Here is a 51,803-nt window from a genome sequence, read left to right on the forward strand (position 1 = left end):
GGGATGCCGGCGAGAAACAGCAGTACGCCGCGCCGGAAGCCGACCTGCCGTAAAAAGTCGGCAATGATTTGGTATTTATCCTGTTCGGACATTTCATCCTCCGTTTTCAGGCGGTGCCGCCCGCAGGGCCCGGACCGTGCCTTAAATCTTGATGCAGGCGAGCAGTGCGATGTTGCGCGGGCGAGTCTCGCCGCCGCCTTGAGCAACAGTCATATGGTCGGTGCGGGTGGTCAGCGTCCAGTTGTTGCCACTGCCTTTGTTGTTGGCCAAATTGGCATCCAAGTGATAATTCTTCTGATTGGCACCGCCTTGACTTGCGCCCAATACAACGGCAGCCGGGTCGCCGGCCTGCATTGAGGTTTTGTTACCGTATTCGGTTTCGCGCGGCATGGTTAAATCATCGTTGTCCGACCAAAATACCCCTGTTGGGTGGTAGTGATTGGCAACGGCATGCCCCTGTGCCGAACCGAAGGCACGCCCGCTGTCCACGCCGCGCCCATCGTCCCAGCCGCGCACAAATTCGGCGCGCAGGTCTGGCAGGTTGAAGGTGTTGCGCCCGTCGCCGGCGCCGTAGGTAGTACCGATGGCAGCAAACAGCGCGGCATAAGTGGTGCGGGATACGGCAGCACCGTCGGCTTTGAGCCAGCCTGCCGGTGCGGTTTGGCCGGCGAAATACATCACGGCGCCGCTGGGCAAATCGTTTGCGGCAGCTTCTACCGCCTTGTCGTATGCCGCCTTAACTGCTTTAGGCGTGGCGGCCATATCTTCGCGGTCGCTGTTGGTGGCAGATGAGAGCTGTACAATGCCGGCCTGTGTGGTGCTGGCTTTCAGTCCTTTGCCCGCATGTACCGACCATTTCCCTGTGTTGTTGCCACTGTTCGGGTTGTGGGTGTTGGCATCCACTAGGCTGATGTATTCGGTGTCTGATGCATCGTTGATGAGCACTGCGCCTTTGGGATAGCCGCCGATGGCGTCGCAAAAGGCTTGGTCGAAGCGGTAACGCCCGCCTTGGTTTTGCCAAACGGTGTGCGCACTGATTTCATACAGTACGCCGTTCATGTCTTTCCCGCTTGGCGGTTTGCCGCCGACAGAAATCGGGGTCATGGTGATGCTCGGGAAACCCTCGGCATAGGTGGCGGCCTCCTGCGCCAGAGAGCCGTTGCGGGTGACGGGGATACTGTTTTTCAGACCGTCCGCCGCCCAAGGTTTGGAGAGCAGTTTTGGCTGTGGCATGGTTTAAACTCCCATAAAAAAAGCACCCTCGCCGAAGGGTGCCAGGTTGGCTTCGATATAGCCGAAGGTTTTATCTGCCTCCGGCTCGTAAAAGTCTAGTAATACGCCGCTGGGGCGCGGCAACAGGTCGCTTTGTCGGATGATGGCGCGTTCCACCGGCAGAAGGTAGAACTCAAACACATAGCGCGCGGCCATCGTGCCGTTTTTCACAAAATACGCCCGCCCGCGCGTGCCGAACATTTCACGCAGCAGGCGGTTGATGTGTGGGGCGGTGGCGTAAATGATGTTACTCATGGCTTTGAGCATAATCACGCGGCGGTAGGTGTCGTCGTCCAAACGGTAGCGTCGCTCCAGGCCTTCACCAGTGCTCCACACACCGCTGCCAAACGGAGTAAAGCCCTGCGCAAAGCCGATGTATTCGTCTTGCGCGCTAATCATGATTTCTCTCTCAATACCAACAATCGCCCCCCAAATATCCAACCCAAAACCTTGTGCGGTGGACACGTTCCACACGGTATCGTAAAACCGCTGTTTGTCTGTGCGCGGGTCTAGGCAGTCGTCAAACCGCCGTATCAGGCGGCAGATGACTGGGCTGTTGGCATATTGGCTGATTAAGGTTTCGCCCACGGTTATCATACGCTCACCACTTCGATATTTTCGGCGCGAACAACGGGCGTTTGGTCGATACCTACTGTTACGGAATTGCCCATACTACCTGCCGACAAACCGATTTCCACATCCAACACATGCACCTGCGGCACAGCTTTTACCACTGGAGCAACGTAGCCAATGGCATATAGATTTGCACCGATGCGCCCCTTGAAGGTGGCAATGACGGCTTGTTTGATGGCCGTTTCCGCACCAACAAATGCGCCGCGCTCAATTTTGATACGGAAATGCACCGGCAGTTCGTTCGGGCGCATAAAGGCTACCTGATAGGCAGGCTTCGGGTTGTTGTAGTTGTGGTCGTACACTGTGATTTCGGTGTTGCCATTGAAATCGCAGCCGCTGCCCGCGTAGCGTAATACAGCTTCAGCTACCGCCGTATCATCACCCCCCACCGCTGCCACATAGATACTGTGCGGCTTGAGCGTGTAGTTGGTCGCGCCGGCCTGTACGCTTTGGCCTTTCGGGTTGTCAATGACGTACACATCACGCACACCGTCCAACGCAAACACGTTGGCATACACTGCCTGCGGCGTTCCGTGGGCATTGATGGCCACGCTGCGCCGCCTGCGTTCGGCAAATTCGGCGCGGCTCTCTTCCGCCCGTCCGGGAACGGCGGGGTGCGGGTTATCCACCCTATCCAGCCCCACCAAGGCTTGATAAATAATATTTACGCTGTGGGCGGGTGCTTCAATCTGCCCAGCAGCAATGAGTGTGCCGCTGACTTTCCCGCTGATGGGAATGCCGATTTCCTGCTGCAAAGCCCATTGGTTGCCTGCCTCATCCTGCACGATGAATCCCTGCGGAATCTGTGTGCCGGGCAGGCCGATAAACTCGCACACCACCACCGAATCGGTGGCTGGCTTGCGTTGCAAAAAGTAGATTTGCGCGATGGCATCCTGCATCACGCCTTCGGCATATTCCGGGTGGATTTGATTGACCAGTTCGGCAATCAGGTTGTTTTTGTCGGCAATCACGGCGGCTAGAGAAGAGGCAAGCTGCCCCTGCGGCGTTTCCAAATTCAGGTTCAGGCCGCCACCGAAGGCATCATTGAAATCGGCAAGCACGCCGTTCAGCACTTCGGTTTCAGTCGGAATCTGCAAGCCCTGCGGTGTGAAGCGCACTGGTGGAACATTACTGTTCATAGCATTACCTCATATTGTTTCTTGGCATCATCGGTAAATTTTAGGCTACCTGAAAGCACACGCCCGTCGCGCAATTCGGCGACCACGTCTGCCGCCACCACGCCGGGGACGGACAAGGCAGCCTGTACCAACCGATGCCGGTACAGCGCGAACGACTGCTTTTTGCCCAGTGTTTCTTCAAAATAGGGGACACCCTTTTCTGTGTCGTAATACAGCTCCCCGACGAACAGGCGGGCGGCAGAGGCCACATCCTGCGCCTTGGCGTATGGATCTTTCGCCAGCGCAATATTGCCTGCCACATCCAAGGCCAAATCCCAACTTTGCGGGTCAAGATAGAGGGTGTTCATTGCGGTTCTCCCGTGTTGCCGCCGCCGGGCTGCACGCCGTTGTGGACGTGGTGCAGTAGGCTGATGTCTTTGGCCTTCACATCACCGTCTGTGTCAATCCCTCCACCGCCGGTAAACTGCGCCGTAGTTTGGGTGTTGGCTTGAAAAGTTTGCGAGGTGCTGCTCACGCCGTTTTGCGCCTTCAGTACGATATTCTTGCCTTCCATTTCGATGTCGCCGGGGGAGAACAACTTAATACCGCCTTTGAAGAACATGATGTACTGCTCTGGCGTACCGTTCAGGAATCCGCCGAAATAGAGGCCGTCCGAATAATCGAAACGCCGCCTGCTCTGCGGGGCGGACGGCGCTTTGTTCTGTTTAACACTAGAAATGTCACGGCTGCAAAAGCCGCACATGCCAATGTCGCCCGGCTCAGGGTCGATAATCACGGCATTGCCGCCGCCCTGTAATCGGAAATACGGCACGTTGTAGATGATGCCGTGCGGCGTAACCGTGCCGTCGCCGCTGATTTGGGCAACCAAGGGTTGTACGTCCACCAGCCCGACAGGGGCAAGCCCGCCCACTTTGGTTTTAACCACGCGCACCAGTGCTACGGTTTGGATGCGTGAGACGATACCGGACACTATCGCGTCAATTTCGCCCGCGCCGCCTTGTGACTGTTCTGGCCGGTATTGCGCCCGGCTATGTTGCGACTTTGACATTCGTATCCTCCACATTGGCGGCTTTGATGTCGGCCAGCCACTTGCCGCCCGGCACTTGGCTTTCCAAGTCCAGCGACAGGCCGAACACACGCCATCTGCCGTTGCATTGCTCAATCAGGCTACCTGAAATTTCAATCAGTCCGCCAAAACGCAGTGCTTTGTCGTACAAGCATTGCAGCTTCACGCCTTGCAAGTCCGGTATCGGGTAGCCGATTAGGCCGGTGGCCGGGCTGACTATTGGCACATCAATCATGCGTGGCTGCCCCTTGGGGGTGATAGCAACTGTTTCGTTGTCGATGTACACGTCTATATCGGCAGCGGCAGCAATATGTCGGATTTTATTCAGCTCAGTGTTGGGCAAGTATTGGTTGCTGATTTTGGCCTGCACGCCGTTGTTCTCAAAGCGCCTGCCCATGCGTTTGCAGATAGCTTCGATCGCCTGTGCCACATCGGTTTCGCCTTCGTGGCTGACCGCTTCGGCGGGCTTGAGTTGCCACAAAACGGCGGTATGGCTCTCGATAACCAAGCAAATATCCGGCGCGCCACCCATTTCGGGGTAGGCAAACGTGATGTTGCCTGTATAGACCACGCTCAGGTTGCCTTGTTCGCCGGCCTCCACCTGAACCAAATTCATCATCGACTGTTCGGTGTTCCATTTCACCCGCAACAGCTTCATGATACTGTCCAGCTTCAGGCCGTATACTTTGATTCGGGCAGAGGGCATAACTGCACCGTTGCCATAATTGATTTGGCAGGAAGTGCGCAAACCCTCGACAACCAGCGTATCGTTGCCTTTTGCGTCCCACACGTCTTTTTCCTGCCCCAGCTTGATGCTGACGCGCAGGATTTTTTCTTTAATGCCCATTGCGGTACACCAAAATAAAGCGGCTGCCCAGTTCCTGCCATTGCGGGTCTAGGCTGCCTGCGGTATCGACTAAATAAAGCTCGCCGCGAAAGCCGCGATAAGCCTCGCCAACCAGCGGCATACCGTGCAGGCATACCCGTTCGCGTATCAGCACGCGCCCGGCTGCCGACACGGTGGCATACAGCCTGCCCAATCGCGGAAGCAGCGATATGGTTACTTCCTGAGAGCCCAATGTGGCACTCACTTTCTGCACCGGGACAGGTTTAAGGGGGATTTGGTAAATCATTTCAACCCGAACCCCTTTCTGAACGTATCGGTTATTTTCCCGAACCCATCACTGGCCGCTCCGTACAGTTTTGAAGCTATGGATTCGTTGTTTTGTATCGGCTTGGGCTGCACCTTGCCTCCGTCTGCCTGTGCCTGTGCGCCGTCCGGCTTGGTTTTGGTGTATTTCACTTCCACCTGCCGTACTTCGGCCAAATGGATATTAACCTTCAACAGCCGCGCCCCGTCTGAAGCTTCGCGGGCGTAGTCGTAGCCGGTAATCGCCATGTTCGGGTACACCGCTTCCGGCGTGATAACTAAGAACAAATCAGTGCTGTTGGCCAGCGTATCCAACAAACCGAGAAATGCGCCGCGCTCGAACACTCCGCCGCTGCCCTTGCTCATCTGCACCGTTACCGTGAACGGAACGCCAACTTTGTTGTAGCTGGCGAACGAACCACGTTCAATAGGCGCATTGGACACTTTGGAAGTGTTTTGATGCTTAACTGACATTACGTTGTCTGACAACAGCAGCGGAATGCCGTTTTGTCCGAAAATGCCCCAATAGTTGCCAAAGATGGCCTGAATTAAAGCGGCGCCGCCGAACTTAATCAGCGCGCCGCCTGCGTTTCTCGGCAACTTGGGAACATTTGGAATGCCGATTGAGTTCCAAGCCATAACAAACCTTTCTCACACCATCGCCGGCATAATCTGCACCAACCTGTTACGGGCGGCGGCAGAGGCATCCGCCATCGTGCCGTCTATGGTACTGGCTGAAGACTGCACATGGATGCCGCCATTGATGGCGAACTGCATATTGCTGTTGTTGGTAATCTGCTGCGCCTGCTGGCGGGCAACAGCGCCTTGTTGCATAGACTGCAAACCGCGCTGCGCATTGTCGGCAACGGCTTGCCCGCCTACGGGTCGGCTGTTCAGGTCAGACAATACTGCGGCGGCCTCATCCAGCCGCCTTCTTCTGTTCACGCCCCGGTTGTCGCCTTGGCGGGAAGCAATTGCTTGGGAAATGGCATTGATGTTGCCACTGCGAGCGGCGTTTACCAAAGACGGCAATTTATCCAAGCTGCCGTAATTGTAGGCAACCGAAGTAATGGCGGCCTGTGTTTTGGCCGGCAGGCGGTCAAATTCCGCCGCACCGATTTTCTGACGTGCTGCATTTCTGAAAAGTTGCGCCCTGCGTGCCAAATCGCGCTCCGCATCCTCGCGGGTAACAGTATCGCCCTGTCTCACTCTGCGAACATTGCCGTTGCGGTCGGTGATGGTATCCGTGCCATAGCCTAAGCGGTAAGCGTTTACGTCCCAATAGGTGCGGCTGGAGAAACCTTCATGCTTCCTAATCATGGCGAGCGTTTCTGCCATTGCGGAGTTTTGCCGTGAACCGCCGCCCAACCACGGCTGCGAGCTGTAGCTGGCAGGATGGATGTTATCCCTGCCTGCTTGGAAGCCGCCTTGGAAAGTGGCATGTTCCTCGCGGGCGATTTGCCCCAGCAGGGCGTTCATTTTCGCGCCGGTTTGGCCGTTTCGATTGTAGGTGTTGGATACCCCAAGCAGCCGCACGTTCGCCCCTCTGGCACGCAATGCGCGGATTTGAGCACGGATGCTGTCGGCGTCGTTCGGGTTGTTGCTCATACCGGATGACAGAATCACGGTTTGGCCTTGCAGGTTGCCGGAATAGCCGTTGATGAAGCCTAATACCTGCTGCGGATTAGCGCCTACTCTGGTTGACCCTGTACCGTTTACCGCGCTGCGGTAGCCGTGAGCGATACTGTCGCCGAAGTAAATCGTACCGCCAGGGGAAAACATCTGTTTGGCGACACGCTCCCCTGAACCAAGGCTTCTTGCTGCCGCCTGAGCCGAGCCGGGGGCGCCGGGGGTGCGGCCTGTTACATAGTCAAGCGCACCAGCCGCTCGCTCTACACCGAAGCTAACGGTGTCGGTTATGACTTTGCCGGCCTCCCTCAGCACCCGCCCGGCGGCATTCTTGGCGCCTTCCCAGTCGCCTCTCATGATGCTAGCGAAGAGGTCGCCCAGCGCCTCGAAATAGGGCATTAAATAGGTTTTGATTTCCAAATACAAATTATGAAAACCGGTGGCGAGGCTTTTTACCGATACCCCGTTTTCGTCGATGAATCCTTTCAACCTCAGCCAATCGAACAAACCTTTCCCGGCTTCTGCCCAGCTTGTGTAGCCGGTGAGTAGGTAGGTAAAACCTTTAGTAAGGCTGTCCACTGATACCTTGGAGGTTCTGATGTAGCCGGTGAACGCGCCCCAGTTAAACAGGCTCTTTCCGCCCTCCGCCCAAGTTTTGTAGTCGTCATAGAGCAGCACAAACGCGGCACCCAAAGCAGCCACAGCGGTAGCAGCCAGTGCGAACGGAGCAATAAAGGCATACAGCGCCGTTACTGCCGACCACAATACCGGAATCAGTACCACGCCCAAGACAAAAGCCAAGCCCTCGAAAACGTGCTTCATGGTATTTTCGTTGCGCATCAGGTAGTCGGCAAAGCTGCTGACCAGCTTCACCAGCCGCAGCAAATGCGGGGCAAGCGCATTGGTAATCATGTTTTTCAGCGCATCCCATTGCTGGTTGAGATAGGCGCGGGAGCGGGTCAGTTCGCGGCTGACGGCAATTTCTTTCTCGCCGGAGCGGTAGAGCCGGTTTTGCAAGGCCAGCATCTTTTCCATTTCGGCACGTCCGAGCAGCAGGGTGTTGATGGTGCCGTCGTCCAAACCCATACTTTTAGCCAAATTGTAGGCCTGCACCCTGTCCATTTTGGAAAAGCGGTCGGCCAAATCCAGCATGATGCTGTCGAGGTTGCGTGCTTTGCCGTCGGCATTGAGCAACGCCACCCCGAACGCATTGAAGAACGGCACCATAGAGGTGTCGCCCATGGTGGTGAGGCGGGTGATGCTCATACTCAGCCCGGCCAGACTACCTTTCATAGCATCGGCCTGACCACCCACCATTTCAGCCATACCGCCCCATGCTTGGAGCTGGCTGCGGCTCATGCCGATATTGCGCGAGAGGTTGTCTAGCTGTACGTTGGCTTCGGTGGTTTCCCGAATCAGCTTATCCAGCGCGTTTGAGCCAGTAACTAGGGCAAAGAGAGCGGCAGCGCCTTTTGCCACCTTTCCTAGTGCCTCTGTCAGGTTTTTGACCTGCTTGACGTTCTGTTTAACCTTTTCGGCGTGTTTGTCCAGCCCTTTGCCGGATTTGCCGGTTTTTGCTTCCGCCTTCTCGAACGCCTCGGTCATGTCATCCAGTTTGGAGACCGCCTGCTTGGCTTCCCGGCTGAATTTGGACGAATCAATGCCCAACTCCATAAACAGGGTATCAATCACAGTTGCCATAGCTATTCCTAAAAAAGCTACCTGATTTCAGGTAGCCTGTTGTGCCTTGTTGAAGGCATCGGTATTGACGATTTCGAGCAGGTTAAAGGCGTCTTCCAGGCCATACACGGTTTGCAACTCGTGCAGAGTACAAATGCGGGAAGAAACAAGAGCGCCGATGGTTTGGGTCAGGTTCAGGTAGCCTTGCTGCCCTCCGCTTCTTCCCCGCCCGATACCGAGGTCAGGCCAAAGGCGTGTTGCAAAAAATCGGTATGCAATGCGAACACCTCCTTCCGCAAACGCCACAGGGTCGTGAAGTCTTCCACATCGTTGAAATCCATATTCAGCGGGCGCGGCTGGCCGCCTTCGGGGATGATTTGCACGCAGTCCAAAAGCTCGTTCAAGAGCGGGATGGCGTCTTCCGGCTTGACTTTGCCTAATGCCCCCAGCGTTGCTCCGACCATCCCCACCATGCCCTGTTGGGGGTTGATATTGCCCAAGTCCACGCCGCTGTTGGCCAAAGCCAAAAGGGCGCGCATCGCCCAGTTGTCAGCGAGAGCAGCGGGCATTTCGGTAATCAGGAACACGCGGCCTTTATCCCGCCCGTTCTCAATGGTGATTTGCCGGGTTTTCAGAGCCATCTTAAATCTCCTCTGGTTTCACCACGATGCGGAAGCTGTAGGTTACGGCTTCCAGCGTTTTCTTAGCCGTGGTACCGCCGGGGATTTCCACCAAGAAGCCGGTGGCGGTGTAGCGGCGCTTCACTGATGAAATCTCTACCGAAAACTCCACCATGAACGTTTCCTGCCGTTGCAGGATGGCATTAGTGAGCTGGTCGAGGTAGTCGCGCGATTTGCTGGTAGGGGCAAGCTGGATGTTGAAGTCCACTTCGTGCGGGGTGAAGCCGCCGGATTGCTGGCCGTCTACGCCCATCATGGTTTCGCCGATTTTGCCTTGGCCAAAGTCGAAGGCGTTGTCGGCGGCGTAGCCTTCAATCTGTACGAAGTTGTCGTTAAAGCCCTTCACGCGCATCAGCAAAATGCTGTTGGCGGCGGTTAGGGTGCGGTCTGATACGGTTTGCATCTTTGGGTTCTCCAATAAAAAAGCCCGCAGATGCGGGCGTGGGAAAGGCTGCTTTATTAGGCAGCCCAAAAGCTAATGATGGTCTTCAATAACCAAGTGGCCGGTAATAACCACAAACACAATCGCGTCACTTGGCTTTCTGGTTGCTCCTGTCTCAAATGGAACAGATCGTAGGCCATCCATCCCCACAACAGCAGTAATATAGACACAATCCACCATACCTGAAGCATACCCTGCCAGTCGCCGGCAGACCATCCGAACAGGATAACGGCGGTGGCAGGAATATGGTAGGTATACAGGCGAACCTTGCGTGAATCAATATACTGTGCAAACGGCGATAGAATAGTTAGGATGACGTCCCACATTGAAACTCCTCCATTTGCATTAAAGACCCCGTAATGCAAACTCTAGATTGGTGCGGTTGTTACGGGCGGTATTAACGATACAAACGCGGTAAATCCGATGGCCACGAATAGTATCCAGCCATTTTTTAACATTAAGTACGGCGCCTTTCCCGAAAGCTGTAATAAATTGTTTAGCCGTCAAAATAGGCCCACCGTAAAAAATGGAAAATACCGCATGTGCTGCCATGAATTTTCGTGAGCATTCGCGGATTTGCAACATCATCTGGTCACAAACCTCTGCCACAGCCGGGGTAATGTCACTTTCTCGAACATGAAGTGAATGACTATACACTTGTTCAATAAACTCTACATAAACCTGTTTTTCCTCAATAGTTAAAGACATTATAAGCCTCCTTATATCAAAATTAAATGCCTTGTGTCACAAAAATCTGCCTGATTGCAGGAATAAATCAGGCTACCTGAAAATAGTTTCAGGTAGCCTGAATGTGGTTTGCCCGTTACTGGACGTTAATAGAGCCGAGGTTGATGTTGTGTACGCTGCCGCCGTCGGTGTACCACAGCTTCATCGGCATAGACTGGCGGTTGCCGCGTGTCTGCGCCGAAGCGTTCTGAATCAGCAGGAAGTAGCCGGTACTTTCAATCTTCGCTGCGGCATCTACGCGCGCTTCGTTGTTGATGAGGGCGCGTTGCTGTTCGCTCAATGGTACGCCGGGCTGGATGCTGCCAAAGTTTAAGGCCTCGTTAATCGGGTCTTGGCAGGCAGCACGTTGCAGAGCAATACCGACGGCGTTGTACGGTACGGCCTTGGCCGAGGTAAGCAAGGTCATCAGGGCAAGCTGCAATTGGCTGTTGAGGCGGATTTGGTTTACATAGGCATCAATCCATTTCCACTTGCCGGGCATTTGGCCGGGATAGAGGAAAGTGAAGCGGTCGTTGGCGGTTGCCCATGCGCCGTAATAGTTGTAGCCGTTTTCTTTCAAGTTGTCGGCATCGGTGGCGTTGTCTACGTCCACGCTCAAGCCAGACTGGTTCTTAAAGGCTAGGGTGATGCGGCCTTGTGTTTCGGTGAAGTCGATGGAGGCAATCGCGCCACACAGGAAGGCAGCCTTGTCCAGCCCGCCGTAAATCGGGGCTGTTCCATCGTAGGCAGCGGCTTTCAGTTGCGCGCTGAGACAGGTTGTATTGCCAGTTTGCAACGCGGCGGCTTCTTTACCCCAGGCGGCGTAGAGGAAGCGGTTGTTCTGCGCGTTGCTCCATTTGGCCAAGGACAGCTTGTCGGCCAGTTCAGGCTCAAACACGGTGGTGAAGGTGGCAAAATTCAAAGTGGATTGAACTACACCCTCCATCACGGTTTCCGCACTATCGCCATCGTTGCCTTTGGAAATCACCGCGCCTTTGGCTTTGGTCAGATTCAGGGCTTCAGCCAGTGTGCCGGTGGCAAAACCGATTTCGGAAGCCTTGCCTTGGGTGGCGGACACGATTTCAAACGCCTGTAACTGCTCGTCAAACTGCACGGTGGCACTGATAGCAGTACCGATTTTGGCAGCGGCATCACTGAAACTGGTGGCAGCGGCCAAACTGATGTTGTCACCGGTTTTGTCGCTGCCGTCGATGTTTACCTTCAGGTTGCCTGAAAGTTTCTTCAATGCGGCAAGGCTCATGCTTTTTACACTTGCACCGCGCAGATAGGCAGCCTCTTTCCCTACGTTGTAGGGGTAGAAATACAGCGTGCCGGGCTTGATGTGCGAGTTGTCGAAGCCTTTAAAGTACACTTGCGCGGCTTTAAACTCTTCACTGGCCAAGCCGAAAAACTCGCCGACTGCCGAAGCATCGGGGAAGGCGGTGTGCCTGGCGGTGGGTAGGTTGTCGTTTTTACTCAAAAAGACGGCATTCATCGACAGGGGAGAACCGCCGGAACTGAGTACGGCGGGATTCACGCTGACAATTTTACTTGCCGGAATAGATTGGAACATGGATATATCCTTTACGGTTGAGTCAGGGTTAAATCAAAAGCGTTGACAAATTTCTGATGATGTTCGGCCTGTGGTGCATAGGCCAGATGCACGGTTGTCATCCAGCGTTCTTCATATTCGCTCTCTTCATTGGTAAGCGGCATGAAGCGGGCGAGGTCGGCATACAGCGGCTGGCAGGATTTCAGCCGTTCGCAGGCATAGAAATCGCGCCAAAGCAAAACGGTTTTCTGCGCCATCTGCCCCGCTTGTGTGCCATAGAAATCAAGCTGCATCTGTATTTCCGACTGGCGCGAGACGGCGGCGGTTTCATCCGCCACGGCGTAGGCATGTTCATTCGTGGCGGCGGCGGTTTCGTTCAGGATGTTCATCACCACGAACGGCGGCTTGGGCAACGGCACGTTGTTGCTGTAGCCGCGCACTACTTCGCATGAGAAAAGCCCGAGCAGCATTGCCCGGACTTCGGTGTAAATATCGTCTAATGTTGCCGCCATAACAGCACCTTGCACCAATCCGGCCAGCTTTCCACCACCTGTTTCACCAGCCATTCCGTCGTTTCTGTTTCGCCATAGGCCGCGAACACCAATTTATCCGCCCCTTTGGCATTTTGCCGCCTCAGTCCGTGGAACTGGCCGGTTACATAGGCATAAATCAACGTTCCTTGCTGCGCCAAGCCTTCAAACAAGGCCAAATCCTGCGTGCTGAGGGTTTGGGTCTGCACGGTTACAGGATGCTCGCTGTAGCCTGATTTACGTTTCCCTGTAGCATCGGTGGTGTAGCCGCCGTTGAGTTTCAATATGGCGGGCAGGTTCGGATTGACGGATGTAATCGCACCGTTGGCGATGGCTCTAAGATTCATCGGCTACCTCGTAATCAATACGTCGCCACAACGTCCCCGTGTCAATCAACGGTTTATCAGAACCTTTTTTCTTCACGGTGGATGCTGCGTTGGCTGGTTCTTGAAAGCCTTGGATGGTCATCTTAATCTGCCCTTTCACGCCTTCGCCCATCAGTTCCAAAGTCTGCCGCACATCGCCGCCGTTGGTTTTCATCAACGCGGCGGCCTGTTTCGGCCATTCGTTCTTGTGCTCGGCAATGGTATTGCGGAAAAACGGGCGCGGGGGGATGGTTGCCGTGCCGTATTCATTCCAAAAGGCGACTTGTGCCACACTTTCGCCGTCCGAGCCGTCGTAGGTTGCCTGCTCGATGATGCCGACGCGCACCTTGGCCGTTTTTGTCTGCGCAACCATTTCGGCCAGTACGCGCCGGAATTTATCGCCGCCGCGCATAGCAGCCTCCCAATACATAGCGGAAGCGGCGGTATTTGGCGGTAAGCTGCCAGTAGGTCGCGCCGTAGGGCGTTTGCAGATACCAGGCGGCATTACTGCCGACCGCGCCCATATCCGCGCTCACGGAGACGCTGCCTTCGGTGGCCGAAGCAATACGCCCCACCAAGCCGCCCTGTGCGGCACGTTCAGCCAAGGCGGCGAAGTGGCGAACCAGCAGGAACAGCAGCATTTCGCGCTCTTCCAGCTTTTTCACAATGCTATGGTCGGTGTTGTCCAGCAGGCTTTCGGCCTGCGTGAACCACATGGCGAACTGGGCATCGCTTGCCCGCACTTCGGGATAGGCCGCCTGAAAACGCGCTTTGTCAAAGACGACGGCGGGCATGGTTACTCATCCTTGGCAGTGCTTACGCCGTTGGCCTTGTCGTCAGGGTTGATGGCTTCCAGCTTGGTTTCGTTGTCGGCCTTTTCCCTGGCTTCGGCTTTGGTGTTTTTTGCCTCTTCATGGGCGAAAACGAAGCCATTTTTCACCATGTCACGGTCTTGGTGCGCTTCTAACCAAGCATTGAACAGGTCGGCATCCACATCGTAGGTAATGCCATGGCCGCCGATGATGTTTGAAGCGTTCGCGCCATTTAGTTCTACTGACTGACCGCCAACTTCGATAATCAGCCCGTTGGGCAGTTTGCAGCCAACGGTTACGGTTTTTTGTTTTGCCATTTGGGTTCTCCAATAAAAAAGCAGCCTGAAACCTTTCAGGCTGCTTATATGCAGGTTACTATTTCTTTCTGGGCGGAATGAAAAGAAAAACCGCACCGAGAATAAGAGGAAGCAGAAATCGGGCATAGGGATACCACGGATGATCGACATGCCAATAGCCGTATCGCCCATCAGGAACAATGTCGTATTCGTAAGTATCGGGGAAGAAGTTGATCCATACTGTCAAAATTGCCCAGATAGTGAGCTTTCTATGGTTGGCTACCCACCGCACTGGCTTGCTGTTACGGATGCTTTCCGGTATCACTTTTTCCCATATCCAATACCACATACCTGCTCCCCTGCGGTTACAAGCCCAGCAGTTCAATTTCGACTTTTGAACGCCAGCGGGCTTGTGCCGTAACAATACACATTCTTAACTTTCGGTCTGCCGCGCTGTATTTAATCCAGCTTTCCATAAAAGCCTCCAATACTTTGAGCGCGTTGTTAAGGCCGACTGCTTTATTGTATCCCAAGCGTTTGATTTCCGCAGCGGTTGCATCCCTTCCTTTGCTGAGCAGGTATTTGTCGAACGGCACGTTGCCGAAAAGCAGAGTCAGCTCGTTCGGAAGCAGTTTCATAACGCTGCCGGCAATGCCGTCAACCAGTACGGCCAGCGGTTTCAAACGCTCATGGCATGCTCCGATTTCGGAGAACATCTGATCGGCCATACCGACTACTTCTTCTGTAATTTGATTCGGCTGGGCGCGGACTGCGCCTTCAAACAGCACATTGAGGATTCTGACATAAGATTCTTGTATAGCTCTATCCATTTTAAATACTCCAAGTAAAAAAGCCCGCAGATGCGGACAAGGGGGGGAAGGCTGCCTGAAAATAGGTAGCCTTGTTTTTCAGGCAGCCTAGCTCACAGTCATGGAAGCAATGCAGAACGGGCGGTAGATAATTGCGCCCCATGTGCCCTGCGATTTCTTCTGCTTGATGCTGGAGGCTTCCAAAACCATGTTGTGCGCGCGCAGTTTTTCGGTGAACCCGCATTCCAACGTGCGCTGGCCGTCCAACTCTTCCACAATCAACTGCACCATCTCGCCTGATGCAGCGGAGTATTCCGGCACGGTTTCGATGCGCAGGTTGGGGAAGTTCTTTTTCAGTTGGTCGGTAACGTTTACGTTGTACTGGTTGGTTTTGGTCAGCTCCACGCTGGCGGTGGGGCTGCACACCAGTAAGAGTGGTGTGTTCATATCAATCAGCCCGCCGGTTTGCTGCAACAGTTTTTGGAACAGCTTGCGGATGGATTCGTATACCTGCTCGCCGGTGGCGGTTGCCCATGCTTGCGCGGCAGCGGTAGCGGCCGGCAGGCTCGGGTCGTTGAGGATGCCGTAGTTCTGCAAACCTTTGATACCAAACAAATAGGATTTGTTCTGGAAGCGGTTGAGCGCGTTTACACTGGCCTGATTGACACGGTTCACATAGTCAATCTTGGCCTCGCCGGCGCGCGCTACTTCGCGTTCGCCCCAGCGGGTGAACACTTGGTAGTGGTAGCTTTGGCGTTGCGGGAAATTGACGTTGGCACCGCTTACGCCGTTGTTGTTGTAGTCGCCGTAGCTGGAGACTTCGCCGGTAGGTTCTACCAGCATGAACATGGCAGTTTCGGTTGTCCAATCGCCTTTTTTCACTTCGCCGAAGATTTCGGCAGCCTTCATCGGCTGTAGGGCGACTTCAATCAGCTTCGGGTCTACATAGGTCAGCATCCATGCGGGGATGCCGCTGTTGCCGGTAGTGGTCAGCGCAGGCTGTGCGTCCATTGCCAAAGCTGCCTGAACCTGTTCGTTCATCAGCTTCTTGCCGCCGCCCATAAAGACGATGCCGGCATCGCGTTCTAATTGCTGTAAGGTATTCATTCAATTACTCCCATGTGGTGATTTTGGCCAGTTCGCCCGCTGCGGCTTTGGAAGCTACCTTGAAGCGGGTAAGGGTGTGGCCTGTTTCGGTGTCGGCGGCTGATGCTTTCAGGCTGCCATCAGTGTCTTTGGCAAACACGTTCTGCCCGATATCGGCACCGGCAGGGAAATGCGCCCAGAAGTCGCCTGCTACGGCCAGCGTGATGATTTGGCCGGGCAGGATTTGATTGCCGTGTTCCGCCAGATAGGCGGTGATGCTGGCTTGCTGTTCGCGGTGGACAAAGCCGATACGCGCGCCGGCGGTTTTCTTGTTGGACACTTTGCCGTCGGCATCCGCCCAAGCAAACACGCCGACGGTTACGCCGTCTGTGCCGCTGACGAGCGCGCCTTCGCCCGCCAGCATGGAAGCGTTCGGGTTGTGGGCAGCAAAATCCCCCGCAACGGCGGGGGCTTGGTAAGATTTAACTGCTTTTTGGAATGACATGGTTTAAGCCTTTCTGATTCGTGATAAACCGGGGAACTGTTCGGCGGTTTTGGCCGCATCTTGCGCCATCGGCTGTTTGGGTTTGCCCAACATGCCGACCATGGCGCGGTAGGCAGAAGGATGTACGCCAGTTACATCAATGCCGCTCTGTTCAAGCGCAAACTTGTACACGTCCGCAGCGTTATCCATCGCTACATCGCCGACAATGGGCGCCACTTCGCGCTGTGCCGTAGCCAAGGCTTGCGAACGTTGGCGCTCGGCTTCCACAGCACGCTTGATGGCCGCATCCATTGCCACTTTGGAAATGGCACGGTCTTGCGCGGGCTTGGGCGCACCACCTTCGGGAGCTTCCGGTTCTTCGTCTTCGGCAGATTCTTCCGGCTCGGCGGGGGCGGGGTTGTTTTCGCCGTCCTCCGGTTCGTCTTCGTCCGTGCCGACATTCTCGACATTTTCGGGCGGCAACTCTTCGCCGTCGTCCTCAGCCGTCTGTACTTCGTTGGTGAGTGATCCGATAACCTGTAACAGCTCATCTGGGCTCAACTCGGCATCCTGCGCCAACAGGGGCTGCACGGCTGCCTGAATACGCGCTTTCGCGCCTGCTTTCAGTTTCATGGTTTTCCTTTCGTGAAATGGGTCTGCATCGCTTACTACAATATCACGCCCCGCCCGACCCACATCGACAAGGGCTACATGGTTTCCGACAATATCGCGCATCACGCCGTCATAATGCCTGCCTTCAAACTCTCCGGCGGTCATATCAGCGGTGTAGTGATACGCGCTGGAAAGCTCCATCTGCTCGCCGCTCTCAATACCGGCAATCGCCTCCGCATCCCACACGGCCAGCGAACATTTCAGGTAGCCTTCCTCAAACACGGTATCGCTGCCAGTTGTGCCGGCAATCACTTCTTTCTGCGGCTCATCGGCAGAAACGGGGATGTGCTTGCTCAACAACGGCAGGTTATTGAACGTCGGCGCTGCCTTTTCCAACTCTTCAGAGTCTCGCAACAGGTAGTAAACCTTTTTCGGCTCCAAACCTAGTTGTTGATAGTTTGGGATTTCGCTGCCGTAGTAGGGGTTTACCGTGGCCTTGCTGATGTTGGAACTGGCAACGTGCAACCTGCCGTCTTGGTCGTAGGAGCGCAGGGATCGGTCTTGGGCGAGTATGATTTTGTCTGTCATGAGTTGAATCCTTTAATCACGCTGCGGCTGGTGCAGCGGCAGTTCGGCTCTGTCCCCGGCTGCACCCATTTCCCGTCCAGATACATGCCTTTGCTCACGTCGAAGCGTTTCCCGTTGGCGGCAACATGGCTCGGGCGCGGCTCTTTGCCTGCGTGGGAGTGCATCCATATCGCCTCTGTTATACCTAGCTCCTGCCGACGTGCCTTTTCGATGGCAGCCTTTGCCTTGTTGGTTTGGTCTCGCGCGATAAAGGCGGCGCGGCGTTCGCTGATGCCGTAGTCCTTTCGCAGTTCGCGGGTCAGTTGCGCCATGTCGTAGCCTGCATTCACGCTGCGCCACACGCTCTCTTCCACGCGGTTCAGGTATTGCTGGCCGATGGAGCGGATAAGTGAGACGTTACCGCCCAATACAGCCTGTAAAGCAGTTTGTTGCTGCACCGTGGAACGGAAACGGACGGCAAACCCCGTATCACGCAATACTGTCTGAAAAGCTCTCTCAGTGTGGCCTGCACTTTGATTGGTGAATATTTCCGCTATTTGCGGGGCGAGCTTGTCCAGCCGTGCCAGCCAATAACGCAACAGGGCAGACAAAGCAGCCTGCAAGCCGTCCGTCAGGCTGTCTTGGGCAATGCCTTTTGGGTAGTGCCGTTCAAGCAAACCCTGCACGTCGGCGCGCATTTCACGCAGCAGCTTTTTCAGGCTTTTGCGGTAGGCGGCTTCTACGCCCAGGTTGGGCTGTATCGGCTTCAGGATGATGTCTTTATCGGACGGGGTGGACAGTTTCATGGCTTGCTTTCGGCGGTTGGTTGGCATACAATGGAATCAAGCGGTATCACTAATCAACTAAGAGGTCGGTCGCATATGAACGCGCGAAGGTGCTGGTTGGTTATGATGCTGCTCTCCAAGGCAACGGCGGTTCAATAACCCAGTCTTAGCAACTGGCGATATACCGTAGATTAAACGTTGCCTTTTTCATTTGTCTGCCCAAAATCCGTGGTCGTAATAACGTCTGCCGTCTGTTTGGTGTTTCACCGTAATCAGCATCCGCTTTACTTCCCCTTCAATCGCCACATCTACCGAATATTTCTCAACTTCGAGAACATTACTGTCTGCAATTCTTGGCTTCTCTGCGTGAAGGAAATGTGCAGCCTGCAACATATCCGGAATAATCGGGATGGTTTTAATCAGTCCGTCGTTTCCGTGTGCGATGGTGTGCTTCACCCCACTCATGGAAACCATGATTTCATGTCCGGTTTCTCGGTTTTTAAAAGTCTTCCCGACAAACCGTCGTGCAAACGCCCGAGCTTTCTCGCGCAGCTCCTTCATACTTGACCACAAGCCCAGCTCGTTACCCTTGATTTCGGGGATTCCGGCTTGGGTTTGGCCATCCTGTTTTTCAGGCAGCCCGCTTCCCTCCCCGAACTGCCCGTTCTCCGCCCTCGGATGCTTGGATTCGTCCCATTGGGCATCTTGGGCAGGCTTAGGCTTTGGGTCGGTGGATTCTCCGACATCTTCCTCCATGCCGTCATTCAGCCCGTCTGAAAAGCCGTCATCGGGCATTTCAGGCACATCTTCTACGTCGATGCCGTTGTAGCCGCTGTCCGGCTCACTCGCCAGCCGCCCGCGTACTTCCTCTGCCGACACTACCCCAGCCTGAATGTAGGCCACGTCGCGGTCGGTATCGGATTTGCGGATGGTGGAAAGCTCGGTTTCGCTCATCTGCTGCAAAGGCACAAAGTCGAAAGTGATGTTGTCGTTCACTTTCCCGAACAGATGCAGTTGCACCAGCTTGAGCAGCTTATCCAACGGGTCGCGCAGCAGGTTTTCCTGCATGGCGCGGATGTGGTCGTAGTAAACGGCAATCTCGCCCTCTGTGCTGGCATTCAGGCCGCTGGGGGTGATACCGAGCAGCTTCACTAATGGAGTATGGCTAGGGGCGGCCATTTGCTCCTGAGATTGGGCAAGCAGCGTATCCAAGCCGGATAGTGGGGTATTGAACTGGAAGAACTCTTCTTCCTCCTTGCTCAACAGCATCAGGCCGCGGTTGTCGCGCAAACGGTTGTACAGTTCGGCACGCAGCATGATGTTGGTGTCGCCGTCGTCGCTGCCGTTCAGTACCGCGCTCATGTCGGTTTTGATGCCAGACAAAGAGAAGCTGTGTAGCAGGTCACTGATAGAGTCCACGGTGCGCAGCCAGCGTTCCACATAAGGCATCATGAGTTGGGTCATACTCACACCGCCGAAGTTGTAGGCGGGCTTGAGCATATCCGGAACGGGGCGGGAAATCAGGGTAAACAGTCGGCTGGCGTGGATTTCCTGCGCCATCACATACCATGCCTTCGGCTTGTAGAAGTCCGGCAAGGTAGGGTCGATGGCGTTGTACGGCGCAGGGGTCGTCCACATCGGCTCGATGTTCACCAAGGCTTTCAGGCTGCTTTTGGCGATGGTTTTCTCGGTTAGGAGCAGCGGGTTGGCTAATTTGCCGTCGTGGTCTTTGATTTGCACCAGTATCTGCCCACGCCCGAACAGGCCGTCTGTTTCGATGGCTTTGCGGAACACATCGCGCACGTTCAGCCGTTCGTAGCATTCCTCGATCTGCTTTATGGCCTCGCTGTTGTCTTCTTCGCCCACGGATTTGATTTCTATCCATTGGCGGGTCATTTCGTTGGCGGTGGTTTCACTTACGCTGCGGTATTCAGAAATCTGCGCCAGTTCGGCCAAGCGCGGATAGCCGATAAAGCCGGTGCCGAAAAAGCAATCAGCCCCAAAGTTTCCTAAGGGGCTGCTGTCCATGGCTATGCCGTTTGGCTTTACGCCGTCAGGCAGAGTAGGGAAATCCAAGCTGTATGAGACGGGCTGTTTTTCAGGTAGCCTTTGCAACGCGCGGCGCATGGCCTTGGCGTTTGGCTTATTCTTTTTCTTGCTCATAGTCCGCTCAATATCTTGGGGTTTATGTTCAGCCCGCCCTGCACAGGGGCAAAGGCCATTACCAGCGCATCCGCCCGGTTCGGGCTGGGGATGCCGCGCTTTTTCATGTCTTTCTTGCTCTCAGCCTTCACTCGCCCGTTTTGGTCGTAATCCACGCGTGGGCGGCTCAGTTCGGCGGTGAGGTATTCCAAATCATGCAGGCTGCTTGATAGGCTGATAAGCTGGTCTTCTGGGTAGCTGTCGCCATGGTGCACAGCTCGCCACGTCTTGTAGAAGCGGTCGCGCACCATCCACCATGCCTGTGCCTTTATGTTGGCGAACATGTCACGGTTTCTCTTATCATCAGTGTATTTCGCATCGGGCTTGTACACCGCCCCACCCGCGTTGAAGCCAAGCGTTTGCACCTTGCCGTTCTTGCGCCGGAACTGCGCCTTCACACCAGCACCCACGCCGATGTTGTCATACACAATGCGGTCGATATGTTGCTCTTGGGCGTACAAATAAACCTTGTCGGCGGAATAAATCACATCCTGCCCGCGCCATTGCTGCATATCGGTTACGACTGATCCGTGCCGCAATACGGTGGCGTTGGCATCATCGCCTTCATCGGCCACGTCAAAACCGAGGATGCGCCGGCCTGCGGCGGAGAAGCCCAGTTTTTCATGTGCATCAATAGCGGCTTCAATCCAACTTGGCTTGATAATCGCCAGTTCGCTGTCTGCCACCGGCTCGCCCAGCCAAATATGGCGGTATAGGTCTTCGTCCCGCTCTTTGCATTCGAGCATATCAGCCAATAGCGGCGTATCTTCAAAATGCGGGTTAATGTCGTAGTTAGCCTTTAAGACGATGCTGTCTTTTGGCGGGTGGATGATGAACCGCTGATAGGTGTCGTCCAGAATGTTCTTCGGGTTGAAGCTCACCCAGATTTCCGCGTTCTTGTCGCCACGGATGGACGGTATCAGCACATCCCAAGAGTTCTTCGTTACTGCTTCGGCCTCTTCCACCCAGCACACGCCTATGCCCTGAATCGATTTGATTTTGGTAACGTTGTTCTTGATGCCGTAAAACACGAACTTTGCACCCGTGCCTTTGTGGGTGATGGCTGATTTCAGAATATCAAACTCATCCGTGTAGCCCAAGCGGTCAATGGTCTCAATCAGGAGTTGGTACACTGAGTCGTCCAGCGAACCTTGAAACTCACGGGCACACAGGATTACTGTACTGATACGGCGCGACACTTCCACCGCCAATTCCGCCAGGAAATATGATTTCCCGCTACCGCGCCCACCGTACAGCACCTTGTAACGTGCCTTACGGATAAGCGGCTTGAAATACGGATTGGCCATAGGGCTACCTGAAAATGTCTTCCAGTGGGCGAGTCTCTACCTTCACGCGCATATCGGCATCCAGTTCCAGCTTCTCGCCATACTTCTTCGGCGCAAGCTTGGCGGCTTTCCACTTGCGAGCGTCGATTCGTAGTTTGGCTTTCGCCACTTCGCCAGTTTCGGGCGCGACAGAATCGGCAATATCGATAATCTCGTCAGCAAAACCGTCTGCCTGTTCCTCGCGCGCACGCGCGTATTGCTCCTGAAAATCTTGGTGTTCCGTCAGCCAGCGGTGCACTGTGCCTCCCGCTGGCATATCCGCAGATGCACAAATCGCCCGCAAGCTCATGCCCCGGGCGATTAGTTCGCAGATCTTATCTGCCGTTTCCTGACTGTATGTTGTTGGTCGCCCGACTGGGCGTTCTGCTTTTGCCATATCGAGCTGCCTGAAAATAATAAAGGCCGCCCGCAGACAGCCAAAAATAAAAGAGAAAATCGCCAATTCGCAACTTTCTTCGAAATATAGCAGTTTTATACCAAAAGTGTTTCATATTGTCAAGTGCAACACAAAAGCAGCCCGAAGGCTGCTTGAGGCATACTGTTCTAATCAATTTTTAGCTTGGGTTTGGAGTGATGTATTCCCCTTCCCACAGGGGCATTCCCGCATCCAAGGTGGTAAGGTTTAATTCCATCTGAAGATGAATACCTACCGCAATTTGCGAATATTCATGTAATTTCGCCACTAGCGCGGGGTTTCTGCCTAATGCTTGTTCCGGAGTTTGCCCGTCTACGCCTTCTAAGCGAAAAAACACCATATATTCGGATTCGAGGGCGAAAATCTCTTCATCCTCCCCATTCGCAATCCGAAATTGTGCTTGGGGACGGATTAAAATCTGGTCATTTTCTTCATTCAGAAACAGCTTACCTTGGGTGATGGTGAGGCTTCTGTTGATTCCCGATATATCAATACCCTGCCCACCAAGACGTTTGGTTGACGAGCCCTGTTTGATGTCGAGCAGTTGTATTTTCACTTTACACCTCCAGCGCTAGCGGCCTGAAGTTGCCGATGTGGTAAGGCTGTCGCTTAGATAAGTTGGTTATAGGGGAGTCGGATGTAATACTCAAAACCCGTCCATATTCTGCTTGCAGCTTATCTTCGGTAGAAATCACAATTTTTTCATCCAGCGCAAATAACATAGAAACCATGGTTTCTATAGTCAGATTATTGCTGCCGCCCATAATCCTAGAAATAAGTGATTTGCTTTTACCTGTGAGTTTGGCCAGGTCGGTATAGGAGAGTTTTTTTTCATCCAAGAGGTTATTCAGCATGATGGCGAAATCTACCTTCGCCTCTTCTTGAGCTTTTATCAGTTCGTAATTTTCTATTTTATTCATGATACTAAATGCTCCAATGACAACACATTTTGCAGTTGCCGATAAGCTTTTTCCAAATCTGATGATTTAGTTTTCTGCCATTTTTTCAACACGCTATGGCTAAGCAGGAGACAGCCTTTTGAGTTCGGGATATTTATACAATAAACACGAATCGGCTGTTTGATGAACTCATACACGGTGAAGCCGTGTGCCTTGCCGGCCTCATGAAACATCTTCGGTGTCAGTCTTTCGCCGTTGGCGAAGCGCTGCATAATAGCTTGGATACTAGCCTCATGGCGGACGGTTTGGGCGGATTGCCGGTAGCTATCCAGCTCATGCTCTAAGCCAGACAACTCTTCCCCATCTTCGCAGAGTACATATAAAGGGCGTATGCCATTGTATAGCAGTTTAGGTTTCATTGTACACTTATAAGTAAACTATAGGCATCAAATTTATCCAACAACACACCTGGGCAAACTAAGTTTCATCATACCGCAGCCGCAATAAAAAAAGCAGCCCGAAGGCTGCTGGTTCCGGCTAGGCCGGGCAAGTGGTCAGCAATTATGCAAACTTGCTGATGTAGATTTTGAACGGTTTGCTTTTCGCACGGATCACGCGACCATCTTTCAGTTTGCGTGTCCAACGCAGAATAAAGCTACCACGTTCATCATGGAACACTTCCATACGAATCTCCATTATAGAAAGGGTAAGGCCTCTCTCTTTAGCTATGGTATAGACAATGACCCATGATAAGCGCTAGAATTACATACTTGTAAGGAACAAGCAGCTTAAATCTTGCTGGATGTGTGCATTGCAAACAGCGGAGAGACACAGCTGTTTTGGTGTTTGTATTGGTCGTACATTCACCACTATTTTTTAAGAAGCGGCTTGGGATGTTGGTAGCATTCCAAGTCGTTTTTCTTTATCAGAACCGCAAGTTAAGCTGTTCTGGAATAGAATAAATTCCCATCTTACTCAAAATTGTTTTTGAATATTCATCAGCTTGCCACTCTGCATCTTCCTGCTGAGTAGGCTCAATATCGCTATAGTGCAAAGAAGCCTGATGACCGAGCATTAAATGCCCAAGCTCATGAAAGAAGATAAAAATAGCCTCCGGCTCGCCATCACAGATGCGAATATAGAGGCTTTCCGGCATACAGATGGCGCGGTTATGGCACATAGCTTTAGTGATATGTAATCACTCATTATCAGCAACAGGGTCTACGGTAATACCGTATTTCCCTAGCTGCTCCATGAATTGATCCATCTGCCCTAAAGTGCTTCTATTGACTTTTAAGACTCTTGCTGTTTCCGATGCAATTGATTGCACATCCTTAATACCCAAGGGCATAACACGCTGCCCCCTTAAAATATAAGCACTACTCTGATTTGGCATTATCATTTTTCCCTTGTGTGGAGGTTAATTGAATCTCCGCTAGTAGTTTGGCAAACAGTTCTAATTGCTTTTTATTTAAATCAGAATTCGCAAACCCAGCAACCAACATCTGATGCTGCAAGTTCAGTCCATCCAATGGTGCAACTTCATTAGCAACCATCGCCTTCTCCCTCAATCGCATAGATTCTATTGGATAATCTAAACTCAAAAAGAAGTCTTCAATATCACTAACAAAATCCATTGGCACTTTACTACGACCGGTTTCTATGGCACTTAAAAAAGCTGGTGACTTACCCAATGCCTCAGACATTGTCAGCAACGTTTGCTTGGTTTGGCGGCGAGCCTCACGGACAGCTTCGCCGAATTTTGTCAGCCCCATGCTTGTCCTCCCTTTTTATGTTAGTTGGTGGTATTACTATTAAACAGTTTACATTATAGTTGATGTAAAACTATAATTCAAGTATTTTAGTTGAAAAGTTGATTTATAGCAAAAACAATAACGTAATAAGCAACACTCCCATTCTCCAGCCTGCCAAATATGGCGAATTCGCCGTAATTAAAATTACGCTGTCACATGAGGAAGTGAACTAGTTCCAAAATGGAACTAGTTCGAACCCAGCCCCGTGATGCGTTCGCGGGGCTTGGGCTACCTGAAATTAAGCATTCAGTTTGTGATAGCGGGCTTTCTCTGCACTATCGCCATCCCAAGGGAAGTATTGGAAATACTCGTTGTCTGGCACTCTGATACCAGCCTGTTCGGCCACATTGCGCAGGAACATGATGCTATCGGCAGCATGGTCGTTCAGCGTAGCGGCTAGGCGGCGGTTCAGCCCGCGCAAGGCTGCCCTATGCTGGTAGATAAATTCGGCGCAGTACAGGCTGTTGATTACGGCGCCCTGCAAGTTACGCAGGGGTTGGGGCTGCATATTTTCAGGTAGCCTATCCAACACTTCGCCGTTCATTCCGCTGTGTAACGTGAGCGAATGCACATAAGCCACCGCAGAGGGCAACAACGGGGCGGCGATTTGGTCGATATGCGCCACACCGAAGCGCTGATGCACCATACGGTAGGCGGCCGAATAATCGATACCGCAGCGGGCTACCAGCAGCTTGACCGCATCCACCAAGCCGCGCCGCTCGTCTATCGTGGTTTGGGTTTCCAGCTTAGGGCTACCTGAAACATCTTCTTGCGTGTCGAGAAACGCGCGGATAACTTTCAGCGAGAAGGCCGGAGAAATCCACATACCGTAATGCACCACCAGCTCTTTACTTACGAAAGTGCCAAGCCCTTGTTTTGACTGGATAACACAGTTTTGTGTTTTCTCTAATTCTTTAATAAGTTCAATAGCTTGCTGACTACGAAGCCAAGCATGGGGTTCATGCTTGCGTTCTTTGCCGGCGGCACGGTGTAAATCGTTGATGGAATAAAGACCGTTGAATTGACGGACGGAGACATTGGCCACAGAGATTTGAGCGTTCATTTCTGAACTCCTTTTGATTTAGGGATTAAAGGCCACCTGAATAGGTGGGGGTGTCCTACGCTCAAAAGATGCGCCGGGTCGTTGCCGATACCCGCACCCCCGTAAACTTGGAAAATCTGTTGAAGGAGAGAGCAATCAGCAGACTGTTGGGGATTTGGTACAGATACAAAAATACCGACAACTGGTCGGGTACAGCTTTTGAAGTAGGAGACTGCATCATAAACAAAACCCCCTGATTGCGCAAGGGGCTGGCGTTTACCTGTTTCTCAACTGCCGATAATCAATAGCTCTGCTATATGATGAATTATCTATCATCGGGTCTGACCGAACCATTTCAATACAGCGATTTTGTATGATAATTTGCTGGTCTCTCCATTTACTTGTAGGCAAGGTACCATCAAAAATTTGGGTTCGGATTTGGCGTGCCATCGCTATTAAATCCTGATACGAGGCCATGGATGACAAAGAGTAAGCGCCGTCCCTAGCAATAGATTCCATAGCATAAGCACTGACTTTCTCATCCGCCGCTTGAAGAGAGTATCGTCCAGTATAGGCAAAGTTATAAACGTTTTGAGTGAATGAAATAAATCCCCTTAGTGTTTGGCATTGCTCCGGCCCATCATCCCCTGCTGGCAAGATAGACTTCACTTCCGCTATAGATGGCAGGGAGATTGACAACAATATGATAAATAACATTTTTTTCATCATTGCTCTCCTTGTCTCGGATATTTCCTATTTTGCTCAATCAAATAGCCGATTCTCTCGGCAGTCTTATAGGTGTTCTGTTGGATTTTGAACATAACCACAGTAAATTCAGCCCACAAGCGGATAATCAGGTTGCCGAATATCAGCAAGCCCAAACCTGCGAATATCCCCATCACACCGCCGACCTGCTGCGCCTCAATCTGAGACTGCCCACCGGCAAACCCGCCCATCATCAAGCCGATGGCGAACAGGTTATTGACCAATAGCAGCAGCCAGTAAATCAAAGTGATGATTTTAGTGGATAAAACAGAATCCAAGAAAAATATGCTACGCATTCCTAATCCCCTCTAAAAATGGTTAATTGGTATCTGCTATTATACAAACCTTAAAGCAATTTAATCTATCTTAATCTAAAATCCCCGCTTGCCTCAACTCTGGCTCCAGTTTGCAAATGGCGCTATTGAGCAGCCCGGCAACGATTTCCCCAACCTGTTTCTTTTTCCGCCACAACGTTACTCGCCCAATATCAAATCTATCCTGAATCTCTGTTTGCTTCGGGCTACCTGAAAAAATATGAGACAACAGGGCATCACAGAGCAACAAGGAAATGCCTTGCTGCTGTTCTAAGATGTAGCTGCTCAAATCCACGATACGGCTTAAATTGCTGCCGTATTGGGCTTCTACAGCACAAAGCTCCAAATGGTTCAGCAGTCGTTCCACCCTTGCCCGTATCATCGCACTGTTGGCGTGCCAGTCATGTTGTGTCATCCCTTGTCCGCCGCCACGACTTACGCCCTTATCCTCCACCCAGTGGCAAATTTGTGCGGTATTGTTCAATGGCTCAATCCGCATACAAGATAAGCGGTAGGCGTGGCTCAATGCTGCTTCGACTGACTGGTACATGCTATTTCCTGTTCATCTGTTTGGATAGTAGTTTCTTGATACGGCGGCGTTTCATTACTCGATACCAGCGGCTTGCCCGGATTTTCTCTTTGCGTTGCCGCTGGGCTTCACGGCGGGCTACTTCATCAAAGGTCGGGTCTTTGTAGGTTTGCGGCATTCACCCCTCCCTTCCGCCAAACTCCACCCCGTTGCCCGCCGCCCACGCCTGGATATACTCAATCAAACTCGCCGTACGCCGCACCCCCATCCGCGCCGTACTCTCCCGTAGGTTGATGACTTCGCCCTCCAAGCCAATCGCCATTTCAGCCGTGCCGCCGGTGGCAATCCGATGCCCGGAGACAAAAATCATCTTCCATTGCTCGATTGAGAGTTTCTGGCCATTAAAGGTTTTATGTTTCGCAATATCCCCCAGCATCGCGTGCAGCTTGGCATTTTGCGCATCCGAACGTTTCCGTTCCCGCACTTCCACAATGACCTTTTCATGCGACTGCAATAGCGTTCCCGCCATCTCATACGCCAGCTTCATCACATCCCGCTTGTTTTTCTTGTCCAGCACCCGCTCAAACTTTTGGCTCATTCGATTTCCCCCGCCTTCCGGCGGTATGCCGCCGCCAGTTCGCGCAGCTCCTCTTTCGTCCACTTCCGCACTTCATGGTCGGCATCCAGCTCTTCCACCCGTGCCCGCCCGATGCGTTCAATCAAGCCGATACGGTAGCCCCGGATATTGCCGCTCTCGTACAGATTGCAGCGCACACAGCCACCATGCACATTGTCCTCGTCAAACCGCAGCTTGCCGCTTCTGCCCGCCGGCACATAGTGGCAGGCTTGAAAGTTCTCTTTCCACGGCATGCCGCAGCTGATGCAAGGCCTGCCCCTATCCCGCAGCCGGATGTAGCGGTTAAACGCCGCTTGCGCCTTCTTGGTCAGCCCCGGTATCGTCTCCAGCTTGTGTCGCAGCGCCTTGGTTCTCGCCCGCTCCTTGCGCTTGGCTTCCCGCTCTGCCTTGGTAGCCGCCTTGCGCTTCTGCTCACGCCGATACTCAATGCCGCAGGTTATGGAACAGACAAGCTGCCCCATCCTCTGCTTCTCAAACACCGTGCCGCATACTTTGCATTTACGCCCGGCCATCCCGCTTCCTCCCGCGCCAAGCCGCCCGGTAGCGTTGCGGGTATGATGTGATGTAGCCCCGGTATTCGCGCCAGCATTCCGATACGAACAGCCAAGCCCCGGCCAAAGCCGCGAATATCAGCAACAGCACAAAGCCAATCAACAGCACCACGGGCGAAGTCAGGATATACAGCCGTCTGTGCTGCTCGTAACGTTGTAAAAATTCATCAATCGATTCCATGTTGTTTTCTCACTTTCTCCAAAATCTCTTCACGGGTCGGCGCACCGGATAGGGCAGTCAGCTGGTGCAGCATCTTCTCCTGCAGCTTCCTGTTCGGCCGGCAGCGGCGGATTTGTTCGGCACAGCACACCGGGCAGCGGAAGTTCAGCACAGGGCCGGCAGGCGGGCAGCAGGGGCAATCCGTCATAGCTTCCTCCCGCTGTGTTTGCCTTGTTGCGGCGGCGGGTTGCGTTTGCGCCAAATGGCATCCACGTATTCATCCGCCACATCCACCGCCCGGCTGAACGCCCCTTGGAAGCAGGCATACGCCGTGCCGGTCTCACCCATACGCTGCTTGGCGACAATCAGCTCCAGCATGTCATCGGTGCGGTCTTGGGTGTAGTAGCCGTGGCGGTAGTTGAAAATCACCGCATCCGCATCCTGCTCAATCGCGCCGGAATCGCGCAGGTCGCTCAAAGTCGGGCGTTTGTCCGCGCGTTTCTCGCATTCACGGGAAAGCTGGGACAATACAATCAGCGGCACGTCCAGTTCTTTTGCCAAAATTTTGCATTGGCGTGAAAGCCAGGTTACGCGGGCGGTGTCGTCTTTAAACTTGCGCCCGCTCTCGTCAATCAGCTGCAGGTAGTCAATCACCACCAAATTCAGGCCGTGCTTGTTTTTGATTTGGCGGGCTTTGGCGCGGATTTGTGCAATGGAAATGGTTGCCCGCACATCCGTGAACATCTTGCGCCCCATCGATTTGCCCAGCCCGTTATTGAGTTTCGTCCAGTTCTGCCCGCTGTCATCGCTGCCTTTCTGCAAGTCTTTCAGGCTCACTTCAGCCACCGAAGCCAACGTCCGCAATGCCAGCTGTTCCTTGCTCATTTCCAAGTTAAACACCAGCACCGCGCCATCCTGATAGCGGTCGGCAATGTTTTCCGCAATCGTCATGCTTACCGCCGTTTTGCCCATTCCGGGGCGGCCGGCCATGATGTACAGGCTGCCTTTCTGCAAGCCCATCATCAGCTCGTCCAAGCTACGCAGGCCGGTTTCCAAGCCCACCATTACGCCCTGATTGCGATAGCGGCGGTCGAATTCCTGAATGCCGATACGCATCAGCTCCAGCGTGTCGAAGGTGGCTTCGTTGTCTTCGGTCGAAAGCGCCATCTCGTCCAGCTGGCGGGCAAAATTGGCAATCGTCTCGTTCGCGTTGTAACCACGGCTGGCCACCAGCTGTCCGGCAAACTCACGCGCTTTCCGGTAAGCCTCACGGGCGCGGTAGCGTTCGATTACCGAAGCCGCACACTGCGCTACTCTGCCGTAGCCGGTATTACCGTGGATGAAGGAAAGCAACTCGTGGTCGAAAGCTTCCGGTTGGTTGGTTTGCAGCCAGTCTTCGATTGAAAATAAATTCGGGTCTCTCCCCGCTTCGGCCAAAGCCAGCGCGGCACGGAATGCGGCAGCCAGTCGGAAATTGTAGAAATGCTCCGGCTTCAGCTCCGGCGCTTCGTCCAAAGCTTGGCGGCCACGGCAGATGATGCCGCCGATTACTTCGGCTTCCGATTCATCGCTGTGCAGGCAGTCCATGTTCAGCTCATCCATCTCATGCCCCTTCCAGCACACGGGCCTCCATCACTTCCGCCCGCAGCAGGTATTCAAATCCAGGCTTCCAGTTCTCATGCCCTTTGCTGCGCCCACCTTCGCCGGTAACGAATGGGTCTTGCCGGCATTGCTCGAAGTACAAACCGAACCACTCGATGCAATGTTTGCCGCTAGGCGCTTCGCCTCCAATCAGGCCGTTCTCGTCTGCCCAAGCCGCAATGCGCTGTTTGGCAATCGCCCAAGCTTTCGGGATTAGGCGCATCCGCTTGGCATTGGTTTGGGTAGCAGCCAGGTTTACCTTGCGTACCCCTTGGCAATCAGCAAACACCCGATTGAACTCGCCTGCAATCGCTTCGAAGCGTTTGCGGTTGTCAGCAGCCTGTTTGTTTTTCTTGTCTTCAGGTTGTGGGGTAGGACAATCCGCATCCTCTCCCGCGCTCTCAGTAGCCATTGCGTCAGCGATGGCAAAAGTCTGATTTTCAGCATCCGCGTTTTCGTCATGCGTCGACGAATATATATTTATGTATTTTGGTAGTTGTATATTGTGCGTAGGAATTTCCAACGGTTGAGCGTAGGAATTTCCTACGGTCGTAGGATTTTCCTCGTAGGAATTTCCTACGGTCGTAGTAATTTCACACGCCCATTTTTCTACCGGATTAAAGCCGGTAATGAAGCCGAATTTCCCTTTGCGCGAGTGAATCACACCCATCTTGAGTAAGCGGTTATATGATTTGCTCGCCTCACAACGATGGATACCCAAACTGTCAGCAATCTGCTGGATGGTCATGTCGTCTTCGGTTTTGTTGTAGCCGTAGGTTTTGTCCATCACTTCGCAAGCCACACGCCAGTCATTACCTTTCAGCACACGCTTGGCCGTCCTGAACACATCATTCGGAATTTGTATAAATCCGCTGTCCATACGTTGCCCCTCGGCAGGCGGTGGCGTATCCCGCCGCTCAAACTTGATAATCTTGGCCGTACTCATTTCTCCGCTCCAGTCTGTTTCAGGATACGTTTGTTTGTCTTCGCCATCCGTTTGCTCATCGGCTCAGCCATCATCCGCGCAATCTGCTGCGGCGAACGGCAGTTAATTTCCGCCTTGAACAAGTCGAGCAGCTGGCGCACATTGCCGGCTTTAGCTCGATGCGCGGCAACCAAGCGCCGACTAATCTGCTCAATCCGCCGCTCGCGCAACCAATCTTCAATTCGCTGTCTCATTTCCGATTCCTCACGTCCACCATCTGCGCCTTAGTTTTCAGGCTGCCTGGAAAATCATGCTTGCCAATTTGGATAATCTGATTCATAATCTGCTCCGATTTGTAGCTCTCCCTAACACCATTGCCCGCCACGCTCCGGCGGGCTTTTTTTCATCCCCACCATTTCCGAAGGCGCCGAAACCAGGCAGCCTTGGCCGGCACATAAATCCGTTGCATGATTTGCCCGTCATAATGCGCATTGGCCGCAGCCCCCAGTTTCTCCCTAGCCTCTTCCGGGCTGTCCGCCCAAATGCTCAATGACCACGTCCTGCCTTTGAAACGGTAGGAGAACGTGTATTCGTTTTTCGCATAATCCATAGGAGTTCCTTTAGCTAACCTTCCCGCTTGGCAAACCGCACCAAGTCCAGAAAATCCCCGCACATTTCCAACGTGTGGCCAAACTCGTCCTTGAATCCGTAACGTTTGAAATAGGCTATAATTTCCGCCTCGCTCATCCGTTCGAAAGGTGCCGGGAATGCACCATCAATTTGTTTCGTCATCAACCCTGCTCTCCATTGGTTATGAACATCCGGTTTTGGAAGTGCGCTTCAAACATGGCGGCTGTTACCAGTATCACGGTGTGCCGGAAGGTGTGTATCGCGAACTGCTGAACGCTCCTTCCAAAGGCCGCTACCTGCACTACCAAATCAAACCCTTCTATCCGTGCTACAAAGTGTTCTGATTGCCCGTCTGTCCGGATTGTCATTGCTGAGCTTTCCAATATCGGCTGGCATAACCTAGAGCCATTGATGCAATTGCATTTGCAAAATCTTTTTCGCTAATTTCGCAGTCATCCGAACCTTGGCTGCAAGGCCCGACTTCTATAGGCAGCCCATCCGTTGCCGTCAGACGGTCGTCATAGCGCCGCACGGCGGCAACCGCACGGCACATTCCGTAAGCCGTTGCCCGCAAGTCAATCATCGGATGCGCCTCCGCCGTCCTCAGCAACGCATTGATAATCTCGTTGCGGTCTTCCAAAGACAGTACTTGCTCAATCTCTTGTCTTTCCCTCATCTTCTTTCCTTTCCTCAAAAATATTTGCGACCCTACTAGTCCCTAACTGTCTCTGTTAGTAAGTCTTTTATGGAGCTAACATGTCCATACGCGTGGCCATCCAGCACATAGCGGATATAAGCGCTGAGTGAAGTGAAGCCGTTAAGGGCAGCCAGCGTTTTCAGGTCGTCTTTCATCGCCTGAGGAATATGGAGCTTGACCTCTTCAGTGCATTTCTCACGCTTCATGGCTTAACCCTAAATACTTCCGCATACAAAGCACGCAGTTTGTCCATAACGATGTATGAAGGGGTTGTTCGGGTGCCGTTATTCAGCTTCGACACATAGGCGGTTGAGCAGCCAATATTCTTAGCAATAGCCTCATTACTCAGGCCTTTTTTCTTAATATTCGCTACAAGAGTTCTCGGTTTCATAGTCTTATCCTACTCATCAATAGCTGCATTATAAGTACTAATGTACTCAAAAAGCAAGCACCAAGATACTTATCTCATTAAGTACAATAGTACAAAAGGAAATTAAGATGAAAACACTACAAGACCGTTTGAAGTTTGCCCGAGCCAAAAAGGGATTAAGTCAAGCCAGCCTAGCTAAAGCCATCGGTAAATCCCAGTCCTCCATTGCCGCCATCGAAGCAGGCCGGAATAAAGAGACCACCAATATTGCTTCACTAGCTATGGCATTGGGCGTAGATGCAGTTTGGCTGGAAACAGGTAGAGGTACACCATTCATCAACAGTGCCAACGTCCGTGAGTTAGACATTCTCCTTAATACCGTCCCCCTCATCTCATGGGTCAAAGCCGGGTATTGGGCGGAAGCCATTGATTTGCTCCAGCCCGGCGAGGGCGAGCGCATCTCCACCGGTATCAAAGTCCGCCGCCACACCTACGCCCTAATCGTGGATGGCGACAGCATGGAACCGGAATTTACCGATGGCGACATCATCATCGTAGAGCCGGATGAAGAGCCCGTCCCCGGCAAATTCGTCATCATCCGCCAAAACGGCGGCGAGGCCACCTTCAAGCAGCTCATTAAAGACGGCAGCCGCTGGCTGCTCAAGCCGCTCAACCCCCGCTACCCCGTCATGGAGATGCGCGAAGACGCCGTCTTCTGCGGCGTGGTTAAAGAAAAAATCAAACGCTATTAGCTAAAAGGAAAATAAGGATGAAAGGTTTGGCACTCATAGTTTTCTTGGCCTATTCGCTGGCTTCGCTGATATTGGGAGTAATGGGTATAGGCCATGAATTTGGTTACTGGTGGGCATTTGCCGCAGTTGCCGCTTTTATTTTCGCCCGCTTTGCCATTCCGATATCTGTCGGCGTCTATCTCTATGCCCACCACGTTTTGGGTTGGCATTGGATCGGCGCGGCCGCATTCGCCTTCCCATTGGTCGCCGTCCAAGTCGCCTTACTGTTCGGCGTAACACTTGCAACCGCCTTCGAATACATCACACGCCCCAAGTCATAGGCCGCGTATTTTGGTGGAGTGTGTTGGATTAAGCGCTGCGGCAGGATGGGATATTGCCGCAGGGGTTGGCTGGTGACTAGGCTTGTTTGTTATTTTTACTTCTACTTTTTTATAACCACTTTTTTATTATTATGGAACATAAATTATCGCCATATGTATTGCGCTGTTACAACTCTAACTTTGATGATGATAGTGAGGATTTGTTTTGGGATGGGAAAAGGACAAATCAATACCTATATTTGGACAAAATAAATAACCATGATTTATTTGATGTCCTTGCAAAGTATTTAGAAGGGCAGAGGACGGATGCACCAAGAAAAGTATCTGATGAAAAAATGCTGTTCCAGGTTTCCGATTTAACGATTGATTCTAAAAATAGAATCATCCACGGATATATACAGAAAGGAAACTGGGGAACTCCTGGTAAAATTTTTAATTACGCCAACCCAGATGAACAGCCACGAGAACTAAAAAACACAGATGCAGTTTTATTGAAATATTTCTTTTATTTTTATATTCCTAAATGTAAAAAAGAAGCAATCTGTATTTTCCACCATATAGGGCAATATGGCGTAAAAACCCTTTTTTCAGATTCATTTAAAGATGTTTTTAGAAACATTAGCAGAGGATTAAGGCTGCAATATAATCCGATGCAATATGGGAATATTTATGAAAAATGGAGCAACGCCGCATTAAAAGAAATAAAAATTAGAAAATTTAAGCTATTGCGTTCCGATGTAGCAGACCAATTAAAATCCATATCTACTGATTTTGATGCTTATTTAGTTATTAGAGCCAGTCGAAAGAAGCCTTTTAGGATTAGCCTGAGCGGCTTCCGTGAGAAAGATAGTATCGAAGCAAAAATGGTTGAAATGCTTGAAAAAGAGCATGGTTGCCAAGTTTCAGGCTCTTTTGAATTGGATGGGCATAAAAGAGTATTAAAGGTGGGATACAAACAAAGCATTTCTTCTGATATAATCTTAGAAGAAGATGAAATTAATCAAGACAACGGAGAGCTAGACCATCTTAAGCTGCTAAAACTGACAAAAAAAGTGGTCAAGGATATTGCTGATAGGATATACTGATGAGTGCCAAAATTGATATCAGAATAATTATTTCAAACCATCTCAAAACTTTAGTTGATACCAATGATAAGGTGGTGTGCAGTGATTATTTTGTGTTCTTTGGTTTCCCATTTTTTCTTGCGATTTTTTTCGTATATAAGAACTATACATTAAACTCGGACGTAGTGAGTACATTGGTAAATTTTGGAGCAATTTTTTCTGCATTATTAATTAGTGTTCTTATTATGGTTTATGACCAATATCAGAAATTATGTTATGCTCAAATAGCAAATGAGGATATGGCTTCTATAAAGGATATTGAACGGAGAAAAACAATCATCCAACAAATGTATCACAACATTTCATATTGCATCCTCTTATCAATTATCTTGGTTGTATGCGCACTACTTTATCAAGCATTGGAGCCTTCTTGTTCTTTATCAAGGTATGTCCTGATACCGTTGAATGTCTTTGTAACAGGGAACTTGCTTTTAACCATATTAATGGTGCTTAAGCGAACGTATCTCTTAATCACAACAACCAAAGGATGACCCAGCCCGCCCCGTGCGGGCTTTTCTTTTGCCCGTCAAATCCCATCCAACCGTAAACCAGTAGCTGACTGTTGCCGCCAAGTGCGGCTTTTTTTGTTGCGTGTGAAAAATAAATTCAACGGATAATCAAGTACTAAAGTAATTTATACTGAAATTAAGTACAATAGTACTTTACAAGTATTGAGTACAATAGTACTATACACCCCAACGAAGCGCAACACCGCTTCACCGCCACCCTCAAGTAGCAGCAGTCAGGCCGGAGGGGAACTGGGGCAAGAGATAGACAGGCCAGGAAGCCGCCGCCCCTATCAACGGTACGCGAATTTTTAACAGAGCCATTTCAAGGAGATGGCTTGATTAAACATTTGACACAAGGAAGAGAGCAATCATGTTACGCATCGATAGACACCACGACAGCCAGCTAGCCGCCCACTTGAGCAGTCTAGATTATGACAGTTACGTCTCCGACACGGCAGACGAAATCATAGCCGACAGCATCCTAGACGACATCATGCACCGCCTAAGCCCACAGGCCGAGCGCGAAGTTCGGAACATCGTTTTAGAGATGGCTGAGGAACGCATCAAGAAAGAGCGCGAAGATGTAGAGAAAGAAAGAGAGCAAGACGAGCGCGAATACCGCGAGGAGTGCATCAACGAAGCATACTGGAATAGCTTCTAACATAAGGAAGAGAACATCATGCAAAGCAATACGGATTGGAAGTGCAGCCGCGCCATTAAGGTGCTGCAGCGCAGCATAAACCTTATCCAAGGCACAACGCTGGATGAGATCATAGACGGGCTAAGCCCGGAGGTGCGGTCTGCAATCATCAGGCACATGATGGATAAAGCCGACAGCCTTATCCGCGAGGAAGAGGAAGAACAAGAGGAAGAGCAGCGCGAACGCGAACAGCAGTTCATAGGCTTGGCAGCCAGCCAATAACCGCAAAGTGGCGCAGAGACCCCCAGCCGGCGGTGGGGCAAAACACCGGCAGCAGGCAACGGAAAAAGCAAAGACCTCCTATACGGGTAATCCCCCCGAAAAGTCGCCGGATGCCTGCCAACAACAAACAGGAGACCCAAAATGAAATCCCCCCTCGCCGCCTGGACAGCGGCCTTTTTTATCGGCGCGGCCTTTGTCGCCATGCCCACCCTAGACAGCCAAGACCAGTATTTGCAGACCACAGAGACAGCCGCTGAGCGCGTGTCAGCACTAGACCGCCAAGCAGCGCAGGAAGCCGCCGAAGCGCAGAAATACTACGAAGAGATGACCGACTACGAGGTAATGCGCGGCGTGGTGTACGAGCCGGAAGGAGATTAATAGTGAATCAGAAAGAAGATATGTACCGCAAAACCTACTCGCTAGAGGCCAACACCATTTTAGGCATGGCTGCATCCGTTGCCGGAGCGGCGATACACCACTACCGGCTCAACCCCAAAAGCGAAGATAGCAGGTTAATGGCCATCACCATTCCCCTCGTGCGGAAAAACATCGCCCCGATTGTCGAAGATGCCTATTACGTTGCCAAGAAAGGCGACGAAGGGCAAGACATATTTTTGGATGCGGTGTTCAGAACGGTCATGCTGCTTGATACCGCCTGCAAAGAGGCAGCAGCGCTTGGTTTGGCCGAAGAAACACCGAATCCGACTATCCAATAACCACCGGAGTAAATCATGTATCGCGTAATCGGAACGTGTAGCCAATGTGGTGGCAAAGTAGTTATCCCTGATGTATGGAGCGGCATCTTCCCGCCAACCCCAACCTGCCAGCGCTGTCATGCCACTGTGAAGCCGCCAGTTATCACTACGACCCCAGCCAAACCACCTGAACGCCATTTATCCTAGGAGCCAATCATGACCCAGCAAAACAAAACCCACTATCGCAAAGTATTTGACAGCCCCTACCTGTCCGCCGCCGATATTGTCGAGCCGGTAGTGCTTACCATCAGATGCGTTCAAGTCGAGGCAGACAAAACCAAAAAGACCAAAGACAGTATGAATACCGCCTACTTCGCCGAGCGTGAAATCCGAGCCGGCGAGCCGTTAAAACCCATGATACTCAACGCTACCAATTCCAAGATGGTCGCCAAGATAACCGGCAGCCCGTTCCTGGAAGACTGGAACGGCGTGCAGGTAGAAATCTATGTAGACCATAACGTACGCTTCGGGCGCGAAACCGTGGAAGGGCTACGCATCCGCCCTGCCGCCGTCCGGCCAAAAGAGAAAAAAGAACTTACCCCCGCCAATCAGAAAATGTGGCAATACGCCATTGATGCCTATAAGCGAGACGGCAACTTAGATGCGGTGGAAGCTCGCGTTCTCATTAATGAAGAGAACCGTCAGGCGCTTATCCGGCAGGCGACCCAATCATGAAATGGTACGACATCGAACAGAACGGCCCGGAGTGGGAAGAGCTGCGCGCCGGGCGGCTGACTGCTTCCAACTTCGCCCTCATCATGGCCAACCAACCCAAAGCCTTCAGCGATGCCGCCAAACGCCTGGCCGTGCAAATCGCCTTCGAGCGCATCAACGGCCATTCCATGCGCGCCCACTACGGCGACGGCTACAGCAATGCCGACATGGAACGCGGCCACATAGAAGAGCCGGCAGCCCGTGCCTTGTATGAGGCAGAAACATTCTGCACCGTGCAAAACGGCGGCTTTTTCTGTGATGACTATATCGGCTGCTCCCCCGACGGCCTTATCGGAGAGGATGGCGGCATCGAAATCAAAAGCGTGCTGCCGCAAACCCACGCCGCCACCAAACGGCGCGGCAGCTTCGACCCCGCCTACCGCTGGCAGATACTGGGCAACCTTGCCCACTCCGGGCGCGATTGGTGGGATTTTGTCAGCTATTGCAGCTTCGCCCCCGATCCATACCGATTATTGGTTTACCGCGTCTGCCGCGAGCAGTATCACACCCAAATCCAGCAGCTTCTCGCACGGGAAAAAAGATTCATCGAATTGATAAACAAACAGATAAAGGAGTTTTCATGAGTGCCATCGCAGTAGCAGGCCGTTTCACCAAAGACGGCGAAATCCGTATTACCCCGAACGGCCACCACATTCTTAATTTCGGCATTGCCGAAAACATCCGCATCAACGGGCAAGAGCAGGCACAGTTCTTCAACTGCCAACTGTTCGGTAACCGAGCCGAAAAGCTTGCCCCTTATATCAAAAAGGGCGGGGCGGCTACCGTATTTGGCAGCCTGCAAATCCGCCAATATACCGACCGCCAAGGCATAGAGAGGCAGGGCATCGACATCATAGTCGGCGACATTACCCTGCAAGGCAGCCGCGACCAAGCCCACGCTTCCCAACCGGCAACACATCCTGCCGCAGCAAGGCAGTCTGCGCCGGTGGAGGATTTAGACAGTTCGGAAATCCCGTTTTAGGAGCAAGTCATGACACAGCAATTCAAATTTGGCGACATTGTGCGAGATGCTGATGGTAAGCAGTTTGTTTTCCTGCGCGGATACCTATCAAGCTGTACCGTAACCGGAGAGGATGGCCGTACATACGACTACCTAACCAACCGCCTGCAACCCATCCAGCACTCCGACACCGAGCGGCTGGACTGGTTGGCCGACCCAACAAACGAAATCGGCAAAGTCATACTGCCGGGCTGGTGCTCAGACGAATATAACAGCCTGCGTGATGCAATCGATGCCACCATGCAGTCGCACGCGGCCGCGGAAGCAGAGGAGCAACCATGAAAACATTTACCCAAATCCGCGAATGGGCAGAAGCCCGCAACTGCAAACCCCGCCGCGTAATGCGGCTTTAATTTTGGAGATTGATTAACCGGACCGCCTTCGGGCGGTCTTTAGTTTGGAGACACCATGCAAACCTACAACATCCACGAAGCCGCCGAAGTGCTGAAGTGCCACCATCATACCGTTTGCCACATGTGCCGTACCGGCGAAATAGAAGCCTTCAAAGCGGGCAGGGCATGGGTAATCACAGAAACCGCACTTGAAAACTACATTGCCGCGAAGCAGAATAGCCAACAGCAAGCGGTGATTGGCAGAAGGAGTAAAGCACAATGTCAATCCATCTCAACAAACACGGGATATGGCAAATATCCTTTCGTACACCAAGCGGTGTCCGCTTTAGACGTACTGCTGGAACAACCGACCGACAACTCGCGCAAGAGTTGCACGATAAACTAAAGCACGAGCTTTGGCGGCAAGAGAAGCTAGGGGAGAAACCGCAGCGCCTATGGGATGAAGCCTGCATCCGCTGGATACAAGAAAACCAAGGCAAGAAAAGCCTATCAGACGACAAAACAAAGATAAGGCTGCTAACCGAACTGCGCGGCCTGCCACTTGAGATGCTAACCCGTGACCTAATCCATAGCGTAGTGAATAAGCGACCGGGAACAGGCAGCACCAAGAACAGATACTTTGCCCTGATACGCGCCATCTTGAATAAATGCGTAAACGAATGGGATTGGCTAGACAAAGCCCCCAAGCTCAAACTTCACAAAGAGCCAAAGAAACGCATCAGGTGGCTGTATCCCGAAGAAGCACAGCGCCTAGTTAATGCCTTGGCACACCTGCCCTATATGCAGCATCTGGTTATCTTCTCGCTCGCTACCGGATTGAGACAAGCCAACGTGCTTAATCTCAAATGGGAGCAGCTAGACCTTAACCGGCAGGTGGCCTGGATATATCCCGATCAAGCCAAAGCAGGGAAAGCGATAGGTGTGCCGCTCAATCACACCGCCATGCAAGTATTGATGGGGCGGCCACGGGTAAGCGATTATGTGTTTACCAACACACGCGGCGGCAGAGTTCAAGAGGTTAGCACCAGGGTATGGCGCGAAGCGTTGGAGAAAGCGGGGATAGAAGATTTCCGCTGGCATGATTTGCGGCATACTTGGGCAAGCTGGCTAGTCCAGCAGGGTACGCCCCTAGCAGCGCTAAAAGAAATGGGCGGTTGGGAAAGTATCGAAATGGTGCAAAGGTATGCCCACCTGGCACCGGAACACCTTTCGCAACACGCCAGATTGATTGATTCAGACCTACGCCCCGGAGTCGAGTTAGTCCAAAATTTGTCCAAAGTGCCAGAGAGCATTCAGGCAAGAAAAATCGCAAACCAACTTAACTAGCTGATTTGCGATTAGAAGTGTGGTGCCGGCGGCAGGAATCGAACTCGCGACCCCCTGATTACAAGTCAGGTGCTCTACCAACTGAGCTACACCGGCAAGAAACGCTGCATTATGCCGATGTTGTGTATATTTGGCAAGTAGGCGCTGCAAAAAACAGTGGAACGTGGTTTTGCGGTAACTTGGTGAGAATGGGTAAGAATAGAATGGTGTAGCATATATTCTCAGGTAGCCTGTTGCGGGAACCAGGCTACCTGAAATATGTTTGTGGTGGTTTAAGCTTAACCAGTGAGTTGTTTGGTAATCAGTTTTTTCACCGGTGGCAGGTGGTTGCTCAGGCGCAGTACAGTATTACGCAGGAATTTGGCGGGTAAAGAAGCCGGCGGGTGTGTACATTGATCAAGAGGTGGGCGTGGATGCTGCCGGCTGGTGTTATGTTGCCGAGCTTGTGTCGGCAGCGATGAGCAGGCAGGCGGATATGGTATCGCCGTTGTCGAGCAGGATGCTCACGTTTTCTTCGCCATCTACGGCTTCCTGCACTTTATGGCTGGTGAGAAAGTGGACATTTTTTGCCGGCTGGCAGTTTGGTAGGAGGTGCGGCGGATGTCGTGAGTTGGATATGAGGAGGCTGAGCTGGCCTTTGCCGTTGGTGTGTGGGGGGGGAGTTGATGGTGCGGGGGAGCTGTCCTTGAGCACTTTGGGGCTTTGAGCGGGTAGATACCTTCGGCGGGAATGTGCTGCCACAGGCTGAGTTTCCCCATGATGCCGTGCGAGGGGTGGGTGAGGGCGATTTTGCAGCTATCATGGGGCGGGTTAGCCAAGGGTTCCTGGCTGCTTTGTTTGATAAGCAGGATGTTCAGGCTGCCGTATGCGGCTGCGGTGGCGAAGCTGAGGCTGGCTGGGCCGATGCCGATAATGACGATATCGCAAGTGTGCTGCATGGTAAAGCCCCTCTTGGAGTGGTGGGAAAATCGTGTGGCTGTATCCGATTATGCCGCTTCAGTTATAAAATAGTCAGTTGAAAAGATGAAACTAGATATGGAGCCGAAATAATGGATAAACAGGATACGCAAAAGCTGCTGCAGCAATTGGGTAAGGAGGCGAAGCGGTGGCAGGAGGAAGTGGCGGCGCAAACGAGGCAGCAGCGGCAGGAAGAGCTGGATTTTGCGGCGGCAGTGGGCAAGGTTACGCCGCTGAAAAACAGTAATCGGGTGGCTGCACCGAAAGACAATAAACCTTTGAAACGGCGGTTTGATGAGGCGGAGTGGGATGATGAGTATTTTTATGTGAGCGCCGACAGCGAACACGAGCCGCCGCGTTCGTTTTGCAAAAACGGCCGTGGGCAGGACGACATCCGCCGCCTGGTGGCCGGTCATTGGCCGTGCGTGGGGCGCTTGGATTTGCACGGCTGCACGCACGAGGAAGCGCAGCGGGAGTTGAGCGAGTTTCTTGAGGAAGTGTTGCGACGCGGGGTGTGCGCGGAAATCGTGCACGGCAGCGGGCTGGGTTCGCACGGCTTTGTGCCGGTGTTGAAAAGCTTGGTGCGCCGCTGGCTGATGGCGCATCCGGAAGTGCTGGCTTATGTCGAGCCACATGGTGCGAACGATGGGGCTGTGCGCATTTTGTTGCGTAAACGGCGTGCAGGGTAGGCGGTTCTGTTTTGTTGTTTTATGTATATGCCATCCTAGCCTGTTTTCGGATGATTTTTTAGGCAGTGAGGTGCCGGAAAGGGGCTTGTGTCTTGAAGAATAAAGGCTTTAAAAGCCTGAAAAAAACGTTGCCAATCAGGCGCAAGACTGTTAATATTCCATGGAAATGCAGAGTGTTGCAGCATTGTTGGTGTGGCAGAAATCTTTAGGAAACAGCGGTTTCCTAATTTTTCTGTTTAAGTGCGTGCTTTGTAAGAGTTTTATGTAGATGATTAAGATACTATGTTTGTAGGAAAGGATTTTGATTGAGATGAAGAAATTATTAATAATGATATTTTTTTTAGCAATTTCAAGTTTGGGATTTTCTAGAGAATTTGCAATACATAGTGGAGTTTTAGATGGGGCTAATCTTAGGGAAAAACCTAATACTAATTCAAGGATATTGGCAAAATTAGATATCTTTGACGGCGGTGGAATAATAAGAAAAGAAGGAAGCTGGTATTATATTGAATATAAAACAGAATCAGGGAAAACTGTCTATGGATATGTCCATGAAAGTCAAGGTAATGTAATAGATTATTATGTAGTTTCAGCAAGAGATGGCTATGCAAATGTAAGAGCAGGATCTTCTTCTGAATCAAGAATTATGGGAAAGGTATATAATGGAGAAACAGTGCATTCCTATGGGGAAGAAGGAGATGGATGGCTACATATTACATGGGATGGATCTGCGGAAATACCAGTGGCGTATATTCATAAAAGCCAAGTAAGAAAAATAGAATAATAATATGGTAGATTTTTACTGTGTTGCCAAACGAAAAAGCAAAGCTCATTTATTAACTCAAGAAATGAAGATAGGAATTATGTCTGTCGAAAAACATGATATCGACCCGATTGAAACCCAGGAGTGGTTGGATGCGCTCAGTTCCGTGCTAGAAAACGAAGGCTCGGAGCGGGCGCATTTTCTGTTGGAAAACTTGGTGCGCTACACCCGCCGTCGCGGTGTGCACCTGCCGTTTAGCGCCACCACCGCGTATCTGAACACCATTCCGGTCGGCAAGGAGCAGAAATCGCCCGGCAATCAAGAGCTGGAACACCGCATCCGCGCCGCCATCCGCTGGAATGCCGCCGCCATGGTGCTGCGTGCCGGCAAAAAAGATTTGGAATTGGGCGGCCACATCGCTTCCTTCCAGTCTTCCGCTACTTTGTATGACGTGGGCTTCAACCACTTCTGGCGTGCCAAAGACGAAGCCGCCGGTGAAGAAGGCGATTTGATTTATGTTCAAGGCCACTCTGCTCCCGGCATTTATTCCCGCGCCTTTGTGGAAGGCCGCCTGAGCGAAGATCAGCTGAACAACTTCCGCCAAGAAGTGGGTGGCGACGGCTTGCCGTCTTATCCGCACCCACACCTTATGCCTGATTTCTGGCAGTTCCCCACTGTATCCATGGGTTTGGGCCCGTTGATGGCGATTTACCAGGCACGCTTCCTGAAATACTTGGAGTCTCGTGGACTGGCCAAAACTAAAGGCCGCAAAGTATGGTGCTTCTGCGGCGACGGCGAGATGGATGAGCCGGAAAGCCAAGGCGCTATCGCTTTGGCCGCCCGCGAAGGCTTGGACAACCTGATTTTCGTTATTAACTGCAACCTGCAGCGTTTGGACGGCCCGGTGCGCGGCAACGGCAAAATCATCCAAGAACTGGAAGGCAACTTCCGCGGCGCAGGCTGGAATGTGTTAAAAGTGATTTGGGGTCGCCGCTGGGACGGCCTCTTGGCACGCGACACCAACCACGCCCTGAAACAGCGCATGGAAGAATGCCTGGATGGCGACTACCAAACCTTCAAGTCCAAAGACGGTGCATACGTTCGCGAACACTTCTTCAACACGCCCGAACTGAAAGCCCTCGTGGCCGATATGTCTGACGACGAAATCTGGGCCCTGAACCGTGGCGGCCACGACCCGTACAAAGTTTATGCCGCTTACCATGAAGCCGTGAACAACGCTGGCGGCCGCCCCACTGTGATTTTGGCCAAAACCATCAAAGGCTACGGCATGGGTGCATCCGGTGAAGGCCAAAACGTTGCCCACCAAGCCAAGAAAATGGACGTGAAGTCGCTCAAACAGTTCCGCGACCGCTTCGGCATCCAGGTAACCGACGAGCAAATCGACAGTGGCGACTTGCCCTACTTCCGTTTTGCTGAAGACAGCCCGGAAATGCAATACCTGCGAGAGCGCCGCAACGCCTTGGGCGGCTACCTGCCGGCACGTAATCCGAACAACGAAGCCCTACCGATTCCGGATCTGGAAACCTTCGGCACCCAGCTACAATCCAGCGGCGATCGCGAATTCTCCACCACCATGGCTTTTGTGCGCATCTTGGCTGCCTTGTTGAAAGACAAGCAAATCGGCCGCCGCATCGTGCCGATTGTGCCCGATGAGAGCCGCACCTTTGGTATGGAAGGCATGTTCCGCCAATACGGCATTTGGAACCCGAAAGGCCAGCAGTACACCCCGCAGGATAAAGACCAGCTGATGTTCTATAAAGAGAGCGTGGATGGCCAGATTCTGCAGGAAGGTATTAACGAGCCGGGCGCCATGGCCGACTGGATTGCTGCTTCCACCAGCTATGCCAACAACCGCTACGCCATGATTCCGTTCTATATCTACTACTCCATGTTCGGTTTCCAACGCATCGGCGATTTGGCTTGGGCTGCCGGCGACATGCACGCCCGCGGCTTCCTCCTGGGCGGCACCGCAGGCCGCACAACCCTGAACGGCGAGGGCCTGCAGCACGAAGACGGCCACAGCCAGCTGCAAGCTGATTTGATTCCAAATTGCATCAGCTACGATCCGACTTTCCAATACGAAGTGGCCGTAATCATACACAGCGGTTTGCAGCGCATGTATGTGGATAACGAAGACGTATTCTTCTACATCACCCTGATGAACGAAAACTACGCCCACCCCGCCATGCCGCAACGCAAAGGCATCGAGCAGGAAATCCTCAAAGGTATGTATCTGTTCCGCGAAGGCGACAAAGGCGACAAACGCGTTCAGCTGATGGGATCCGGCACCATCCTGCAGGAAGTGATTCATGCTGCCGATTTGCTGAAAAACGATTTCGGTGTGGAAGCCGACATCTGGTCTTGTCCCTCATTCAACCTGCTGCACCGCGAAGCCATCGAAACCGACCGTTGGAACCGCCTGCACCCGGCTGCCGAGCAGAAACTGCCCTTCGTGAGCCAGCAGCTGCAAGGCTATGCCGGCCCGGTTGTAGCCGCTACCGACTACATCCGCAGCTTTGCCGACCGCATCCGCGCCTATATCCCCAAAGAAAACGGCGATTATGTAGTGCTCGGCACCGACGGTTTTGGCCGCTCCGACAGCCGCGCCAACCTGCGCAGCTTCTTCGAAGTAGACCGCTACCATGTGGCCGTGGCCGCGCTGGACGCTTTGGCCAAACAAGGCAAAGTGGGCAAAGACGTGGTGCAGAAAGCCATCGAGAAATACGGCGTTCAAACCGAAGTTGCCCCCAGCTGGAAACGCTAATCCCGGCCTGAAGTTTTCAGGTAGCCTTGCCCCCGCGGTAGAGGCTACCTGAAAAACAGAAAAGGAAGAATATGAACCCCTTATTCGTTGCATGCTCCGTCAGTCTTACTGACTGCTTGCGCTTCTAATACGCCGGTGGTGCAGGAGGAAAACACCGCGGTTACGAACAGCAGTACCCAAGTTACACGTGCCCCTATATGTCCAAAACAGGAAGCCACCGTCATGGTGAGCGGCATCAACTGCGAAGATGAAGATTGATCCGCCGCGGCCACAAAGTGAATGTGGTCGGCAGCTTGGGCGATGCGTTTGGCTCGTTTGCCGGTACGGTCAAAAGCCGCAGTTTGGGCATAGCCGAAACCGTACACAGCAAAAATATCGGTCAATCCAACGGTATTTTATCGCGGGCGATTTTTCCGCGAATTTGCCGTGCCGGCCGGCACGGCTGTGAACGTACAGGCCGCCTATCTCGACTTGCAGAATGTGATGGAAGGCGCTACCGAAACCGTCATTCAAACCGAAGGCTCGTGCAACACCCGCATGGCTTCATTCGTGCCCCAAGCCGGGCACGATTACGAAGTGATCGGCCTGCCCGGGCGGCGCTGCGCCGTGGCTGTGTATGAAGTTGGTATGTAAGGCGAACTAAAGCCGATGGAAGTGCAAGACGCGGTAAGCTGCCGAAGAAGGCGTTAATTTAATAGTGTCTGAACCTGTTCAGACCATATCCAACCGAATACTAAAGGAACTCTCATGAGTATTGCAGAAATCAAAGTCCCTGATATCGGCAGACACGAAAATGTAGACGTGATCGATGTAGCCGTGAAAACCGGTGACACCATCGCGCTGGATGACACCCTGATTACCCTGGAAACCGACAAAGCCACCATGGATGTACCGGCCAATGTTGCTGGCGTGGTGAAAGAAGTGAAGGTAAAAGTGGGCGACAAAGTGTCTGAAGGCCATGTGATTGTGCTGGTGGAAGCCGCCGGTGCTGGCGCCGCTGCCGCTCCGGCTGCTGCACCCAAAGCCGAAGCCGCTCCCGCCCCTGCTGCGCCCGCTGCTACTCCGGCTGTTGCCGCCAATGTTCAGGTAGCCGTGCCCGATATCGGCGGCCACACCGATGTGGACGTGATTGCCGTGGAAGTGAAAGTGGGCGATACCGTGGCTGTGGACGATACCCTGATCACTCTGGAAACCGACAAAGCCACCATGGACGTGCCCAGTACCGCTGCTGGCACCATTACTGCCGTACATATTAAAGTGGGCGATAAAGTGTCTGAAGGCAGCATTATTATTGACGTGGCCGCCGCCGGCGTACCTGCCGCTGCTGCTCCCGCCGCTGCCGAAGCGCCAAAAGCCGCACCCGCGCCTGCTGCCGCCCCGGCTCCAGCCCCCGCTGCGCCTGCCGCTCCGGCCACCGCTGCCTATGGCAGCGCGCCCGTGAACGAAGCCGGTTTCGCCAAAGCCCACGCCGGCCCCTCCGCTCGCAAACTGGCGCGCGAACTGGGTGTGGATTTGAGCCTGGTGAAAGGCAGCGGCAACAAAGGCCGTATCACCAAAGACGACATCAAAGCCTTCGTTAAAGCCGCCATGCAGGGCGGTGCAGGCAAGCCCGCAGCTGCCGGTGCTTCTTTGGGCGGCGGCTTGGATTTGCTGCCGTGGCCGAAAGTGGATTTCGCCAAATTTGGCGAAGTCGAAGTGAAAGAACTCAGCCGCATCAAGAAGATTTCCGGCCAAAACCTGTCGCGCAACTGGGTAATGATTCCGCACGTTACCGTACACGACGAAGCCGACATGACCGAGCTGGAAAGCTTCCGCAAACAGCTCAACAAAGAGTGGGAGCGCGAAGGCGTGAAACTTTCGCCCCTGGCCTTCATCATCAAAGCCAGCGTGGCCGCGCTCAAAGCCTTCCCCGAGTTCAACTCCTCACTCGACGGCGACAACCTGGTGTTGAAAAAATACTTCCATATCGGCTTTGCCGCCGACACCCCCAACGGCTTGGTGGTGCCCGTGATTAAAGATGTGGACAAAAAAGGCCTTAAAGAAATCAGCATCGAGCTGGGCGAATTGAGCAAAAAAGCCCGCGAAGGCAAGCTCAAACCGCAGGAAATGCAGGGTGCCTGCTTCACTATTTCCAGCTTGGGCGGCATCGGCGGCACCGGCTTCACCCCGATTGTGAATGCCCCCGAAGTAGCCATCTTGGGCGTGTGCAAATCACAGATGAAACCGGTGTGGAACGGCTCCGATTTCGAAGCCCGCCTAATGTGCCCGCTCTCCCTGTCGTTCGACCACCGTGTGATCGACGGCGCAGCCGGCATGCGCTTCACCGTGTTCTTGGCCAACCTGCTCAAAGACTTCCGCCGTATTTCCCTGTAAGCGTTTGGGCCTGATGAAAAGGCTACCTGAAAGTTTTCAGGTAGCCTTTTTGTTGTTCTCGTGGATTAGAATAAGAATGAGACACGGCGGCGAACCACAGGCCATACATACGGCCAGGCTAGCCATTCTTAATTTTAATTCGTATATGGTGAAGACCAAGGTTAGGGTGGTATTGTTGTAGTAAAGCTTTGTTTGGCTGCCTTTTCTAATTTTCAGGTAGCCTCAAGATGGTATGGAGGCTACCTGAAAACTGATGTAAGCCAAATACAAACCGGCTGCCTGGTGAGCTTAGACAGCCGGTGTTTTGTGCGCGGATTATTTGAAGAAGTTGTCCATGCCGGGGGGCAGGCCGAGGCCTTGGGTGAATTGCGATATATGCTGCTGGGCGGCGGCTTCTACTTTGCGGGCGGCATCGTTGAAGGCGGCGGCAATCAGGTCTTCCAGCATTTCTTTGTCGGAAGCGGCATCAGCGGCGAGGCTGTCGTCGATATGCACGCGTTTAACGGCGTGGTGGCAGCTGAGGGTGATTTTCACCATGCCGCCGCCGGCTTCGCCTTCCACGGTGATGTTGGCCAATTCGGCCTGTGCCTGTTTCATTTTTTCCTGCATTTTTTGTGCCTGTTGCATCAGGTTGCCGAGGCCGGCTTTGTTGAACATGAATGTGCTCCTATTTAAAGAGTGGGTGGGAATAAAAAAGTGCGGGAGCGGCCTTAGGTTTGGCCGTTTTCCTGCAATACAAGGCTTTCAGGTAGCCAGCGGGCGCCGAATAAATTAAGGATATCTTGTGCGGCTGGGTCTTGCTCCAGCAGACTTTGCGCCTGATCGCGGGCGGCCTGGCGCAGGCGTTGTTGGCGCATGGCGGGGGTTTCGGCGGCTGTGCCGCCGGCCGGCCAATCGGTGGTGCGGATGCTGACGGGATGGCCGTAGGCGGCAGCCAGGTGCTGCTCGATGCGCTGGATGTGTTCGCGGTTGATGCTGACTTGCCCGGCTTCGGCCACGGCGAGGGTGAGCAGGTGTTGCTGCGGGTCGTAGCCGAGGCAGGCGGTGTGCTGGGCGCTCATTTGGGCGGCACCGATTTTGGGGGCGATGGCGGCGACGATGTGCGGCCAGGTGTCGGCATCGGGCAGGGGCAGGGCAGCCGTGCCGGTGTGTTCCGGGGTTTCGGCAGCGGCCGATTGGGCTTCGGTTTGCCCGTTTGGGCTCTGTAAAAATCCGCTTTGTTCGGTTTCAGGTAGCCTTTCGCGGCCTAATCCGGATTCGTTTCGGGATGCGGCATCATGTTTGTGCTGGGGCAGGCTGTCATTTTGGTTTCGGCTATGCGGAAACTCGTTTGCGGGGTTTTGGCTGGGCTCGGTTTCAGCTAGCCCTGAGCTTGGGGGGCTGTCGGGCAGGCCGCTTTCAAAACCGGCGGGCGGCGGGGCATCGTCCCACGGCGGGTTGCTTTCGAAGGCGGTAGGGACGGCTTCTGTCTGGGTAGGTTGCGGCTCGCTAGGGTAGGGGCGGCCGGGTTCGGCCGAACCGGGCGCAGGGTTGCCGGATGCGTTTGGGTTGGGCGAAAGCTCGTGCCGGCTGTTTGGACTGCCTGAAATATTTTCAGGTAGCCTTTCGGTATGGCGGGCAGCGGTGGCAGTTGCTTGCGGCAGGGGGTTGTTTTGCGAAAGCCTGCCGTTGTTGTTTGGGCTACCTGAAAAGCTGCCGTGTTCATTTTGGCTGTTATGCCCGCTTTCAGGTAGCCTTGGTTCGGCTTGGGCGGGAGGGGCTTCTGCTATATGGTTTTCAGCCAGTCTGAGGGGCTTATCCGGCTGCGGTGTGGCAGCCGGACGGGGCTTTGGGGTGGGATCGTGCAGTTCGCTGCCGCTGATTTGACTGCCTTCGGGCAGCTCGGCGGCGGCCAAGGGGGCGAAGGCAAGCAGGCGCAGCAGGGTCATCACGAAGCCGGCGTATTCGTCGGGCGCGAGCGGCAGGTCTTGCTTGCCGTGGATAACACATTGGTAATACAGCTGGATTTGTTCGTCACCCAGTTGGCCGGCGAGCTGTTGCAGGGTATCGCGCTCGGGGTCGTCTGCGGGCACGGCGGCGGGGATGGTTTTGATGAGGGCGAGCTTTTGCAGTAGGAGGGCGAGCTCACTCAAGGCGCTGTCGAAACCGATGGCGCGGCCGGCCATTTCCTGTGCGGTGGCGAGCAGAGCGGCGCCGTCTTGGTTGGCGGCGGCTTGCAGCAGGGAATAAAGGTAGCGTTGGTCGACGGCGCCGATCATGTGGCGCACGTCGGCTTCGGTTACGCTGCCCGAACCCATGGCGATGGCTTGGTCGAGCAGGCTGAGCGCGTCGCGCATGGAGCCTGCGGCGGCACGGCCGAGCAGGGCGAGGGCGGGGGCTTCGTAGGGGATTTGTTCGCTGGTCAGAACGTGCGCAAGGTGCTGCGATACCTGCTGGGCGGTCATGTTGCGCAGCACGAATTGCAGGCAGCGGCTGAGTACAGTAACGGGCACTTTGTGCGGGTCGGTGGTGGCGAGGATGAATTTGACGTGTTCGGGCGGCTCTTCCAACGTTTTGAGCATGGCGTTGAACGCGGATTTGGAGAGCATGTGCACTTCGTCGATGATATAGACTTTGTATTTGCCGGCGGTGGGCGCGTATTGGGCGTTTTCCAGCACTTCGCGGATGTTGTCGATACCGGTGTTGGAGGCGGCGTCGATTTCCAGCAGGTCTACAAACCGCCCTGTGTCGATGTCGCGGCAGGATTGGCATTGGCCGCAGGGTTCGCCTTCGTGCGGGGTTTCGCAGTTCAGGCTTTTGGCCAGGATGCGGGCGATGGTGGTTTTGCCCACGCCGCGAGTGCCGGTGAGCAGGTAGGCGTGGTGCAGGCGGCCTTTGCCCAGGGCGTTTTGCAGGGCTTTGACAACGTGTTCCTGCCCGACTAAATCGGCAAAGGTTTTGGGGCGCCACTTGCGGGCGAGAACTTGGTAGGCCATGTGAGATGCTTTGATGGGTTATTCGGGCGCACGGATGTGCGGGGTGCGCGCATGATGGTGCTGAAGGCGGTATTTTAGCATTATCGCCGCTATTCTTGGGGCTGGGAAAAGGCAAACAGGCTACCTGAAAATCGGATTTCAGGTAGCCTGCCTGTTTGGCCGGGTGGGGCTTATTTGTTGTTGCCGCCGTTGTTGGCGCGGTAGTATGCCCAT

Annotated in this window: 73 protein-coding genes and 1 tRNA gene (1 of these 74 running past the window's edge); 20 read left to right on the forward strand and 54 right to left on the reverse strand. The window is 53.2% G+C overall.

The features are described from left to right. Positions 1-141: 141 nt before the first annotated feature. From A7Q03_RS10440 to A7Q03_RS08690, 46 genes are all read right to left on the reverse strand, one after another. On the reverse strand, positions 142-1,233 hold the full coding sequence (locus A7Q03_RS10440; protein ID WP_082880733.1) for a phage tail protein: 1,092 nt from the start codon (positions 1,231-1,233) through the stop codon (positions 142-144). 3 nt (positions 1,234-1,236) lie between these two features. Further along, complete coding sequence (locus tag A7Q03_RS08480) at positions 1,237-1,869, reverse strand: DUF2612 domain-containing protein (protein WP_067449029.1); 633 nt, start codon at positions 1,867-1,869, stop codon at positions 1,237-1,239. Further along, a complete protein-coding gene (locus A7Q03_RS08485; protein ID WP_067449031.1) occupies positions 1,866-3,044 on the reverse strand; it encodes a baseplate J/gp47 family protein in 1,179 nt (392 codons plus the stop codon). The genes A7Q03_RS08480 and A7Q03_RS08485 overlap by 4 nt, the downstream gene beginning before the upstream one ends. Next, entirely contained in the window at positions 3,041-3,391 is a 351-nt protein-coding gene (locus A7Q03_RS08490) for a hypothetical protein (RefSeq protein WP_067449033.1), read from the reverse strand. The genes A7Q03_RS08485 and A7Q03_RS08490 overlap by 4 nt, the downstream gene beginning before the upstream one ends. Further along, positions 3,388-4,092, reverse strand: a complete 705-nt coding sequence (locus A7Q03_RS08495) for a Gp138 family membrane-puncturing spike protein (protein WP_067449035.1) — start codon at positions 4,090-4,092, stop codon at positions 3,388-3,390. The genes A7Q03_RS08490 and A7Q03_RS08495 overlap by 4 nt, the downstream gene beginning before the upstream one ends. Next, positions 4,073-4,957, reverse strand: a complete 885-nt coding sequence (locus A7Q03_RS08500; RefSeq protein ID WP_067449037.1) for a hypothetical protein — start codon at positions 4,955-4,957, stop codon at positions 4,073-4,075. Before A7Q03_RS08500 ends, A7Q03_RS08495 begins: the two co-directional genes overlap by 20 nt. Beyond that, positions 4,947-5,201 (reverse strand): hypothetical protein, encoded by a 255-nt coding sequence (locus A7Q03_RS08505; protein ID WP_231866520.1) that lies wholly within the window; start codon positions 5,199-5,201, stop codon positions 4,947-4,949. Before A7Q03_RS08505 ends, A7Q03_RS08500 begins: the two co-directional genes overlap by 11 nt. Before the next feature lie 38 nt (positions 5,202-5,239). Beyond that, positions 5,240-5,899, reverse strand: coding sequence for a phage baseplate protein (locus tag A7Q03_RS08510; RefSeq protein WP_067449041.1), 660 nt, complete (start codon positions 5,897-5,899; stop codon positions 5,240-5,242). Positions 5,900-5,911: 12 nt separating this feature from the next. Further along, on the reverse strand, positions 5,912-8,590 hold the full coding sequence (locus tag A7Q03_RS08515; protein WP_067449043.1) for a hypothetical protein: 2,679 nt from the start codon (positions 8,588-8,590) through the stop codon (positions 5,912-5,914). Between the two features lie 173 nt (positions 8,591-8,763). Beyond that, positions 8,764-9,210 carry a hypothetical protein gene (locus A7Q03_RS08520; RefSeq protein ID WP_067449045.1) on the reverse strand — a complete coding sequence of 149 codons (447 nt, stop codon included), beginning with the start codon at positions 9,208-9,210 and terminating at the stop codon, positions 8,764-8,766. Between the two features lies 1 nt (position 9,211). Next, positions 9,212-9,652, reverse strand: a complete 441-nt coding sequence (locus tag A7Q03_RS08525; protein WP_064103116.1) for a hypothetical protein — start codon at positions 9,650-9,652, stop codon at positions 9,212-9,214. Between the two features lie 56 nt (positions 9,653-9,708). Continuing rightward, the gene (locus A7Q03_RS08530) at positions 9,709-10,017 is read right to left on the reverse strand and encodes a hypothetical protein (RefSeq protein ID WP_067449047.1); all 309 of its coding nucleotides are present in this window, start codon (positions 10,015-10,017) and stop codon (positions 9,709-9,711) included. Positions 10,018-10,036: 19 nt separating this feature from the next. Then, positions 10,037-10,399 (reverse strand): hypothetical protein, encoded by a 363-nt coding sequence (locus A7Q03_RS08535; protein ID WP_067449049.1) that lies wholly within the window; start codon positions 10,397-10,399, stop codon positions 10,037-10,039. A 115-nt stretch (positions 10,400-10,514) separates the two neighbouring features. Further along, complete coding sequence (locus tag A7Q03_RS08540; RefSeq protein WP_067449052.1) at positions 10,515-11,990, reverse strand: DUF3383 domain-containing protein; 1,476 nt, start codon at positions 11,988-11,990, stop codon at positions 10,515-10,517. An 11-nt stretch (positions 11,991-12,001) separates the two neighbouring features. Continuing rightward, complete coding sequence (locus A7Q03_RS08545; RefSeq protein WP_067449053.1) at positions 12,002-12,481, reverse strand: hypothetical protein; 480 nt, start codon at positions 12,479-12,481, stop codon at positions 12,002-12,004. After that, the gene (locus A7Q03_RS08550; protein ID WP_067449055.1) at positions 12,466-12,846 is read right to left on the reverse strand and encodes a hypothetical protein; all 381 of its coding nucleotides are present in this window, start codon (positions 12,844-12,846) and stop codon (positions 12,466-12,468) included. The genes A7Q03_RS08545 and A7Q03_RS08550 overlap by 16 nt, the downstream gene beginning before the upstream one ends. Then, on the reverse strand, positions 12,836-13,276 hold the full coding sequence (locus tag A7Q03_RS08555) for a hypothetical protein (protein ID WP_067449056.1): 441 nt from the start codon (positions 13,274-13,276) through the stop codon (positions 12,836-12,838). Before A7Q03_RS08555 ends, A7Q03_RS08550 begins: the two co-directional genes overlap by 11 nt. After that, positions 13,260-13,658 carry a DUF4054 domain-containing protein gene (locus A7Q03_RS08560; protein WP_067449057.1) on the reverse strand — a complete coding sequence of 133 codons (399 nt, stop codon included), beginning with the start codon at positions 13,656-13,658 and terminating at the stop codon, positions 13,260-13,262. The genes A7Q03_RS08555 and A7Q03_RS08560 overlap by 17 nt, the downstream gene beginning before the upstream one ends. Before the next feature lie 2 nt (positions 13,659-13,660). Next, positions 13,661-13,993 carry a hypothetical protein gene (locus A7Q03_RS08565; protein WP_067449058.1) on the reverse strand — a complete coding sequence of 111 codons (333 nt, stop codon included), beginning with the start codon at positions 13,991-13,993 and terminating at the stop codon, positions 13,661-13,663. 344 nt (positions 13,994-14,337) lie between these two features. Next, complete coding sequence (locus A7Q03_RS08570) at positions 14,338-14,802, reverse strand: hypothetical protein (RefSeq protein ID WP_067449060.1); 465 nt, start codon at positions 14,800-14,802, stop codon at positions 14,338-14,340. Positions 14,803-14,889: 87 nt separating this feature from the next. Beyond that, positions 14,890-15,888 (reverse strand): major capsid family protein, encoded by a 999-nt coding sequence (locus A7Q03_RS08575; protein ID WP_067449062.1) that lies wholly within the window; start codon positions 15,886-15,888, stop codon positions 14,890-14,892. Positions 15,889-15,892: 4 nt separating this feature from the next. Beyond that, a complete protein-coding gene (locus A7Q03_RS08580) occupies positions 15,893-16,372 on the reverse strand; it encodes a hypothetical protein (protein WP_067449064.1) in 480 nt (159 codons plus the stop codon). 3 nt (positions 16,373-16,375) lie between these two features. Next, positions 16,376-17,551 (reverse strand): DUF2213 domain-containing protein, encoded by a 1,176-nt coding sequence (locus A7Q03_RS08585; protein ID WP_067449066.1) that lies wholly within the window; start codon positions 17,549-17,551, stop codon positions 16,376-16,378. Beyond that, on the reverse strand, positions 17,548-18,336 hold the full coding sequence (locus tag A7Q03_RS08590; protein ID WP_067449068.1) for a phage minor head protein: 789 nt from the start codon (positions 18,334-18,336) through the stop codon (positions 17,548-17,550). The genes A7Q03_RS08585 and A7Q03_RS08590 overlap by 4 nt, the downstream gene beginning before the upstream one ends. A 186-nt stretch (positions 18,337-18,522) precedes the next feature. Beyond that, positions 18,523-20,478, reverse strand: coding sequence for an anti-CBASS protein Acb1 family protein (locus tag A7Q03_RS08595; protein WP_067449070.1), 1,956 nt, complete (start codon positions 20,476-20,478; stop codon positions 18,523-18,525). Then, positions 20,475-21,824 (reverse strand): PBSX family phage terminase large subunit, encoded by a 1,350-nt coding sequence (locus tag A7Q03_RS08600; RefSeq protein WP_067449072.1) that lies wholly within the window; start codon positions 21,822-21,824, stop codon positions 20,475-20,477. Before A7Q03_RS08600 ends, A7Q03_RS08595 begins: the two co-directional genes overlap by 4 nt. A gap of 4 nt (positions 21,825-21,828) precedes the next feature. Next, complete coding sequence (locus tag A7Q03_RS08605) at positions 21,829-22,305, reverse strand: hypothetical protein (protein ID WP_231881790.1); 477 nt, start codon at positions 22,303-22,305, stop codon at positions 21,829-21,831. 112 nt (positions 22,306-22,417) lie between these two features. Continuing rightward, a complete protein-coding gene (locus tag A7Q03_RS08610; protein WP_067449074.1) occupies positions 22,418-22,834 on the reverse strand; it encodes a hypothetical protein in 417 nt (138 codons plus the stop codon). 1 nt (position 22,835) lies between these two features. Beyond that, positions 22,836-23,198, reverse strand: a complete 363-nt coding sequence (locus A7Q03_RS08615; protein WP_067449076.1) for an XRE family transcriptional regulator — start codon at positions 23,196-23,198, stop codon at positions 22,836-22,838. Next, a complete protein-coding gene (locus tag A7Q03_RS08620) occupies positions 23,195-23,596 on the reverse strand; it encodes a hypothetical protein (protein WP_067449078.1) in 402 nt (133 codons plus the stop codon). Before A7Q03_RS08620 ends, A7Q03_RS08615 begins: the two co-directional genes overlap by 4 nt. Positions 23,597-23,738: 142 nt before the next feature. Next, entirely contained in the window at positions 23,739-23,861 is a 123-nt protein-coding gene (locus A7Q03_RS10775) for a hypothetical protein (protein WP_255361290.1), read from the reverse strand. A gap of 241 nt (positions 23,862-24,102) precedes the next feature. After that, on the reverse strand, positions 24,103-24,333 hold the full coding sequence (locus tag A7Q03_RS10655; protein ID WP_231881794.1) for an ImmA/IrrE family metallo-endopeptidase: 231 nt from the start codon (positions 24,331-24,333) through the stop codon (positions 24,103-24,105). A 223-nt stretch (positions 24,334-24,556) separates the two neighbouring features. Beyond that, positions 24,557-24,952 (reverse strand): helix-turn-helix transcriptional regulator, encoded by a 396-nt coding sequence (locus tag A7Q03_RS08630; protein WP_067449080.1) that lies wholly within the window; start codon positions 24,950-24,952, stop codon positions 24,557-24,559. Between the two features lie 277 nt (positions 24,953-25,229). After that, positions 25,230-26,054: a KilA-N domain-containing protein gene (locus tag A7Q03_RS08635; protein ID WP_067449082.1), complete on the reverse strand. Its 825-nt coding sequence runs from the start codon at positions 26,052-26,054 to the stop codon at positions 25,230-25,232. A gap of 255 nt (positions 26,055-26,309) precedes the next feature. Then, the gene (locus A7Q03_RS08640) at positions 26,310-26,762 is read right to left on the reverse strand and encodes a hypothetical protein (RefSeq protein ID WP_156502951.1); all 453 of its coding nucleotides are present in this window, start codon (positions 26,760-26,762) and stop codon (positions 26,310-26,312) included. After that, on the reverse strand, positions 26,759-27,076 hold the full coding sequence (locus A7Q03_RS08645; RefSeq protein ID WP_197474761.1) for a DUF4282 domain-containing protein: 318 nt from the start codon (positions 27,074-27,076) through the stop codon (positions 26,759-26,761). The genes A7Q03_RS08640 and A7Q03_RS08645 overlap by 4 nt, the downstream gene beginning before the upstream one ends. Before the next feature lie 88 nt (positions 27,077-27,164). Beyond that, positions 27,165-27,662, reverse strand: a complete 498-nt coding sequence (locus tag A7Q03_RS08650; RefSeq protein WP_067449088.1) for a hypothetical protein — start codon at positions 27,660-27,662, stop codon at positions 27,165-27,167. A 1-nt stretch (position 27,663) separates the two neighbouring features. Next, positions 27,664-27,819 (reverse strand): hypothetical protein, encoded by a 156-nt coding sequence (locus A7Q03_RS10285; protein WP_153705602.1) that lies wholly within the window; start codon positions 27,817-27,819, stop codon positions 27,664-27,666. Further along, positions 27,820-28,239: a recombination protein NinB gene (locus A7Q03_RS08655; RefSeq protein ID WP_067449090.1), complete on the reverse strand. Its 420-nt coding sequence runs from the start codon at positions 28,237-28,239 to the stop codon at positions 27,820-27,822. Next, positions 28,236-28,790 carry a recombination protein NinG gene (locus tag A7Q03_RS08660; RefSeq protein WP_067449092.1) on the reverse strand — a complete coding sequence of 185 codons (555 nt, stop codon included), beginning with the start codon at positions 28,788-28,790 and terminating at the stop codon, positions 28,236-28,238. Before A7Q03_RS08660 ends, A7Q03_RS08655 begins: the two co-directional genes overlap by 4 nt. After that, positions 28,777-29,010, reverse strand: coding sequence for a hypothetical protein (locus tag A7Q03_RS08665; RefSeq protein WP_067449094.1), 234 nt, complete (start codon positions 29,008-29,010; stop codon positions 28,777-28,779). Before A7Q03_RS08665 ends, A7Q03_RS08660 begins: the two co-directional genes overlap by 14 nt. After that, the gene (locus A7Q03_RS08670; RefSeq protein ID WP_067449096.1) at positions 28,997-29,197 is read right to left on the reverse strand and encodes a hypothetical protein; all 201 of its coding nucleotides are present in this window, start codon (positions 29,195-29,197) and stop codon (positions 28,997-28,999) included. The genes A7Q03_RS08665 and A7Q03_RS08670 overlap by 14 nt, the downstream gene beginning before the upstream one ends. Continuing rightward, positions 29,194-30,591: a DnaB-like helicase C-terminal domain-containing protein gene (locus A7Q03_RS08675; protein ID WP_067449098.1), complete on the reverse strand. Its 1,398-nt coding sequence runs from the start codon at positions 30,589-30,591 to the stop codon at positions 29,194-29,196. Before A7Q03_RS08675 ends, A7Q03_RS08670 begins: the two co-directional genes overlap by 4 nt. A gap of 1 nt (position 30,592) precedes the next feature. Beyond that, complete coding sequence (locus A7Q03_RS08680) at positions 30,593-31,576, reverse strand: replication protein (protein ID WP_067449100.1); 984 nt, start codon at positions 31,574-31,576, stop codon at positions 30,593-30,595. Continuing rightward, entirely contained in the window at positions 31,573-31,809 is a 237-nt protein-coding gene (locus tag A7Q03_RS08685) for a hypothetical protein (RefSeq protein ID WP_067449102.1), read from the reverse strand. Before A7Q03_RS08685 ends, A7Q03_RS08680 begins: the two co-directional genes overlap by 4 nt. Before the next feature lie 149 nt (positions 31,810-31,958). Then, positions 31,959-32,165 carry a hypothetical protein gene (locus A7Q03_RS08690; protein WP_067449106.1) on the reverse strand — a complete coding sequence of 69 codons (207 nt, stop codon included), beginning with the start codon at positions 32,163-32,165 and terminating at the stop codon, positions 31,959-31,961. 157 nt (positions 32,166-32,322) lie between these two features. Between A7Q03_RS08690 and A7Q03_RS09940 the strand changes: the two genes are divergently transcribed. Beyond that, positions 32,323-32,529 carry a KTSC domain-containing protein gene (locus tag A7Q03_RS09940; RefSeq protein ID WP_082880736.1) on the forward strand — a complete coding sequence of 69 codons (207 nt, stop codon included), beginning with the start codon at positions 32,323-32,325 and terminating at the stop codon, positions 32,527-32,529. 20 nt (positions 32,530-32,549) lie between these two features. On the opposite strand, the gene A7Q03_RS08700 is transcribed toward A7Q03_RS09940, so the two are convergent. Next, complete coding sequence (locus A7Q03_RS08700; protein ID WP_067449110.1) at positions 32,550-32,861, reverse strand: hypothetical protein; 312 nt, start codon at positions 32,859-32,861, stop codon at positions 32,550-32,552. A 223-nt stretch (positions 32,862-33,084) separates the two neighbouring features. Then, positions 33,085-33,273, reverse strand: a complete 189-nt coding sequence (locus A7Q03_RS08710) for a helix-turn-helix transcriptional regulator (protein WP_067438194.1) — start codon at positions 33,271-33,273, stop codon at positions 33,085-33,087. 107 nt (positions 33,274-33,380) lie between these two features. Here A7Q03_RS08710 and A7Q03_RS08715 point away from each other — a divergent pair, with 107 nt between their 5' ends. The 14 genes from A7Q03_RS08715 (at position 33,381) to A7Q03_RS08775 (ending at position 41,048) form a co-directional block, all read left to right on the forward strand. Next, on the forward strand, positions 33,381-34,004 hold the full coding sequence (locus A7Q03_RS08715; RefSeq protein WP_067449112.1) for a LexA family transcriptional regulator: 624 nt from the start codon (positions 33,381-33,383) through the stop codon (positions 34,002-34,004). A 17-nt stretch (positions 34,005-34,021) separates the two neighbouring features. Then, a complete protein-coding gene (locus A7Q03_RS08720) occupies positions 34,022-34,324 on the forward strand; it encodes a hypothetical protein (RefSeq protein ID WP_067449114.1) in 303 nt (100 codons plus the stop codon). Between the two features lie 131 nt (positions 34,325-34,455). Then, positions 34,456-35,409 (forward strand): hypothetical protein, encoded by a 954-nt coding sequence (locus A7Q03_RS08725; protein ID WP_156502952.1) that lies wholly within the window; start codon positions 34,456-34,458, stop codon positions 35,407-35,409. Then, complete coding sequence (locus A7Q03_RS08730; RefSeq protein WP_067449118.1) at positions 35,409-35,939, forward strand: hypothetical protein; 531 nt, start codon at positions 35,409-35,411, stop codon at positions 35,937-35,939. The genes A7Q03_RS08725 and A7Q03_RS08730 overlap by 1 nt, the downstream gene beginning before the upstream one ends. Before the next feature lie 388 nt (positions 35,940-36,327). Then, positions 36,328-36,618, forward strand: coding sequence for a hypothetical protein (locus A7Q03_RS08735; RefSeq protein ID WP_067449120.1), 291 nt, complete (start codon positions 36,328-36,330; stop codon positions 36,616-36,618). 18 nt (positions 36,619-36,636) lie between these two features. Continuing rightward, a complete protein-coding gene (locus A7Q03_RS08740) occupies positions 36,637-36,879 on the forward strand; it encodes a hypothetical protein (RefSeq protein ID WP_067449122.1) in 243 nt (80 codons plus the stop codon). Between the two features lie 141 nt (positions 36,880-37,020). Continuing rightward, positions 37,021-37,257 (forward strand): hypothetical protein, encoded by a 237-nt coding sequence (locus tag A7Q03_RS08745; RefSeq protein WP_067449124.1) that lies wholly within the window; start codon positions 37,021-37,023, stop codon positions 37,255-37,257. 2 nt (positions 37,258-37,259) lie between these two features. Then, positions 37,260-37,595 (forward strand): hypothetical protein, encoded by a 336-nt coding sequence (locus tag A7Q03_RS08750; RefSeq protein ID WP_067449126.1) that lies wholly within the window; start codon positions 37,260-37,262, stop codon positions 37,593-37,595. A gap of 195 nt (positions 37,596-37,790) precedes the next feature. After that, complete coding sequence (locus tag A7Q03_RS08755; RefSeq protein ID WP_067449128.1) at positions 37,791-38,309, forward strand: hypothetical protein; 519 nt, start codon at positions 37,791-37,793, stop codon at positions 38,307-38,309. Next, complete coding sequence (locus A7Q03_RS08760) at positions 38,306-38,932, forward strand: lambda exonuclease family protein (protein WP_067449130.1); 627 nt, start codon at positions 38,306-38,308, stop codon at positions 38,930-38,932. Before A7Q03_RS08755 ends, A7Q03_RS08760 begins: the two co-directional genes overlap by 4 nt. Then, positions 38,929-39,330, forward strand: coding sequence for a single-stranded DNA-binding protein (locus A7Q03_RS08765; RefSeq protein ID WP_067449132.1), 402 nt, complete (start codon positions 38,929-38,931; stop codon positions 39,328-39,330). Before A7Q03_RS08760 ends, A7Q03_RS08765 begins: the two co-directional genes overlap by 4 nt. A 9-nt stretch (positions 39,331-39,339) precedes the next feature. Next, positions 39,340-39,651 (forward strand): hypothetical protein, encoded by a 312-nt coding sequence (locus A7Q03_RS08770; RefSeq protein ID WP_067449134.1) that lies wholly within the window; start codon positions 39,340-39,342, stop codon positions 39,649-39,651. A 126-nt stretch (positions 39,652-39,777) separates the two neighbouring features. After that, positions 39,778-40,107, forward strand: a complete 330-nt coding sequence (locus tag A7Q03_RS10890) for a helix-turn-helix domain-containing protein (protein WP_153705579.1) — start codon at positions 39,778-39,780, stop codon at positions 40,105-40,107. Continuing rightward, the gene (locus A7Q03_RS08775) at positions 40,017-41,048 is read left to right on the forward strand and encodes a site-specific integrase (RefSeq protein ID WP_231868028.1); all 1,032 of its coding nucleotides are present in this window, start codon (positions 40,017-40,019) and stop codon (positions 41,046-41,048) included. The genes A7Q03_RS10890 and A7Q03_RS08775 overlap by 91 nt, the downstream gene beginning before the upstream one ends. 20 nt (positions 41,049-41,068) lie before the next feature. Here A7Q03_RS08775 and A7Q03_RS08780 read toward each other — a convergent pair. Together A7Q03_RS08780 and A7Q03_RS10295 are read right to left on the reverse strand one after the other, a co-directional pair. Next, a tRNA-Thr gene (locus A7Q03_RS08780) sits at positions 41,069-41,144 on the reverse strand. 425 nt (positions 41,145-41,569) lie between these two features. Then, on the reverse strand, positions 41,570-41,986 hold the full coding sequence (locus A7Q03_RS10295) for a hypothetical protein (protein WP_156502953.1): 417 nt from the start codon (positions 41,984-41,986) through the stop codon (positions 41,570-41,572). 111 nt (positions 41,987-42,097) lie between these two features. On the opposite strand from A7Q03_RS10295, the gene A7Q03_RS08790 reads away from it, so the two are divergent. From A7Q03_RS08790 to aceE, 3 genes are all read left to right on the forward strand, one after another. Further along, a complete protein-coding gene (locus tag A7Q03_RS08790; RefSeq protein WP_067449138.1) occupies positions 42,098-42,694 on the forward strand; it encodes a Smr/MutS family protein in 597 nt (198 codons plus the stop codon). A 310-nt stretch (positions 42,695-43,004) separates the two neighbouring features. Next, a complete protein-coding gene (locus A7Q03_RS09955; RefSeq protein WP_153705577.1) occupies positions 43,005-43,478 on the forward strand; it encodes an SH3 domain-containing protein in 474 nt (157 codons plus the stop codon). Positions 43,479-43,557: 79 nt separating this feature from the next. Beyond that, positions 43,558-46,242, forward strand: coding sequence for a pyruvate dehydrogenase (acetyl-transferring), homodimeric type (gene aceE / locus A7Q03_RS08795; RefSeq protein ID WP_067449140.1), 2,685 nt, complete (start codon positions 43,558-43,560; stop codon positions 46,240-46,242). A gap of 80 nt (positions 46,243-46,322) precedes the next feature. On the opposite strand, the gene A7Q03_RS10660 is transcribed toward aceE, so the two are convergent. Further along, positions 46,323-46,625 (reverse strand): hypothetical protein, encoded by a 303-nt coding sequence (locus A7Q03_RS10660; RefSeq protein WP_231863731.1) that lies wholly within the window; start codon positions 46,623-46,625, stop codon positions 46,323-46,325. Positions 46,626-46,668: 43 nt separating this feature from the next. Between A7Q03_RS10660 and A7Q03_RS10665 the strand changes: the two genes are divergently transcribed. Both A7Q03_RS10665 and aceF read left to right on the forward strand, forming a co-directional pair. Then, positions 46,669-46,875 (forward strand): hypothetical protein, encoded by a 207-nt coding sequence (locus A7Q03_RS10665; protein ID WP_231863732.1) that lies wholly within the window; start codon positions 46,669-46,671, stop codon positions 46,873-46,875. 114 nt (positions 46,876-46,989) lie between these two features. Then, entirely contained in the window at positions 46,990-48,615 is a 1,626-nt protein-coding gene (aceF, locus tag A7Q03_RS08805) for a dihydrolipoyllysine-residue acetyltransferase (RefSeq protein ID WP_067449142.1), read from the forward strand. A 315-nt stretch (positions 48,616-48,930) separates the two neighbouring features. Here aceF and A7Q03_RS08810 read toward each other — a convergent pair whose 3' ends face one another. The 3 genes from A7Q03_RS08810 to A7Q03_RS08820 all read right to left on the reverse strand — a co-directional run. After that, on the reverse strand, positions 48,931-49,272 hold the full coding sequence (locus A7Q03_RS08810; RefSeq protein WP_067449144.1) for a YbaB/EbfC family nucleoid-associated protein: 342 nt from the start codon (positions 49,270-49,272) through the stop codon (positions 48,931-48,933). A 53-nt stretch (positions 49,273-49,325) separates the two neighbouring features. Then, positions 49,326-51,590, reverse strand: a complete 2,265-nt coding sequence (dnaX, locus tag A7Q03_RS08815; protein ID WP_067449147.1) for a DNA polymerase III subunit gamma/tau — start codon at positions 51,588-51,590, stop codon at positions 49,326-49,328. Positions 51,591-51,760: 170 nt separating this feature from the next. After that, positions 51,761-51,803, reverse strand: the 3' end of a protein-coding gene (locus tag A7Q03_RS08820) for a DUF333 domain-containing protein (RefSeq protein WP_064088079.1). It continues 230 nt past the right edge of the window; 43 of the gene's 273 nt are visible here — the last part of the coding sequence; the start codon falls outside the window, past its right edge — the gene reads right to left on this strand; its stop codon occupies positions 51,761-51,763.

It is taken from the genome of Eikenella sp. NML99-0057, from assembly GCF_001648535.1.
Lineage (GTDB): Bacteria > Pseudomonadota > Gammaproteobacteria > Burkholderiales > Neisseriaceae > Eikenella > Eikenella exigua.

Excerpts from the sequence above, each read along its gene's own strand:
- A7Q03_RS08580 (WP_067449064.1), bottom strand. The coding sequence starts at position 16,372 with ATGTCATTCCAAAAAGCAGTTAAATCTTACCAAGCCCCCGCCGTTGCG.
- A7Q03_RS08810 (WP_067449144.1), bottom strand. The coding sequence starts at position 49,272 with ATGTTCAACAAAGCCGGCCTCGGCAACCTGATGCAACAGGCACAAAAA.
- A7Q03_RS08760 (WP_067449130.1), top strand. The coding sequence starts at position 38,306 with ATGAAATGGTACGACATCGAACAGAACGGCCCGGAGTGGGAAGAGCTG.
- A7Q03_RS08660 (WP_067449092.1), bottom strand. The coding sequence starts at position 28,790 with ATGGCCGGGCGTAAATGCAAAGTATGCGGCACGGTGTTTGAGAAGCAG.
- A7Q03_RS08735 (WP_067449120.1), top strand. The coding sequence starts at position 36,328 with ATGTTACGCATCGATAGACACCACGACAGCCAGCTAGCCGCCCACTTG.
- A7Q03_RS08495 (WP_067449035.1), bottom strand. The coding sequence starts at position 4,092 with ATGTCAAAGTCGCAACATAGCCGGGCGCAATACCGGCCAGAACAGTCA.
- A7Q03_RS08590 (WP_067449068.1), bottom strand. The coding sequence starts at position 18,336 with ATGAAACTGTCCACCCCGTCCGATAAAGACATCATCCTGAAGCCGATA.
- A7Q03_RS08525 (WP_064103116.1), bottom strand. The coding sequence starts at position 9,652 with ATGCAAACCGTATCAGACCGCACCCTAACCGCCGCCAACAGCATTTTG.
- A7Q03_RS08500 (WP_067449037.1), bottom strand. The coding sequence starts at position 4,957 with ATGGGCATTAAAGAAAAAATCCTGCGCGTCAGCATCAAGCTGGGGCAG.
- A7Q03_RS08700 (WP_067449110.1), bottom strand. The coding sequence starts at position 32,861 with ATGAGGGAAAGACAAGAGATTGAGCAAGTACTGTCTTTGGAAGACCGC.
- aceE (WP_067449140.1), top strand. The coding sequence starts at position 43,558 with ATGTCTGTCGAAAAACATGATATCGACCCGATTGAAACCCAGGAGTGG.
- A7Q03_RS08650 (WP_067449088.1), bottom strand. The coding sequence starts at position 27,662 with ATGTACCAGTCAGTCGAAGCAGCATTGAGCCACGCCTACCGCTTATCT.
- A7Q03_RS08615 (WP_067449076.1), bottom strand. The coding sequence starts at position 23,198 with ATGAATAAAATAGAAAATTACGAACTGATAAAAGCTCAAGAAGAGGCG.
- A7Q03_RS08540 (WP_067449052.1), bottom strand. The coding sequence starts at position 11,990 with ATGTTCCAATCTATTCCGGCAAGTAAAATTGTCAGCGTGAATCCCGCC.
- A7Q03_RS08565 (WP_067449058.1), bottom strand. The coding sequence starts at position 13,993 with ATGGCAAAACAAAAAACCGTAACCGTTGGCTGCAAACTGCCCAACGGG.
- A7Q03_RS10655 (WP_231881794.1), bottom strand. The coding sequence starts at position 24,333 with ATGCCGGAAAGCCTCTATATTCGCATCTGTGATGGCGAGCCGGAGGCT.
- A7Q03_RS08685 (WP_067449102.1), bottom strand. The coding sequence starts at position 31,809 with ATGAGACAGCGAATTGAAGATTGGTTGCGCGAGCGGCGGATTGAGCAG.
- A7Q03_RS08635 (WP_067449082.1), bottom strand. The coding sequence starts at position 26,054 with ATGAACGCTCAAATCTCTGTGGCCAATGTCTCCGTCCGTCAATTCAAC.
- A7Q03_RS08640 (WP_156502951.1), bottom strand. The coding sequence starts at position 26,762 with ATGATGAAAAAAATGTTATTTATCATATTGTTGTCAATCTCCCTGCCA.
- A7Q03_RS08670 (WP_067449096.1), bottom strand. The coding sequence starts at position 29,197 with ATGACGGATTGCCCCTGCTGCCCGCCTGCCGGCCCTGTGCTGAACTTC.
- A7Q03_RS08755 (WP_067449128.1), top strand. The coding sequence starts at position 37,791 with ATGACCCAGCAAAACAAAACCCACTATCGCAAAGTATTTGACAGCCCC.
- A7Q03_RS10890 (WP_153705579.1), top strand. The coding sequence starts at position 39,778 with ATGCAAACCTACAACATCCACGAAGCCGCCGAAGTGCTGAAGTGCCAC.
- A7Q03_RS08655 (WP_067449090.1), bottom strand. The coding sequence starts at position 28,239 with ATGAGCCAAAAGTTTGAGCGGGTGCTGGACAAGAAAAACAAGCGGGAT.
- A7Q03_RS08745 (WP_067449124.1), top strand. The coding sequence starts at position 37,021 with ATGAAATCCCCCCTCGCCGCCTGGACAGCGGCCTTTTTTATCGGCGCG.
- A7Q03_RS08765 (WP_067449132.1), top strand. The coding sequence starts at position 38,929 with ATGAGTGCCATCGCAGTAGCAGGCCGTTTCACCAAAGACGGCGAAATC.
- A7Q03_RS08485 (WP_067449031.1), bottom strand. The coding sequence starts at position 3,044 with ATGAACAGTAATGTTCCACCAGTGCGCTTCACACCGCAGGGCTTGCAG.
- A7Q03_RS08725 (WP_156502952.1), top strand. The coding sequence starts at position 34,456 with ATGGAACATAAATTATCGCCATATGTATTGCGCTGTTACAACTCTAAC.
- A7Q03_RS09940 (WP_082880736.1), top strand. The coding sequence starts at position 32,323 with ATGCACCATCAATTTGTTTCGTCATCAACCCTGCTCTCCATTGGTTAT.
- A7Q03_RS08730 (WP_067449118.1), top strand. The coding sequence starts at position 35,409 with ATGAGTGCCAAAATTGATATCAGAATAATTATTTCAAACCATCTCAAA.
- A7Q03_RS08585 (WP_067449066.1), bottom strand. The coding sequence starts at position 17,551 with ATGACAGACAAAATCATACTCGCCCAAGACCGATCCCTGCGCTCCTAC.
- A7Q03_RS08510 (WP_067449041.1), bottom strand. The coding sequence starts at position 5,899 with ATGGCTTGGAACTCAATCGGCATTCCAAATGTTCCCAAGTTGCCGAGA.
- A7Q03_RS08790 (WP_067449138.1), top strand. The coding sequence starts at position 42,098 with ATGGATAAACAGGATACGCAAAAGCTGCTGCAGCAATTGGGTAAGGAG.
- A7Q03_RS08480 (WP_067449029.1), bottom strand. The coding sequence starts at position 1,869 with ATGATAACCGTGGGCGAAACCTTAATCAGCCAATATGCCAACAGCCCA.
- A7Q03_RS10775 (WP_255361290.1), bottom strand. The coding sequence starts at position 23,861 with ATGGAAGTGTTCCATGATGAACGTGGTAGCTTTATTCTGCGTTGGACA.
- A7Q03_RS08600 (WP_067449072.1), bottom strand. The coding sequence starts at position 21,824 with ATGGCCAATCCGTATTTCAAGCCGCTTATCCGTAAGGCACGTTACAAG.
- A7Q03_RS08720 (WP_067449114.1), top strand. The coding sequence starts at position 34,022 with ATGAAAGGTTTGGCACTCATAGTTTTCTTGGCCTATTCGCTGGCTTCG.
- aceF (WP_067449142.1), top strand. The coding sequence starts at position 46,990 with ATGAGTATTGCAGAAATCAAAGTCCCTGATATCGGCAGACACGAAAAT.
- A7Q03_RS08630 (WP_067449080.1), bottom strand. The coding sequence starts at position 24,952 with ATGGGGCTGACAAAATTCGGCGAAGCTGTCCGTGAGGCTCGCCGCCAA.
- A7Q03_RS08560 (WP_067449057.1), bottom strand. The coding sequence starts at position 13,658 with ATGCCCGCCGTCGTCTTTGACAAAGCGCGTTTTCAGGCGGCCTATCCC.
- A7Q03_RS08555 (WP_067449056.1), bottom strand. The coding sequence starts at position 13,276 with ATGCGCGGCGGCGATAAATTCCGGCGCGTACTGGCCGAAATGGTTGCG.
- A7Q03_RS08770 (WP_067449134.1), top strand. The coding sequence starts at position 39,340 with ATGACACAGCAATTCAAATTTGGCGACATTGTGCGAGATGCTGATGGT.
- A7Q03_RS10440 (WP_082880733.1), bottom strand. The coding sequence starts at position 1,233 with ATGCCACAGCCAAAACTGCTCTCCAAACCTTGGGCGGCGGACGGTCTG.
- A7Q03_RS08575 (WP_067449062.1), bottom strand. The coding sequence starts at position 15,888 with ATGAATACCTTACAGCAATTAGAACGCGATGCCGGCATCGTCTTTATG.
- A7Q03_RS08520 (WP_067449045.1), bottom strand. The coding sequence starts at position 9,210 with ATGGCTCTGAAAACCCGGCAAATCACCATTGAGAACGGGCGGGATAAA.
- A7Q03_RS08710 (WP_067438194.1), bottom strand. The coding sequence starts at position 33,273 with ATGAAACCGAGAACTCTTGTAGCGAATATTAAGAAAAAAGGCCTGAGT.
- A7Q03_RS08665 (WP_067449094.1), bottom strand. The coding sequence starts at position 29,010 with ATGGAATCGATTGATGAATTTTTACAACGTTACGAGCAGCACAGACGG.
- A7Q03_RS08535 (WP_067449049.1), bottom strand. The coding sequence starts at position 10,399 with ATGTCTTTAACTATTGAGGAAAAACAGGTTTATGTAGAGTTTATTGAA.
- A7Q03_RS10285 (WP_153705602.1), bottom strand. The coding sequence starts at position 27,819 with ATGCCGCAAACCTACAAAGACCCGACCTTTGATGAAGTAGCCCGCCGT.
- A7Q03_RS08680 (WP_067449100.1), bottom strand. The coding sequence starts at position 31,576 with ATGAGTACGGCCAAGATTATCAAGTTTGAGCGGCGGGATACGCCACCG.
- dnaX (WP_067449147.1), bottom strand. The coding sequence starts at position 51,590 with ATGGCCTACCAAGTTCTCGCCCGCAAGTGGCGCCCCAAAACCTTTGCC.
- A7Q03_RS10295 (WP_156502953.1), bottom strand. The coding sequence starts at position 41,986 with ATGCAGCACACTTGCGATATCGTCATTATCGGCATCGGCCCAGCCAGC.
- A7Q03_RS08740 (WP_067449122.1), top strand. The coding sequence starts at position 36,637 with ATGCAAAGCAATACGGATTGGAAGTGCAGCCGCGCCATTAAGGTGCTG.
- A7Q03_RS08715 (WP_067449112.1), top strand. The coding sequence starts at position 33,381 with ATGAAAACACTACAAGACCGTTTGAAGTTTGCCCGAGCCAAAAAGGGA.
- A7Q03_RS08595 (WP_067449070.1), bottom strand. The coding sequence starts at position 20,478 with ATGAGCAAGAAAAAGAATAAGCCAAACGCCAAGGCCATGCGCCGCGCG.
- A7Q03_RS08530 (WP_067449047.1), bottom strand. The coding sequence starts at position 10,017 with ATGTGGGACGTCATCCTAACTATTCTATCGCCGTTTGCACAGTATATT.
- A7Q03_RS08545 (WP_067449053.1), bottom strand. The coding sequence starts at position 12,481 with ATGGCGGCAACATTAGACGATATTTACACCGAAGTCCGGGCAATGCTG.
- A7Q03_RS08675 (WP_067449098.1), bottom strand. The coding sequence starts at position 30,591 with ATGGATGAGCTGAACATGGACTGCCTGCACAGCGATGAATCGGAAGCC.
- A7Q03_RS08490 (WP_067449033.1), bottom strand. The coding sequence starts at position 3,391 with ATGAACACCCTCTATCTTGACCCGCAAAGTTGGGATTTGGCCTTGGAT.
- A7Q03_RS08570 (WP_067449060.1), bottom strand. The coding sequence starts at position 14,802 with ATGGATAGAGCTATACAAGAATCTTATGTCAGAATCCTCAATGTGCTG.
- A7Q03_RS08515 (WP_067449043.1), bottom strand. The coding sequence starts at position 8,590 with ATGGCAACTGTGATTGATACCCTGTTTATGGAGTTGGGCATTGATTCG.
- A7Q03_RS09955 (WP_153705577.1), top strand. The coding sequence starts at position 43,005 with ATGAAGAAATTATTAATAATGATATTTTTTTTAGCAATTTCAAGTTTG.
- A7Q03_RS08620 (WP_067449078.1), bottom strand. The coding sequence starts at position 23,596 with ATGAAACCTAAACTGCTATACAATGGCATACGCCCTTTATATGTACTC.
- A7Q03_RS08550 (WP_067449055.1), bottom strand. The coding sequence starts at position 12,846 with ATGAATCTTAGAGCCATCGCCAACGGTGCGATTACATCCGTCAATCCG.
- A7Q03_RS08690 (WP_067449106.1), bottom strand. The coding sequence starts at position 32,165 with ATGGATTATGCGAAAAACGAATACACGTTCTCCTACCGTTTCAAAGGC.